Source organism: Dechloromonas sp. ARDL1, from assembly GCF_051122455.1.
In the GTDB taxonomy this organism is placed as follows: domain Bacteria; phylum Pseudomonadota; class Gammaproteobacteria; order Burkholderiales; family Rhodocyclaceae; genus Azonexus.
The window spans coordinates 964276-1020267 of record NZ_CP168939.1 but is presented as its reverse complement, the minus strand read 5'-3'; the positions used below and the strand labels follow the sequence as shown (position 1 = coordinate 1020267).

55 protein-coding genes (2 of these 55 cut by a window edge) are annotated in these 55992 nt (G+C 61.7%); 31 read left to right on the top strand and 24 right to left on the bottom strand.

Features of this window, described 5'->3' with window-relative positions:
• On the bottom strand, nt 1-32 hold the 5' portion of the coding sequence (locus AB6Q56_RS05030; RefSeq protein WP_434516028.1) for a hypothetical protein. The gene continues 163 nt to the left of window position 1, outside the view; the window shows 32 of its 195 coding nt (coding positions 1-32); its start codon is at nt 30-32; its stop codon lies beyond the left edge, outside the window.
• A gap of 240 nt (nt 33-272) precedes the next feature.
• Nucleotides 273-2234 (bottom strand): acetate--CoA ligase, encoded by a 1962-nt coding sequence (gene acs / locus AB6Q56_RS05025; protein ID WP_434516027.1) that lies wholly within the window; start codon nt 2232-2234, stop codon nt 273-275.
• Between the two features lie 259 nt (nt 2235-2493).
• Here acs and AB6Q56_RS05020 point away from each other — a divergent pair, with 259 nt between their 5' ends.
• The 3 genes from AB6Q56_RS05020 to AB6Q56_RS05010 are packed head-to-tail and all read left to right on the top strand — an operon-like array spanning nt 2494 to nt 5427.
• Complete coding sequence (locus AB6Q56_RS05020; RefSeq protein WP_434516026.1) at nt 2494-3033, top strand: TIGR00645 family protein; 540 nt, start codon at nt 2494-2496, stop codon at nt 3031-3033.
• 15 nt (nt 3034-3048) lie between these two features.
• Nucleotides 3049-4569, top strand: a complete 1521-nt coding sequence (locus AB6Q56_RS05015) for a fumarate hydratase (protein WP_434516025.1) — start codon at nt 3049-3051, stop codon at nt 4567-4569.
• 12 nt (nt 4570-4581) lie between these two features.
• Nucleotides 4582-5427, top strand: coding sequence for a hypothetical protein (locus AB6Q56_RS05010; protein WP_434516024.1), 846 nt, complete (start codon nt 4582-4584; stop codon nt 5425-5427).
• A 59-nt stretch (nt 5428-5486) separates the two neighbouring features.
• Here the strand turns inward: AB6Q56_RS05010 and AB6Q56_RS05005 are convergent, their stop codons facing one another.
• Nucleotides 5487-6803: a GGDEF domain-containing response regulator gene (locus tag AB6Q56_RS05005; RefSeq protein WP_434516023.1), complete on the bottom strand. Its 1317-nt coding sequence runs from the start codon at nt 6801-6803 to the stop codon at nt 5487-5489.
• Nucleotides 6804-7036: 233 nt separating this feature from the next.
• Here AB6Q56_RS05005 and AB6Q56_RS05000 point away from each other — a divergent pair, with 233 nt between their 5' ends.
• The 3 genes from AB6Q56_RS05000 (at nt 7037) to ilvN (ending at nt 9604) form a co-directional block, all read left to right on the top strand.
• Nucleotides 7037-7297, top strand: coding sequence for a hypothetical protein (locus AB6Q56_RS05000; protein WP_434516022.1), 261 nt, complete (start codon nt 7037-7039; stop codon nt 7295-7297).
• Between the two features lie 322 nt (nt 7298-7619).
• Nucleotides 7620-9290 carry an acetolactate synthase large subunit gene (gene ilvB / locus AB6Q56_RS04995; RefSeq protein WP_434516021.1) on the top strand — a complete coding sequence of 557 codons (1671 nt, stop codon included), beginning with the start codon at nt 7620-7622 and terminating at the stop codon, nt 9288-9290.
• A gap of 2 nt (nt 9291-9292) precedes the next feature.
• A complete protein-coding gene (gene ilvN / locus AB6Q56_RS04990; protein WP_434516020.1) occupies nt 9293-9604 on the top strand; it encodes an acetolactate synthase small subunit in 312 nt (103 codons plus the stop codon).
• A gap of 8 nt (nt 9605-9612) precedes the next feature.
• Here the strand turns inward: ilvN and AB6Q56_RS04985 are convergent, their stop codons facing one another.
• Nucleotides 9613-9960, bottom strand: coding sequence for a PilZ domain-containing protein (locus AB6Q56_RS04985; RefSeq protein ID WP_434516019.1), 348 nt, complete (start codon nt 9958-9960; stop codon nt 9613-9615).
• A 339-nt stretch (nt 9961-10299) separates the two neighbouring features.
• On the opposite strand from AB6Q56_RS04985, the gene AB6Q56_RS04980 reads away from it, so the two are divergent.
• The 3 genes from AB6Q56_RS04980 (at nt 10300) to AB6Q56_RS04970 (ending at nt 12713) form a co-directional block, all read left to right on the top strand.
• The gene (locus AB6Q56_RS04980; RefSeq protein WP_434516018.1) at nt 10300-10782 is read left to right on the top strand and encodes a bacteriohemerythrin; all 483 of its coding nucleotides are present in this window, start codon (nt 10300-10302) and stop codon (nt 10780-10782) included.
• Nucleotides 10783-10911: 129 nt separating this feature from the next.
• On the top strand, nt 10912-11736 hold the full coding sequence (menB, locus tag AB6Q56_RS04975) for a 1,4-dihydroxy-2-naphthoyl-CoA synthase (protein WP_434516017.1): 825 nt from the start codon (nt 10912-10914) through the stop codon (nt 11734-11736).
• Nucleotides 11733-12713, top strand: a complete 981-nt coding sequence (locus tag AB6Q56_RS04970; protein WP_434516016.1) for an enolase C-terminal domain-like protein — start codon at nt 11733-11735, stop codon at nt 12711-12713. Before menB ends, AB6Q56_RS04970 begins: the two co-directional genes overlap by 4 nt.
• Nucleotides 12714-12727: 14 nt before the next feature.
• Here AB6Q56_RS04970 and AB6Q56_RS04965 read toward each other — a convergent pair whose 3' ends face one another.
• Nucleotides 12728-13354 (bottom strand): TetR family transcriptional regulator, encoded by a 627-nt coding sequence (locus AB6Q56_RS04965; RefSeq protein ID WP_434516015.1) that lies wholly within the window; start codon nt 13352-13354, stop codon nt 12728-12730.
• Between the two features lie 126 nt (nt 13355-13480).
• On the opposite strand from AB6Q56_RS04965, the gene AB6Q56_RS04960 reads away from it, so the two are divergent.
• From AB6Q56_RS04960 to AB6Q56_RS04950, 3 genes are read left to right on the top strand one after another with little or no spacing between them, the layout of a single operon-like run.
• Nucleotides 13481-14623: an efflux RND transporter periplasmic adaptor subunit gene (locus AB6Q56_RS04960; RefSeq protein ID WP_434516014.1), complete on the top strand. Its 1143-nt coding sequence runs from the start codon at nt 13481-13483 to the stop codon at nt 14621-14623.
• Between the two features lie 9 nt (nt 14624-14632).
• The gene (locus tag AB6Q56_RS04955) at nt 14633-17755 is read left to right on the top strand and encodes an efflux RND transporter permease subunit (protein WP_434516013.1); all 3123 of its coding nucleotides are present in this window, start codon (nt 14633-14635) and stop codon (nt 17753-17755) included.
• A complete protein-coding gene (locus tag AB6Q56_RS04950; protein WP_434516012.1) occupies nt 17752-19179 on the top strand; it encodes an efflux transporter outer membrane subunit in 1428 nt (475 codons plus the stop codon). The genes AB6Q56_RS04955 and AB6Q56_RS04950 overlap by 4 nt, the downstream gene beginning before the upstream one ends.
• Before the next feature lie 112 nt (nt 19180-19291).
• Here the strand turns inward: AB6Q56_RS04950 and phaR are convergent, their stop codons facing one another.
• From phaR to phaC, 4 genes are all read right to left on the bottom strand, one after another.
• On the bottom strand, nt 19292-19837 hold the full coding sequence (phaR, locus tag AB6Q56_RS04945; protein WP_150430230.1) for a polyhydroxyalkanoate synthesis repressor PhaR: 546 nt from the start codon (nt 19835-19837) through the stop codon (nt 19292-19294).
• Between the two features lie 130 nt (nt 19838-19967).
• Complete coding sequence (gene phbB / locus AB6Q56_RS04940; protein ID WP_434516011.1) at nt 19968-20711, bottom strand: acetoacetyl-CoA reductase; 744 nt, start codon at nt 20709-20711, stop codon at nt 19968-19970.
• A gap of 47 nt (nt 20712-20758) precedes the next feature.
• The gene (gene phbB / locus AB6Q56_RS04935; RefSeq protein WP_434516010.1) at nt 20759-21499 is read right to left on the bottom strand and encodes an acetoacetyl-CoA reductase; all 741 of its coding nucleotides are present in this window, start codon (nt 21497-21499) and stop codon (nt 20759-20761) included.
• Between the two features lie 21 nt (nt 21500-21520).
• Nucleotides 21521-23251, bottom strand: a complete 1731-nt coding sequence (gene phaC / locus AB6Q56_RS04930; protein WP_434516009.1) for a class I poly(R)-hydroxyalkanoic acid synthase — start codon at nt 23249-23251, stop codon at nt 21521-21523.
• 177 nt (nt 23252-23428) lie between these two features.
• Between phaC and AB6Q56_RS04925 the strand changes: the two genes are divergently transcribed.
• The gene (locus AB6Q56_RS04925; RefSeq protein ID WP_434516008.1) at nt 23429-23647 is read left to right on the top strand and encodes a hypothetical protein; all 219 of its coding nucleotides are present in this window, start codon (nt 23429-23431) and stop codon (nt 23645-23647) included.
• A gap of 33 nt (nt 23648-23680) precedes the next feature.
• Here AB6Q56_RS04925 and AB6Q56_RS04920 read toward each other — a convergent pair whose 3' ends face one another.
• From AB6Q56_RS04920 to rluD, 3 genes are read right to left on the bottom strand one after another with little or no spacing between them, the layout of a single operon-like run.
• Nucleotides 23681-24448, bottom strand: a complete 768-nt coding sequence (locus AB6Q56_RS04920; protein ID WP_434516007.1) for a ZIP family metal transporter — start codon at nt 24446-24448, stop codon at nt 23681-23683.
• 28 nt (nt 24449-24476) lie between these two features.
• Nucleotides 24477-25217 (bottom strand): peptidoglycan editing factor PgeF, encoded by a 741-nt coding sequence (pgeF, locus tag AB6Q56_RS04915; RefSeq protein WP_434516006.1) that lies wholly within the window; start codon nt 25215-25217, stop codon nt 24477-24479.
• A complete protein-coding gene (gene rluD, locus AB6Q56_RS04910) occupies nt 25210-26166 on the bottom strand; it encodes a 23S rRNA pseudouridine(1911/1915/1917) synthase RluD (RefSeq protein ID WP_434516005.1) in 957 nt (318 codons plus the stop codon). Before rluD ends, pgeF begins: the two co-directional genes overlap by 8 nt.
• A gap of 65 nt (nt 26167-26231) precedes the next feature.
• On the opposite strand from rluD, the gene AB6Q56_RS04905 reads away from it, so the two are divergent.
• Nucleotides 26232-26990: an outer membrane protein assembly factor BamD gene (locus AB6Q56_RS04905; RefSeq protein ID WP_434516004.1), complete on the top strand. Its 759-nt coding sequence runs from the start codon at nt 26232-26234 to the stop codon at nt 26988-26990.
• 111 nt (nt 26991-27101) lie between these two features.
• On the opposite strand, the gene AB6Q56_RS04900 is transcribed toward AB6Q56_RS04905, so the two are convergent.
• From AB6Q56_RS04900 to AB6Q56_RS04885, 4 genes are read right to left on the bottom strand one after another with little or no spacing between them, the layout of a single operon-like run.
• Entirely contained in the window at nt 27102-29480 is a 2379-nt protein-coding gene (locus AB6Q56_RS04900) for a protein kinase domain-containing protein (protein WP_434516003.1), read from the bottom strand.
• Nucleotides 29480-29908: a DUF3293 domain-containing protein gene (locus tag AB6Q56_RS04895; protein WP_434516002.1), complete on the bottom strand. Its 429-nt coding sequence runs from the start codon at nt 29906-29908 to the stop codon at nt 29480-29482. The genes AB6Q56_RS04900 and AB6Q56_RS04895 overlap by 1 nt, the downstream gene beginning before the upstream one ends.
• On the bottom strand, nt 29892-31217 hold the full coding sequence (gene rmuC / locus AB6Q56_RS04890) for a DNA recombination protein RmuC (RefSeq protein ID WP_434516001.1): 1326 nt from the start codon (nt 31215-31217) through the stop codon (nt 29892-29894). Before rmuC ends, AB6Q56_RS04895 begins: the two co-directional genes overlap by 17 nt.
• 7 nt (nt 31218-31224) lie before the next feature.
• Nucleotides 31225-34548 carry a DUF748 domain-containing protein gene (locus AB6Q56_RS04885; protein ID WP_434516000.1) on the bottom strand — a complete coding sequence of 1108 codons (3324 nt, stop codon included), beginning with the start codon at nt 34546-34548 and terminating at the stop codon, nt 31225-31227.
• Nucleotides 34549-34655: 107 nt separating this feature from the next.
• On the opposite strand from AB6Q56_RS04885, the gene AB6Q56_RS04880 reads away from it, so the two are divergent.
• The 3 genes from AB6Q56_RS04880 to AB6Q56_RS04870 are packed head-to-tail and all read left to right on the top strand — an operon-like array spanning nt 34656 to nt 36424.
• Nucleotides 34656-35054 carry a hypothetical protein gene (locus tag AB6Q56_RS04880; RefSeq protein WP_434515999.1) on the top strand — a complete coding sequence of 133 codons (399 nt, stop codon included), beginning with the start codon at nt 34656-34658 and terminating at the stop codon, nt 35052-35054.
• Between the two features lie 30 nt (nt 35055-35084).
• Nucleotides 35085-36026, top strand: a complete 942-nt coding sequence (locus AB6Q56_RS04875; RefSeq protein ID WP_434515998.1) for a GGDEF domain-containing response regulator — start codon at nt 35085-35087, stop codon at nt 36024-36026.
• A gap of 50 nt (nt 36027-36076) precedes the next feature.
• Nucleotides 36077-36424, top strand: a complete 348-nt coding sequence (locus AB6Q56_RS04870; RefSeq protein WP_434515997.1) for a response regulator — start codon at nt 36077-36079, stop codon at nt 36422-36424.
• On the opposite strand, the gene gloB is transcribed toward AB6Q56_RS04870, so the two are convergent.
• Nucleotides 36421-37176, bottom strand: a complete 756-nt coding sequence (gene gloB, locus AB6Q56_RS04865; RefSeq protein ID WP_434515996.1) for a hydroxyacylglutathione hydrolase — start codon at nt 37174-37176, stop codon at nt 36421-36423. The two genes, AB6Q56_RS04870 and gloB, sit on opposite strands and share 4 nt — an antisense overlap.
• Between gloB and AB6Q56_RS04860 the strand changes: the two genes are divergently transcribed.
• From AB6Q56_RS04860 to dnaQ, 3 genes are read left to right on the top strand one after another with little or no spacing between them, the layout of a single operon-like run.
• Nucleotides 37157-37921, top strand: a complete 765-nt coding sequence (locus tag AB6Q56_RS04860) for a class I SAM-dependent methyltransferase (protein ID WP_434515995.1) — start codon at nt 37157-37159, stop codon at nt 37919-37921. The two genes, gloB and AB6Q56_RS04860, sit on opposite strands and share 20 nt — an antisense overlap.
• The gene (gene rnhA, locus AB6Q56_RS04855) at nt 37911-38357 is read left to right on the top strand and encodes a ribonuclease HI (RefSeq protein ID WP_434515994.1); all 447 of its coding nucleotides are present in this window, start codon (nt 37911-37913) and stop codon (nt 38355-38357) included. Before AB6Q56_RS04860 ends, rnhA begins: the two co-directional genes overlap by 11 nt.
• Before the next feature lie 9 nt (nt 38358-38366).
• Complete coding sequence (gene dnaQ / locus AB6Q56_RS04850) at nt 38367-39074, top strand: DNA polymerase III subunit epsilon (protein ID WP_434515993.1); 708 nt, start codon at nt 38367-38369, stop codon at nt 39072-39074.
• Between the two features lie 15 nt (nt 39075-39089).
• On the opposite strand, the gene AB6Q56_RS04845 is transcribed toward dnaQ, so the two are convergent.
• Complete coding sequence (locus AB6Q56_RS04845; protein ID WP_434515992.1) at nt 39090-39821, bottom strand: FFLEELY motif protein; 732 nt, start codon at nt 39819-39821, stop codon at nt 39090-39092.
• Nucleotides 39822-39958: 137 nt separating this feature from the next.
• On the opposite strand from AB6Q56_RS04845, the gene AB6Q56_RS04840 reads away from it, so the two are divergent.
• Genes AB6Q56_RS04840 through AB6Q56_RS04825 form a run of 4 tightly spaced genes read left to right on the top strand, consistent with a single transcriptional unit; the run spans nt 39959 to nt 44377 of the window.
• A complete protein-coding gene (locus AB6Q56_RS04840; RefSeq protein WP_434515991.1) occupies nt 39959-41380 on the top strand; it encodes a coniferyl aldehyde dehydrogenase in 1422 nt (473 codons plus the stop codon).
• On the top strand, nt 41377-41856 hold the full coding sequence (locus tag AB6Q56_RS04835) for a hypothetical protein (protein ID WP_434515990.1): 480 nt from the start codon (nt 41377-41379) through the stop codon (nt 41854-41856). Before AB6Q56_RS04840 ends, AB6Q56_RS04835 begins: the two co-directional genes overlap by 4 nt.
• Nucleotides 41853-43463 carry a GMC family oxidoreductase N-terminal domain-containing protein gene (locus tag AB6Q56_RS04830; RefSeq protein WP_434515989.1) on the top strand — a complete coding sequence of 537 codons (1611 nt, stop codon included), beginning with the start codon at nt 41853-41855 and terminating at the stop codon, nt 43461-43463. The genes AB6Q56_RS04835 and AB6Q56_RS04830 overlap by 4 nt, the downstream gene beginning before the upstream one ends.
• Before the next feature lie 5 nt (nt 43464-43468).
• Complete coding sequence (locus tag AB6Q56_RS04825; RefSeq protein WP_434515988.1) at nt 43469-44377, top strand: esterase/lipase family protein; 909 nt, start codon at nt 43469-43471, stop codon at nt 44375-44377.
• Between the two features lies 1 nt (nt 44378).
• Here AB6Q56_RS04825 and AB6Q56_RS04820 read toward each other — a convergent pair whose 3' ends face one another.
• On the bottom strand, nt 44379-44846 hold the full coding sequence (locus AB6Q56_RS04820) for a peroxiredoxin (protein ID WP_434515987.1): 468 nt from the start codon (nt 44844-44846) through the stop codon (nt 44379-44381).
• Entirely contained in the window at nt 44846-46837 is a 1992-nt protein-coding gene (locus tag AB6Q56_RS04815; protein WP_434515986.1) for an SDR family oxidoreductase, read from the bottom strand. The genes AB6Q56_RS04820 and AB6Q56_RS04815 overlap by 1 nt, the downstream gene beginning before the upstream one ends.
• 150 nt (nt 46838-46987) lie before the next feature.
• On the opposite strand from AB6Q56_RS04815, the gene AB6Q56_RS04810 reads away from it, so the two are divergent.
• The 4 genes from AB6Q56_RS04810 to AB6Q56_RS04795 all read left to right on the top strand — a co-directional run bounded on the left by AB6Q56_RS04810 (nt 46988) and on the right by AB6Q56_RS04795 (nt 50315).
• Nucleotides 46988-47551, top strand: coding sequence for a phasin family protein (locus AB6Q56_RS04810; protein ID WP_434515985.1), 564 nt, complete (start codon nt 46988-46990; stop codon nt 47549-47551).
• A 91-nt stretch (nt 47552-47642) separates the two neighbouring features.
• Complete coding sequence (locus tag AB6Q56_RS04805; RefSeq protein WP_434515984.1) at nt 47643-48839, top strand: patatin-like phospholipase family protein; 1197 nt, start codon at nt 47643-47645, stop codon at nt 48837-48839.
• A gap of 41 nt (nt 48840-48880) precedes the next feature.
• On the top strand, nt 48881-49522 hold the full coding sequence (locus tag AB6Q56_RS04800; RefSeq protein ID WP_434515983.1) for a TetR/AcrR family transcriptional regulator: 642 nt from the start codon (nt 48881-48883) through the stop codon (nt 49520-49522).
• Between the two features lie 13 nt (nt 49523-49535).
• Nucleotides 49536-50315 carry a hypothetical protein gene (locus AB6Q56_RS04795; RefSeq protein ID WP_434515982.1) on the top strand — a complete coding sequence of 260 codons (780 nt, stop codon included), beginning with the start codon at nt 49536-49538 and terminating at the stop codon, nt 50313-50315.
• A 10-nt stretch (nt 50316-50325) separates the two neighbouring features.
• Here AB6Q56_RS04795 and AB6Q56_RS04790 read toward each other — a convergent pair whose 3' ends face one another.
• Entirely contained in the window at nt 50326-51750 is a 1425-nt protein-coding gene (locus tag AB6Q56_RS04790) for a WS/DGAT/MGAT family O-acyltransferase (protein WP_434517131.1), read from the bottom strand.
• A 44-nt stretch (nt 51751-51794) separates the two neighbouring features.
• Nucleotides 51795-52076 (bottom strand): polyhydroxyalkanoic acid system family protein, encoded by a 282-nt coding sequence (locus tag AB6Q56_RS04785; RefSeq protein WP_434515981.1) that lies wholly within the window; start codon nt 52074-52076, stop codon nt 51795-51797.
• A gap of 163 nt (nt 52077-52239) precedes the next feature.
• Here AB6Q56_RS04785 and AB6Q56_RS04780 point away from each other — a divergent pair, with 163 nt between their 5' ends.
• Nucleotides 52240-53556 carry a M18 family aminopeptidase gene (locus AB6Q56_RS04780; RefSeq protein ID WP_434515980.1) on the top strand — a complete coding sequence of 439 codons (1317 nt, stop codon included), beginning with the start codon at nt 52240-52242 and terminating at the stop codon, nt 53554-53556.
• Between the two features lies 1 nt (nt 53557).
• Nucleotides 53558-54106, top strand: coding sequence for a methyltransferase family protein (locus AB6Q56_RS04775; protein WP_434515979.1), 549 nt, complete (start codon nt 53558-53560; stop codon nt 54104-54106).
• On the opposite strand, the gene AB6Q56_RS04770 is transcribed toward AB6Q56_RS04775, so the two are convergent.
• Nucleotides 54098-54433 carry a hypothetical protein gene (locus AB6Q56_RS04770; protein WP_434515978.1) on the bottom strand — a complete coding sequence of 112 codons (336 nt, stop codon included), beginning with the start codon at nt 54431-54433 and terminating at the stop codon, nt 54098-54100. The two genes, AB6Q56_RS04775 and AB6Q56_RS04770, sit on opposite strands and share 9 nt — an antisense overlap.
• Nucleotides 54430-55104, bottom strand: a complete 675-nt coding sequence (locus AB6Q56_RS04765) for a c-type cytochrome (RefSeq protein ID WP_434515977.1) — start codon at nt 55102-55104, stop codon at nt 54430-54432. The genes AB6Q56_RS04770 and AB6Q56_RS04765 overlap by 4 nt, the downstream gene beginning before the upstream one ends.
• A gap of 104 nt (nt 55105-55208) precedes the next feature.
• Here AB6Q56_RS04765 and AB6Q56_RS04760 point away from each other — a divergent pair, with 104 nt between their 5' ends.
• Nucleotides 55209-55992 carry the 5' portion of an ATP-binding protein gene (locus AB6Q56_RS04760; RefSeq protein ID WP_434515976.1) on the top strand. 455 nt of this gene lie beyond the right edge of the window, so the window shows 784 of its 1239 coding nt (coding positions 1-784); it begins with the start codon at nt 55209-55211; its stop codon lies off the right edge, out of view.

Here is a 55992-nt window from a genome sequence, read left to right as displayed (position 1 = left end):
AGGCGCTGGCGAGTTGGGCTTGAGCGTTTCATACGCCACCCCGCAAAAATAAAAACGGCCGGCACGCCAAGCGTGCCAGCCGTTCGGGAATGCAGTCTGATGCGACCACACGGGAAGTCACCTTATGGGCGACCATTGTCTCCTCCTTGCCCCTTGTTCTGTCAGGATGATGTGGCAAGGCCATCATCCCTGTTGATCGTATCAAGCGGGCAGCCGAAGGCTAGCCCGCAGGCCACCGGGTTTCACCATCGGCAAAACCCGGCATGCTCGCCTTAGCCCTTCAGCTGCTCCAGAATGGCCGGGTTCTCGAGAGTCGAGGTATCTTGCGTGAGTTCCTCGCCCTTGGCCAGGCCACGGAGCAGACGGCGCATGATCTTGCCGGAGCGGGTCTTCGGCAGGTTGTCACCGAAACGGATGTCCTTCGGCTTGGCGATCGGACCGATCTCCTTGCCCACCCAGTCGGAGAGTTCCTTGATGATGCGCTTGGCGTCGTCACCAGTCGGGCGCTGGCCCTTGAGCACGACGAAGGCCACAATCGCTTCACCGGTCAGGTCATCCGGACGGCCGACAACGGCAGCCTCGGCAACCAGCGGATTGGCGACCAGAGCGGATTCGATTTCCATGGTGCCCATGCGGTGACCGGAAACGTTCAGCACGTCGTCGATACGGCCGGTAATGGTGAAGTAGCCGGTATCCTTGTCACGGATCGCGCCGTCGCCGGCAAGGTAATACTTGCCCTGGAAATCGGCCGGATAGTAGGACTTCACGAAACGCTCCGGATCGCCCCAGATGGTGCGGATCATGGACGGCCACGGCTTCTTGCAGACCAGGATGCCGCCCTGGCCCCAGGGCAGATCGGCACCGGTCTCGTCGACCACGGCGAACTGGATGCCCGGGAACGGCAGGGTGCAGGAGCCAGGAACCAGCGGGGTGGCGCCCGGCAGCGGGGTGATCATGTGACCACCGGTTTCGGTTTGCCAGAAGGTATCGACGATCGGGCAGCGGCCGCCACCGACGTTGTCATAGTACCACTGCCAGGCAGCCGGATTGATCGGCTCGCCAACCGAACCGAGGATACGCAGCGACGACAGGTCGTAGCTCTTCGGATGCACGGCGGGGTTGGTGTCGGCAGCCTTGATCAGCGAGCGGATCGCGGTCGGAGCGGTGTAGAAGATGGTGGCCTTGTGATCCTGGATCATCTTCCAGAAACGGCCGGCGTCCGGGTAGGTCGGCACGCCTTCGAAGACGATTTCGGTCGCGCCGCAGGCAAGCGGGCCGTAGGTGATATAGGTGTGACCCGTCACCCAGCCGATGTCGGCCGTACACCAGAAGGTATCCGTCGGCTTGATGTCGAAGGTCCACTTCATGGTTAGGATGGCATGCAGCAGGTAGCCACCGGTGGAGTGCTGGACGCCCTTCGGCTTGCCGGTGGAACCCGAGGTGTAGAGCAGGAACAGCGGGTGTTCGGCTTCGACCCATTCCGGTTCGCAGGTTTCCGGCTGGTTGGCCAGACCGTCGTGCAGCCACTCGTCACGGCCGGCGAGCATGTTGACGTCGCCACCGGTGCGCTTGAAGACGATGACGTTCTTGACGGATTCACAGCCGCCCATGGCGAAGGCTTCGTCGGCGATCGGCTTGAGCGGGATGGCCTTGCCGCCGCGGAACTGGCCGTCGGAGGTGATCAGCATGACAGCGCCGGCATCGTTGATACGATCGCGCAGCGACTGGGCGGAGAAGCCGCCGAAAACGATGGAGTGCGGAGCGCCGATACGAGCACAGGCCTGCATGGCGACGATGCCTTCGATGGTCATCGGCAGATAGATGACGACGCGGTCGCCCTTCTTGACGCCCTTGGAACGCAGCAGGTTGGCCATCTTGCAGACCTTGGCCAGCAGTTCCTTGTAGGTTACCTTGGTGACTTCGCCGTTGTCGGCTTCGAAGATAATGGCGACCTTGTCGCCCAGACCGGCTTCGACATTGCGGTCGAGGCAGTTGTAAGAAACGTTCAGCTTGCCATCGGCAAACCACTTGAAGAACGGAGCATTGGACTCATCGAGAACCTGGGTGAATGGGGTTTTCCAGGTGATGAATTCGCGGGCACGCTTGGCCCAGAAACCTTCGTAGTCGGCTTCTGCTTCCGCGCACAGCGCCTTGTAGGCGTCCATCCCGGAAACCGCCGCATTCTTGACGATTTCGTCAGACGGATAGATAAGCTGCACGGACTCATTCGACATATTTTTCTCCTCTGCGGTACTTCGCAATTATGTTGAAACAACCGATCGGATCTCGGGCTTTCCCCCGGGACGTTTAAAGCCGCGCAAGCTGGAGAACACCTCATTCCCCTCGCCAGCGTTGAGGCGGCATTAGACCCGGATAATCTTACAAAGGACTTACGAAATCACGCTGCGGCGCAACAATTCAACAGGCTTTCATGACACCCGACGGCCCACTTCGCCCATGGTAAAATCGCCCCCCCAACCTACAGCCTTCCCGATGATGAGTTCGCCCATAAAATTCCTCGAATCGTTCATCTTTGCCAGCCGCTGGATTCAGGCCCCGCTCTACGTCGGCCTGATCGTCGCCCAAGTTGTTTACTGCTGGCTGTTCATGGTCGAGTTGAGCCATCTGGTAACCGGCGCCTTCGGACCTCACCAGATGACCGAAACCGACATCATGCTGATCGTCCTCGGCTTGATCGACGTGGTCATGATCGCCAACCTGCTGGTCATGGTCATTGTCGGCGGCTACGAAACCTTCGTCTCGCGCCTCGACCTGGATGACCACCCCGACCAGCCCGAATGGCTTTCGCACGTCAATGCCGGCGTCCTCAAGATCAAGCTGTCGACGGCCATCATCGGCATTTCGTCGATCCACCTGCTGAAGAGCTTCATCAATGCCGCTAACCTGACCGAGCACACGCTAATGTGGCAGGTCGTCATTCATGTCGTATTCCTTTTCTCCGCCCTGGCTATGGCCCTTGTCGACAAGACCATGACCCAGACCCTTGCCCTGCAACATCAAAAACACCACTAAAACCGGAGTTCTTGCATGACCGCCATTAAACAGGAAGACCTGATCCAGTCCGTCGCCGATGCCTTCCAGTACATCAGCTACTACCACCCACTGGATTACATCAAGGCCTTGGGTGAAGCCTACGAGCGCGAGGAATCTCCCGCCGCCAAGGACGCCATCGCCCAGATCCTGACCAACTCCCGCATGGCCGCCGAAGGCCATCGCCCGATCTGCCAGGACACCGGTATCGGCATGGTCTTCATCAAGGTCGGCATGCAGGTCAGCTGGCCGGATGCCACCATGAGCATCCAGGAAATGATCAACGAAGGCGTCCGTCGCGCCTACGCCAACCCGGACAACCCGCTGCGCGCCTCGGTGCTGGCCGACCCGGCGGGAACCCGCAAGAACACGAAGGACAACACCCCGGCGGTCGTGCATTTCGAAATCGTCGAAGGCCACCACGTCGAAGTCATCTGTGCGGCCAAGGGCGGCGGCTCGGAAGCCAAGTCCAAGTTCGCCATGCTCAACCCGTCCGACGACCTGGTCGACTGGGTTCTGAAGAAGATTCCGGAAATGGGCGCCGGCTGGTGTCCGCCGGGCATCATCGGCATCGGCATCGGCGGCACGCCGGAAAAGGCCATGCTGCTGGCCAAGGAATCGATCATGGCGCCTGTGGACATCCACGAACTGAAGGCCCGCGGTCCGAAGAACCGTGCCGAGGAACTGCGCCTCGAACTGTACGAGAAGGTCAATGCCCTCGGCGTCGGCGCCCAGGGCCTGGGCGGCCTGACCACCGTGCTCGACGTCAAGGTGCTCGACTACCCCTGCCACGCCGCCAACCTGCCGATCGCGTTGGTGCCGAACTGCGCCGCCACCCGCCACTGCCATTTCCATCTCGACGGCTCCGGCCCGGCCAAGATCGAGCCGCCGAAGCTGGAAGACTGGCCCGCCGTCACCTGGACGCCGGACCTCAAGTCCGCCACCCGCGTAGACCTGAACACCCTGACCAAGGAGCAAGTCGCCGCCTGGAAACCGGGCCAGAAGCTGCTCCTCAACGGCAAGATGCTGACCGGCCGCGACGCCGCCCACAAGCGCATCGCCGACATGCTGGCCAAGGGCGAAAAGCTGCCGGTGGACTTCACCAACCGCGTCATCTACTACGTCGGCCCGGTCGACCCGGTGCGTGACGAAGTCGTCGGTCCAGCCGGCCCGACCACCGCCACCCGCATGGACAAGTTCACCCGCATGATGCTGGAACAGACCGGCCTGATCTCCATGGTCGGCAAGTCCGAACGCGGACCGACCGCCATTGCGGCGATCAAGGACAACAAGTCGGCCTACCTGATGGCTGTGGGCGGTGCCGCCTACCTGGTGGCCAAAGCCATCAAGTCGGCCAAGGTGGTCGGCTTTGCCGACCTGGGCATGGAAGCCATCTACGAATTCGATGTCGAGAACATGCCGGTGACGGTGGCTGTCGATTCGTCCGGCACCAGCGTGCACGAAACCGGCCCCAAGGAATGGCAGGTCAAGATCGGGAAGATTCCGGTCAAGTCCTGATAGCTGATCCACATGGAACCCGGCTCCGGCCGGGTTTTTTACACCCCACTGCACGAACAACATCAGACTCTGCACCTCGGCATGTTCCGCAAATTCCGCATTGCCATTCTTATCTTCATACTCGCCACGGTCGGCCTCGGAGCATGGCGTGCCAACGCCCGGCTGACCACATGGGAGCATTCCGTTCACGTGGCGATCTACCCGATTGCTGCCGACGACTCACCTGCGACGCGAAGCTACCTGAACCACCTGAGCATTGATAGCTTCGAAGATATCGCGCAATGGATGCAAACCGAAAGTAATCGCCACGGACGCTCGGTTTTGCAACCCATCGTGTTGCACTTGGCATCGCCCTTGACGGATAAACCGCCGCTCGCCCCGAGCCACCCGAGCGCACAGGAGGCCATCCTGTGGAGCCTGAAACTGCGCTGGTGGGCATCACAAAACGATGCGATCGCCGGGCCCAAACCTCAGGTGCGCCTGTTCGTCCTCTTCCACGATCCGGAACTGAACAGCAGGACACCGCATTCCACCGGCCTCGCCAAGGGCCAGATCGGTTTGATCCACGCTTACGCCAACCGTCAGCAACGACGGCAGAACAACGTGGTGATTGCCCACGAACTGCTGCACACCTTTGGCGCAACCGACAAATACGACCTCGCCACGCTACAGCCCATCCACCCGCAAGGCTATGCCGAGCCGCAACGCACCCCGCGCTTGCCGCAAGCTCGCGCCGAAATCATGGGCGGGCGCACCCCCATCGATGAAGTCACATCCGAAATTCCGGCTAGCCTAACGGAAACAGTTATTGGCCAAGAGACGGCAAGAGAAATCGGCCTGTTGCGAACGGATCGCTGAAAGCCGCCTGACTTCGCGGCGCATCCCGAGCGGCCTCAAACCGTATTGGGATGCTCTGCTCAGAGCATTCGCTCAGTCCGCGCTTTATCCCACAGCCGCCGCTTCAAGTCGTCGATCGGCAAACCAAGGCGGAAGCTGCTTTCGATCTCCTTCAGCAGCGGAATCAACTGCAAACCAACCGTCCCGAGACAGGGGCGCAAGACCGCCGGATCGACCGACGCAAGCAGTTCCTTGAGCCGCGGAACAAACGCCTCGCAACTACCCTCCTCGGTCCCCTTGGCATCGGCTTTGGCGACCACCCGGTTCCCTCCGGCACGCTGCGCATCGTCGAGACGGGTATCGGCCAGATTCATCAACTCCTGCCCGGAAAGAGAAACGCCATCATCAGGAATCACGGCAACGCCGGCACTGACAGTCAGGTCGATACGCTGACCGCGAACCGCGATTTGCGCCGTCGCCATTGCCTTGCAAATGCGGTTCGCGAATCCTGAACAGATTGCACTCGTCGTCGCAGGCGCAATGATGACGATCCGTCCGCCCGGAAGCTGACTGATCACGTCTTCCGGCCTGATTTTCCTGGCAACCATGAAGGAAAATTTCTCGACCGTTCGCGCGACAAGGTCCTCGCCATGGCGGGCAATCAGGTCGTGGTAATGGTCAAGACCAAAGGCCAGAATGCCCACCCCGCGCCCTTCGAGAGCGCCGGGAAGCATTCTTGCGAATGCTGCCTCCAGGCTATCCTGCGCGCACACTGGACTGCCATGCCCAAGATGCTCCTCGACCTGCCCAGCCGAGTCCGGACCGGATGGTTCTAGTCCCGCCATGCCCCCCAACGTTCCGAGAACATCGCTGACACCGACATCGGTGCGCATCGCCAAATCTTCCGGATGCGTTTCGGCCGACACGGCAACAGCGGGAAACGCTTCAAGACCCGCAGCATCAGATTCCTCGCGGACATCGTGCGAAAGCCCCAGGAGCATGGATGCCACACTCTCCAACGAGGTATGGCTGGAATCCTTGGCAACAAAATCGGTTACACCGCGTGCCCGAGCGTGCATCCGCTCCGATTCGCCAAAGGAATTTGAAACAACGAGAAAGAAAGGAAGCGATTTGAGGCGTGACAATTTGCTTTCGCGAATACGCTCCAACAAATCCAGACCATCAAGCTTCGTCAGGCTAACGCCAGAGACAACACCGACAATAGCGCTATCGAGAACCAGCGTCTGCCAGGCAGACTCACCGCTAGCCTCCTCACGAACATCGAAATGCTCAGCCAGCTGTTTGGACAACGATGCGCGAACCACTTTCGAGGCATCAGCAACCAGAACTTTTCGCTTCAATGTCATCTCTTTGTCAGCATCCCAGATGCGTTTCAAACGCCTGGATCATTTACTTCCCAAAGATGAGAGTGTAAGCGAGGTACGGTAGCAGCCGTCAAGAATCGAAGACGAAAATCCTTGTTCCCTATAAATACAAGCACTTGATCGAACGACACTCCGCCGATTTCCCCCCGCCCGAGCGACATCCAGGGTATTTCCTGGAAAGTGTGGAATACGCCACACACTACGCACCCAGCATCGCGCTACCTTAGCCTCAGGAGGAAAACGACATGACAACAACCGCCAGCATTATCCTGTTCAAGAATGAATTCGTAGCCACATTGAGCGATGGTTGCCGTATCCAAAAATCTGAACTGCGCGAATTGGCCGATGCGCTGATTCACGCTGGCGTTCATATCAACGGCGTGCAATTTGAGTGGAACGGCAGCTCGGGGCAACGGATGATCACCGCCGGACAACAGGTTGCATTCCGCGCCGAGATGCGGCGCCTGGAACGCCGCCAGGTCAAGGGACTCGCCGTCGCGGCTTGAGCGACAAACGATAGACGACCGTGCCTCCATACCCCTACTGACAGAACGCTTGATTTTCCCGAATGACTCAGCGATAGTTCGTAACCATCACGATTTTATCTGAACCGACTTCCGATGAACGCTACCCGTACACTCCGCCCCGCCACTGCCTGCGCAGTGCCGCCGGTCGTCGTATGCGTAGTTAAGGTAGGCGTCGTAACGCACGCGCCGTCGCGGGTCAGGTAAACAAAACACCAGGAATTCACCAACCCCCGCCGGCCAAAACCGGCGGGGGTTTTGTTTTGGAGCCCGCCGGTTGAGCCAACAACCCAAAGGAATCTCCATGACAGAAACACTGAACGGCGCCCAAATCACCGTGCGACTGCTTGAACGCCAGGGTGTCCGCACCGTCGCCGGCATCCCCGGCGGTGCCATCCTGCCGATCTACGATGCACTCGGGCAGTCGCCCATCATCCATCACGTGCTGGCCCGGCATGAGCAGGGGGCTGGTTTCATGGCCCAGGGCATGGCCCGCGCCACCGGTCAGACCGCAGTCTGTCTAGCCTCTTCAGGCCCAGGTGCAACCAACCTGCTGACAGCGATCGCCGATGCCAAGCTTGATTCGATTCCACTAGTCGCCATCACCGGCCAGGTTCCCAAGGCCATGATCGGCACCGACGCATTCCAGGAAGTCGACACCTACGGTCTGTCGATCCCGATCACCAAGCACAACTTCCTGGTCTCCTCGGCCGAGGAACTCCTGGATGTCATCCCACGCGCCTTCGAACTCGCTGCCTCAGGCCGCCCCGGCCCGGTGCTGGTCGACATTCCCAAGGACGTGCAGTTGCAAGCAATTGAGATTGATGAGTGGCCGGTACCCGGTCAGCGCCAAGCGCCGCTGCAGGCCGACGGTTGGGCGTTATCCGAAGCGGCAGCGATGATCAACGCCGCCAAGCGCCCGATCCTTTACCTAGGCGGGGGCGTCGTTCATTCAGCTGCCTCGGGGCTGGCCGTTCAACTTGCCGAAAAGGCCGGCTTGCCGACCGTGATGACCTTGATGGGGCTGGGCGCCATGCCGGTCGACCATGCATTGTCCCTGGGCATGCTCGGCATGCACGCCGCCCGCTACACGAACCTTGCGCTGGACGAATGCGATCTTCTGGTTGCCGTCGGCGCCCGCTTCGACGACCGTGCAACCGGCAAGGTCGCCGCCTTCTGCTCGCAGGCGAAAATCATTCACATCGATATCGACCCGGCCGAACTGGACAAGATCAAGAGTGCCCACATCGGCATCACGGCCGATGTTGCGGAGGCGCTAACCCGGCTGATACCGGCGGTTGCAGAGAACCGGCGAACCCAATGGCTGCAGCGTGTCGCAGATCTCAAGTCCGAAAATCCCCTGGCGATGCCCGACATGGATAATCCGCTGTCGCATTTCGGCTTGATCCGCACCGTCGCTGCCTGCCTCGACAATGAGGCCACCATCACCACCGACGTCGGCCAGCACCAGATGTGGGTTGCCCAGGCCTACCCCCTGCGTCGCCCCAGGCAATGGCTCACCTCAGGCGGACTGGGCACCATGGGCTTCGGCGTCCCTGCCGCCATCGGTGCTGCACTAGCCGAACCGGAGCGGACGGTGGTGTGCTTTACCGGCGACGGCTCGATCCTGATGAACATCCAGGAACTGGTCACCGCGGCTGAAGAAGGCGCGAACGTCAAGATCGTGCTGATGAACAATGCGACCCTTGGCCTGGTGCATCAGCAGCAGACGCTGTTCTATGGCGAGCGCCTATTCGCCTCGCAATTCAAGAGCACCCCCGATTTCGTCAAGGTAGCTCAGGGTTTCGGCATTGCGGCCATCGATCTCGCTCAGGTCGCCAACCCTTGCGCAGCGCTGATGGAAGCCATCAACCGGCCCGGCCCGTGTCTGATCCATGCTCGCATCGATGCCGAGCAAAAAGTCTACCCCATGGTGCCGCCGGGTGCTGCCAACCGCGACATGATCGGAGCCTGAACATGAATGCCATTAACCGCCACGAACAAAACGCGCTGTCCCGCGCCGTACTGGAAATTGACGTCAACAACCACGCTGGCGTCATGTCGCACGTCGTCGGCTTGTTCTCACGCCGCGCCTACAACGTGGAAGGCATCCTCTGCCTGCCGCTGGGCGACGGCAGCCGTAGCCGGATCTGGCTGCTGGTCAACGAAGACCAGCGCTTGCCGCAAATGATGAAGCAGGTTGACAAACTCGAAGACGTTATCGGCATTCGACGCCACAATGCCGACCATGCAGTCTTCCAGAATCTGGAGAATTTTTTCCGGGCTTGAGGAAGTAATCAGGAAGTTGCCGGTGCAAGCCGGCACTTCCGCTTGTATTCATGGATCAGCTCAAGCTCCTCGTCACTGATTGACTCAAAACGCAAGCCAACCAGTCGCAGGTTGCCGACACGACGTATCCGCATCACGCTGACATACGCCTCGATGGCGCCGCCCAAATCCGGCGATTCAATACGGCATATACCCACCTCGCCGCTCGGTTTGGCCCCCAGAACGCGCTCCTCGATCAGCACCCCGACACCGGATACCGAAATATCGGAAGCCGGCAGCCGCAGGTTTTTTCCTCCCAGGCTGAGGTGAATCTCTCCCAGCAGGCGAACACGAGGCGAACGGCGACGTTCTTTCACAGTGGCATTCCAATCGAACTAGCGAAGCTGCATTTTCACACGAGCAATGCCAAAGCGTATAGCCGCGCCGTACCCGGTAAACAAGAGCCCTCGCCAAAACAGTCAATTTCCCAAATATTTCAAAGGCATAACCACACCTTTCGGGGTCGTGGCGAACTCACCAAAAATTGACCCACATCAATATTGCCCCTTCGGAAATAGCGGAAAGTGTTGCCACAATTTTGCCAACATCGTTTCAGAGCACCACGCACTTGGCCTCCGCGTCACTGTTGGCTCACCTCATAACAGCCCTTCTCAAGCACCAGGGGCACCAAAAGTTGTGACTACGGGAGAATGGACATGCCTATCATTTGGGAAAGCAAGCTGGACACCGGAATCGACGTCATCGACTCCCAGCACCGCCGCATCGTCGATTACATCAATGATCTGGAAATTGCCAAGACCAAGGGTGACAAGGCGATGGTTACCGATGTCATCGAGCAGTTGATCGACTACACGCAATCCCACTTCGGTTTCGAAGAATCGATGATGGAAGAAGCCGGCTACAAATTCATCAAGCCGCACAAGAAAGTCCACGAACTCTTCATCAAGCGGGTCACCGAATTCACAATGCGCGCCGCCAAGGGCGAGGATATCGCTGACGAACTGCACTCCATGTTGGCCAAGTGGCTGCTGAACCACATTGCCAACGAAGACCGCGACTACGCCGACTCGGTGAAGCAAATGGTCGGCCCCGAAGCGGCGCACCACGAAGTTGCACACCCAAAGGCGGAAGCTCGTGCCGGTTTCATTTCTGGTTTGCTCGGCCGTTTTTTCCGCTAAACGAAGCCGTCGGCAAAGCGCGCCAGGTCGTCGACCGGCGTGCTTCCGCACATAACGCCACGCGCCGCATCAAATCGGCAACCGCTTGCCGACGCTATACTTCGGCTCATTGCAACCCACCGCCGAATCATGACGACAAGCATCCGCTGGCAAAGCGCCCACACCTACTCCGACATTCTTTACGAAACCGCCGAGGGCATCGCTAAGATATCCATCAACCGGCCCGAGCGGCGCAATGCCTTTCGCCCGGAAACCGTCGAACAGTTGATCGACGCCTTTCATCGCGCCCACCACGACAACACCATCGGCACCATCATCCTGACCGGCGCGGGTAGTGAAGCCTTCTGCTCCGGCGGCGACCAGAAGGTGCGCGGAGAGGAAGGCTACATCGACGAAGGCGGTACCCCACACCTCAACGTGCTCGACCTGCAAATGCAGATTCGCCGCCTGCCCAAACCGGTGGTGGCCATGGTTGCCGGCTTTGCCATCGGCGGTGGTCATGTCTTGCATCTGGTCTGTGACCTCTCCATTGCAGCCGACAATGCCCGCTTCGGGCAAACCGGACCGCGCGTCGGCAGCTTCGATGCCGGCTTGGGCGCCGGACTCATGGCACGCACCATCGGCATGAAACGCGCCAAGGAAATCTGGCTGCTCTGCCGTCAGTACGATGCCGCCACGGCACTCGACTGGGGGTTGGTGAATGCGGTCGTACCGGTCGACAAGCTGGAAGAAGAAACGGTGAACTGGTGTCGCGACATGCTCAAGCTGTCGCCGATGGCACTGCGCATGATCAAAGCCGGCTTCAATGCCGACACCGACGGCCTGGCCGGCATCCAGGAACTGGCGGGCAACGCCACCGGACTCTTCTACATGACCAACGAAGGCCAGGAGGGTCGCAACGCCTGGCTCGAACGTCGCCCACCCGACTTCGGCAAGTATCGCAAACGTCCGTGAAGATCGTCGTCGCCGACTGGCTGCCTTACGCGCTGCCCCTGAAACGCTCGTGGCGCACCAGCAAGGGCGAAATCGTCCAGCGCAGAGGCCGCCTGCTGCGCCTGCGCTCCGGCGACGGCCGATATGGCTGGGGTGACTCGGCCCCGCTGCCCGAATTCGGCATTGTCGACGCAGCAGCCGACGCCTTCGCCGAAGAAAGCGCCCACCTCGATCTCGTCGCCAAACGCGCCGGCCGGCCCCTACATCAATGGCTGAGCGGCGATACGCCGGTTACCGAGCTGGCAGTCAACAGTAATCTCGGTTGTTTGTCGGACGACACCCCTTCCTTGCTGGAAAGGGCTGCGGTACAAGGCTTTTCGGTGGTCAAACTGAAGGTTGGCGTCAGTCCGGTCGCCGAGGAAATCGCCCGGTTACGCCAACTCGCCTCATCCTCAGCGCAACAAATTTCATGGCGACTCGACGCCAACGGCGCATGGAGCCTGGCCGAGGCAAAGGCTTTCGTATCAGGCTGCATCAACCTTCCCATCGAAGGGCTCGAGGAGCCACTGGCCACCCCCGATCGCCCTGCACTGGGGAGTCTGCAATCGATGGCGCCCTGGCCTATCGCCCTCGACGAATCGATACAACTGATCGACGACGGTTTCTTTCGCCACCCATTCGTCCGGCGCCTGGTCATCAAACCCGCTCGGCACGGCGGGTTGCTATCCAGCATCGAACTGGCGCTACGCGCCCGTTCTGCCGGCATCGAAACAACCGTCACATCCGGTCTGGAAAGTGCCTGCGGCCTTGCGGCCTGCGCCCAATTGGCAGCCGCCGTCGCCCCGGAAAGCGTACATGGGCTGACGACTGCCGACTGGTTTGCCTCGGACACCGGGACACCGTACCCCGTTATCACCGGCCGGATGCAATTACCAACCGTTGCCGGCCTCGGGTTCACACCACACGACAGCTTCGCTTGCGCATCCCCCAGCAAGTAGGACCGAACCGATGGTCAGGCGGGCGTGATTCGTCGCATCGCCATATGAACGCGGATCATGGCCGACACTTGTTGGAAAAGATCTGAACCGCGCTGGCAACTGAGCAACAAATGCAGCAAACCGCTGGTGAAAGCCCACGTATCGCGTGCCGCATCCAGCGGATCGATCCCTGGACGCAGCATCCCCCTCTCTGCCGCCTGCCGGTAAACCCGTTCGATCTTGGCGAGAAAATTCTGCGCCGGGCGACCGACTTCCTCCTCCACCGAGCTGAATTCACCAACATATTCGCAGCGCGAAATCATGATCTCGAAGACCTCGCGCACCACCGCACTATCCTCCAACACGCGGAAAAACTCGGTTATCGATGCTTCGATGGCATCCAACGGATTGTCGAAGCGCTCCGACAGTAAATAGGCATCTGTACGCTCGACCAGCGGAGCAAAGACATCCTCGCGCATGGCGAAGAACAACTCCGCCTTATCCTGAAAATGCCAATACACCGCGCCACGCGTCACCCCTGCCGCCTTGGCTATCTTTTCCAGCGTCGAACGACTGACGCCGTATTCATGGAATACCCGGCGCGCGGCATGGATGATCTCCTTGCGCGTCTGCTCCGCTTCTTCTTTTGTTTTTCTGACCACGATCTTTCTCCGCCGAACCTTTTACTATCCGTTACATCTGACAGTGCGATTCTACACACAAATTTATTTACATACATTCATGAATGTTTATAATCATCGCAGCAAAAATAATCAAGGAGAATCCGCGTGAACCCGACGGCCATTTTTCAGCGCAAATCGCTGCCTTTCATTATCTCGGCGTTGATTGGCGCCCTTGGCGCAGCAGGATGTTCCGGTGACAAGCAGGCGGGCGGACCGCCGAAACAGGGGCCGATGCCGGTCACCGTCATCGAGATGCAACCGCAGAAAGTGCCGACCAGCATCGAAATCATGGCGCAGACCGAAGGCGCCCGCGAAACCGAGGTGCGCGCCCGGGTCGGCGGCATCCTGCTCAAGCGCCTGTATCAGGAAGGCGATGCCGTGAAAGCTGGCCAGCCGCTGTTCCAGATCGACCGAGCTCCCTATGAAATCGCCCTGACCGAAGCCAAGGCCAAGGCCGAGCAGACAGCACGCGAAGCCAGCCGCCTGAAAGGCCTGGCCGAAGCCAAGGCCATCGCCCAGAAGGACTATGACGACGCCGTCTCGGCCAATGCCATGGCCCAGGCCGCGCTGCGGCAGGCCGAATTGAACCTGTCGTGGACCACCGTTACCGCCCCGGTTGCCGGCACGACCGGCCGCGCCATCAAGTCGGACGGCAACCTGATTTCGACCGCCGACAGCCTGCTCACCTCGATCTACCAGACCAATCCGATCTGGGTGCGCTTCAGCCTGGGCGAAAGCGACCTCGCCAAGTTCCCTAACGGGCGCATGACGCAAAAGGACATCAAGGGCGTCGAACTGGTCATGTCGAACGGACAGGTCTACGAAAAGCGCGGCAAGCTCAACTTCCTCGCTACCAACATCGATACCACGCTGGGCACGCAGCAATTGCGCGCCGAATTCGACAATGCCAGTGGCCAGTTGTTGCCCGGCCAGTTTGTCCGCGTCCGCATTCTGACCGGCGAGCGCGACGGTGTCTTCCTGGTGCCTCAGTCGGCGGTGCTGCAAACCGAGCAGGGCACGCTGGTCATGACCGCCGGCCCGGAGGACAAGGTCGCCCCGCGCCCGGTAAAGGCCGGCGAATGGTACGGCAAGGATTGGGTCATTCTCGGCGGCCTGAATGCCGGCGACAAGGTGATCGTGGACAACCTGATCAAGCTGCGTCCCGGTGCGCCGATCGCGCCCAAGGGCCCGAATGATGCACCGGCAGGAATGGCCGGCATGGCGGCTGGCGGCCCGGCCAAGCAGTAAGGAGTCGCCATGGCAAAATTCTTCATCAACCGGCCCATCTTCGCGTCGGTCATCTCGATCATCATCGTCATTGCCGGACTGGTCGCCTCGCGCGTATTGCCCATCGCGCAATATCCGCAGATCGCTCCGCCCACCGTGCTGATTACCGCCACCTACCCGGGTGCTTCCGCTGAAACGCTGGCCAAGACCGTCGCCGCGCCGATCGAGGAGCAGCTCAACGGCGTCGAGAACATGGTGTACTTCACCTCGTCGGCCAGCGCCAACGGCGCGGTAACCATTACCGCCACCTTCGAGGTCGGCACCAACGTCGACATGGCTGCGGTGAACGTCAACAACCGCGTCAAGGCCGCGGAGCCGCGCCTGCCTGAAGCCGTACGGCGCAACGGCGTGATCGTCCAGAAGCGCTCCAACGACATCCTGCAGGTCGTCGCGCTGAAGTCAGAGGGCGGCAAGTACAGCACGCTCTATTTATCCAACTACGCCAGCCTGAACATCGTCGATGAATTGAAGCGCGTGAAAGGCGTTGGCGACGTGACCATTTTCGGCGCGCAGGATTACTCGATGCGTGTCTGGCTGAAGCCGGATCGCATGGCACAGCTAGGACTGACCTCCAGCGAGGTTGCCGCCGCCATCACCGCCCAAAACGCCCAGAATGCGGCGGGCAAGATCGGCCAGGAGCCGGCACCGAACGACCAGCAACTGGTTTACACCGTCACGGCCAAGGGCCGCCTGTTGAGCGAGGAGGAGTTCGGCAATATCGTCATCCGTGCCAGCGGCCCGGGCGGCCTGCTACGCCTCAAGGACATCGCCCGCATCGAACTCGGCGCCTACAGCTACGACCAGCGCGTGACGCTGGATGGCCAGCCGACCATTGCCATGGGTGTTTTCCTGCAAACCGGCGCCAATGCGCTGGAGGTCGCCGACTCGGTAAAGGCCAAGATGGCCGAGTTGAAGGGCAAGTTCCCGGAAGCGATGGACTACGTCATCCCCTTTGACACCACGCGCTTCGTGTCGGCATCAATCAACGAAGTGGTGAAAACCTTGATCGAGGCCATGGTGCTGGTACTGGCCGTCGTCTTCATTTTCCTGCAAAGCTGGCGCGCCACGCTGATCCCGATGGTCGCCGTGCCGATCTCGCTGATCGGCACCTTCGCCGGCCTGTGGTTGTTCGGTTTTTCGATCAATACACTGACCCTGTTCGCCATGGTGCTAGCCATCGGTATCGTGGTGGACGACGCCATCGTCGTGCTCGAGAACGTCGAGCGCCTGATGGCCGAAGAGAAGCTGCCGCCCAAGCAGGCAGCCATCAAGGCCATGCATCAGGTGACCGGTGCGCTGATCGCCATCGTGCTGGTGCTGTGTGCGGTGTTCGTGCCGGTTGCCTTCCTCGGCGGCATCGCCGGCCAGTTGTACAAGCAGTTCGCCGTCACCGTGGCGGTGGCCGTGGTGCTCTCCGGCGTCGTCGCGCTGACGCTGACGCCCGCCCTGTGCGCGCTGCTGCTCAAGGCCCAGCATACCGAGAACAAGCTGTTTGCGCCGTTCAACCGCGCCTTCGAGCGATTGACCGACAACTACACCAAGGCCGTCGGCTTCACGCTCAAGCACGGCATCGTCGGCGCGCTGGTGTTCGCGCTGATCATCGGCGGCACAGCCCTCTTCTTCCGCGTCATCCCGGGCAGCTTCGTACCGTCCGAGGACCAGGGCTACCTGATCTCGGCACTGATGCTGCCGGACGGCGCGACGCTGAAGCGTACCGAAAAGACCGGTGAAGGCATGCGCCAGATGATCGCCAAGGACGAAGCGGTGAAGCACACCTTCATCGTCTCCGGCTTCGACCTGATCGGCGGCGGCAACAAGCCTAACGCTGGCACCATGTTCATCCCTCTCAAAGACTGGTCTGAACGGCAAGGCAAGGCACAAGACCTCGCCGGCAAGTTCATGGGCTTCGGCATGATGCAGCCGGACGGCATGGGCCTGGTCTTCAACCCGCCACCGATCATGGGCCTGGGTACTGCCGGCGGCTTCGAAGTCTACGTGCAAAACCGCGTCGATGGCGATGCGCGCAAGCTCAACGAAGTCACGCAAGCCTTCATGGCCGAGTTGCAGAAGCATCCGGAATTCACCCGCATCTCGACTTTCTTCCGCCCGACCGTACCGCAGCTGTATGTCGAGGTCGACGAGCAGAAGGCGCTGGCCCTGGGCATTCCCGTCGCCGATATTTACTCGACGCTGCAAAGCACGATGGGCGCCTTGTACGTCAACGACTTCAACAAGGCCGGCCGCGTCTATCGCGTGCAGCTGCAGGCCGTGGCCAACTACCGCATGAAGGCTGACGACATCGGCAAGGTCTATGTGCGCAGTGCGACCACCAACGCCATGATCCCGCTGTCGGCGGTGAGCAAGGTGAAGAATGTCGTCGGCCCGGAGCAGGTCGAGCGCTTCAACGGCTTCATCGCGGCCAAGGTGATGGGCGACTCGAAGCCGGGCATCAGCTCCGGCGACGCGATCAGGATCGTCGAGGAAGTGGCCAATGCCACCCTGCCCGACGGCTACAGCATCGCGTGGACCGGCCAGGCCTTCCAGGAAAAGCGCACGTCCGGCTCGTCGCTGCAGGCCTTCGGCTTCGCCATCATCATGGTCTTCCTGATTCTGGCAGCCCAGTACGAAAAGTGGTCGCTGCCCATCGCCGTCGTGATGGCCGTGCCCTTCGCCCTGATGGGGGCACTGACCGCCATCTGGCTGCGCGGCATGCCGAACGACATCTACTTCCAGATCGGCCTCGTCGTGCTCATCGGACTGGCGTCGAAAAACGCCATCCTGATCGTCGAGTTCGCTGCCCAGAAGTACGCCGAGGGCATGAGTGCGGCCCAGGCCGCCGTCGAAGCGGCCCGCCTGCGCCTGCGGCCGATCATCATGACCTCGCTCGCCTTTGTGCTCGGCGTCTTCCCGCTGGTCAAGGCGACCGGTGCCGGTGCTTCCGCCCGCCAGTCGATGGGAACCGGCGTCTTCGGCGGCATGCTCGCCGCAACATTCATCGCCACGCTATTCATACCGCTTTTCTTCAAATGGCTGGAGCGCGGCAAGCAAATCGACCCTTCGCACCTCGACAACAACGAGGAGGAAAAGGCATGAATTCCCAAATCCTCATCCGTCTCACCCCGCTTGCCCTGGCGTTTGCCCTGAGCGGCTGCGCCGTTGGCCCGGACTACCTGCGCCCGGCCTCCCTGCTGCCGGCTGTCTTCAGCGAAGCCAAGCCTGCCGAAAATGTCGCCGTCGCCAGCAACCCGGCGATCAACCCAAGCTGGTGGACGCTATTCAACGACCCCACCTTGAACGACCTGGTGGATCAAGCACTCACCGGCAATGCCAGCCTGCGCCAAGCCATCGCCCGAGTTGAACAGGCCGACGCCGTCGCCCGCGAGGCCGGTGCCTCCTTCTTCCCGCAGATCGATGGTTCGGCCGGTCTCAGCAGCTCCAAGGCCAGCACCAAGACGGCCACCTATTTCGCCACCCTGCCCCAGATACGCCACGCGCGCAGCGCGGGGTTGAGCACATCCTTCGAACTCGATGTGTGGGGCCGCATCCGACGTACCAACGAGGCGGCACAGGCCAGCATACTGGCCACCCAGTACTCCCGTGATTCGATTCGCCTGAGCGTTGCTGGCCTGGTTACCGATACCTACCTGGCCCTCCGCGCCTACGATGCCCAACTCGCCGTAACGGCCGAAACCGTCAAGACGCGCGAGGAAAGCCTCAGTCTGGTCAAGACGCGTGTCGACGCCGGCCTGGCCTCTCCGCTCGACGGCTATCAGGCGGAAGGCGCGCTGGCGACCGTCCAGGCGCAACTGGCCGAGCAACGTCGTCAGCGCACGCTGGCCGAACATCAGTTGGCTCTGCTCACGGGTAATCCAGAACTGAAAATCGCCGCCGGTAACCTGAAACAATTGCCCTTGCTACCCGAACCGCCGGCCGGCTTGCCATCGGATCTCATCGAAGGTCGCCCCGACGTGCGCCAGGCCGAACAGGAGCTGATCGCTGCCAACGCCGGCATCGGCATCGCGAAGGCAGGCTACTTCCCGAAATTCACCCTCACCGGCAGCCTGGGCAGCGAAAGCAAGGCGCTCTCCGACCTGTTCAGTGCCGGATCCAGCGCCTGGTCGCTCGGCCTGTCGGCACTGATGCCCATTCTCGACTTCGGCCGCACCTCGGCCCGGGTCGACCAGGCCAAGGCACTCAACCAGCAATCGCTGGTTGCCTGGCAAAACAGCCTGCAGACCGCCTACAAGGAAGTTCGCGATGCACTGGTCAGCCTGCGCGAATACGGCGATGAGGAGAAGGCGCAAGGCATCCGCGTCGACCGCGCCGAAAAGGCAATGGCGCTCTCCCGCCTGCGCTACGAAGCGGGCCATGCCGGCTATCTGGAAGTGCTTGATGCCCAACGCACCCTGAACGAGGCGCAGTTGTCAGCAATCAGCGTTCGACAGGCCCGCCTGAGTACCTCGGTCGATTTGTTCAAGGCATTGGGCGGCGGCTGGAAAACCGACAGCCAGAGCTGATCCCATATCGGGCAATACGGGCTGCGAGTTGCGCAGCCTGTCCATGAAAAATGGCCGTTTCGACGGCCATTTTTCATTGCTTTATCGGCGACCGACGAGCCGGTGAGAAGTCCTACTTTTCAGGCTTGTCCGCCTGAAAACCGGTGAACATGTTACGCGTCTGGCTCTGCAGTTGATCCTGCATCGACTGGAACATTTTCTTGGACTGGTCCATGTAGGCCGTCATCATGCTTTGCATGGCCGGCTGCTGGAAATTCAGGAACTGGTTCCAGAAATCGGTCTGCAGATGAGTGCTGTCGCCCGCCCCATAAATGGTGCGCGACTGATCCTGTAGCTTCTGCTGAAAATCAACGAAAGTCTTCATGTTGTTCTCCAGATACTTGCCCAACATGCCCTGCATGGTGCTGCCGTAGAAGCGGATAAAACCGGAAAGCAGTTCGCTGGAGAACATCGGCACGCCGCCCGTTTCCTCTTCGAGAATGATCTGGAGCAGGATGCTGCGCGTCAGGTCATCGCCGGTTTTGGCATCGACCACCTTGAAAACCTCGAACTTGAGGACCAGGTCCTTGACGTCGCCCAGCGTGATGTACGCACTCGTCTTGGTATCGTAAAGACGACGGTTGGGGTATTTCTTGATCAGGCGTACCGGTTCCGACATGCTGCGATCCTCAAAACGATTGTTTGTGTGCAGCGCAACATTATAGTGCAAAAAATAGGCGCCCGGAGGCGCCTATTGACTGTTGCGATGCAAAATTTCAGCAAGATTTCATGCCGAAATAGACATCGAATTACTGGTAATACAGGCCGCCGTTGATGTTGATGGTGGCGCCGGTGGTGAAGCCGGACAGGTCGTTCGACAGGTAGGCACAGGCATAGCCGATTTCTTCCGGCTTGGCCAGGCGCTTCATCGGGACGGAGTCGACGATGGTCTGCAGAACTTCCGGCTTGATCGCCATGACCATCTTGGTAGCCACGTAGCCCGGGGCGATGGCGTTGACGGTCACACCCTTGGCGGCCAGTTCGGCGGCCAGTGCCTTGGTGAAACCGATCACGCCAGCCTTGGCGGCAGAGTAGTTGGTCTGGCCAGCCTGACCCTTGACACCGTTGACGGAAGAGATGTTAACGATGCGGCCCCAGCCACGCTCGGCCATCTTGGCGGAGACTTGCTTGGTCATGTTGAACAGCGAGGTCAGGTTGGTGGCGATAACGGCATCCCAGCCATCCTTTTCCATCTTGGCGAACATGCGGTCGCGGGTGATGCCGGCGTTGTTGATCAGGATATCGACCTGACCACAGGCGGCTTCAGCCTCGGCAACCATGCGCTGGCAATCTTCCAGCACGGAGACATCACCGGCGACACAGACGAAATCCTTGAAGCCGGCAGCAGCCATATCGGCCAGCCATGCATCCTTGTTGTCGAACTGCGGATGATAGGAGGCGACAACCTTGTGGCCGGCCTTGGCCAGTTCTTGACAGATAGCGGTTCCGAGACCACCCATGGCACCGGTAACGAGAGCAACGCGTTGCGTCATATTTCTTCCTTCCTTATTTAGATAGAGCGGGGTAAAAATTACGCCGGTCAGAACATGTGCTGACCACCGTTGATGGAAATGTTGGCACCAGTCACGAACGCCGCTTCGTCCGAAGCGAGATAAGCCACCAGGCCGGCGATTTCTTCCGGTTTGCCCAGGCGATTGACCGGGATCTGCGGCAGAATTTTGGAATCGAGGATTTCCTGCGGAATGGCGGTGACCATCTTGGTACCGATATAACCCGGGGAAATGGTATTGACGGTCACACCTTGCTTGGCGACCTCCAGGGCCAGCGCCTTGGTGAAGCCATGCATGCCGGCCTTGGCTGCAGAATAGTTGGTCTGGCCGAAAGCGCCCTTCTGGCCATTAACCGAGGAGACGTTGACCACCCGCCCCCACTTGCGCTCGACCATGCCGTCCATGACCTGCTTGGTCATGTTGAAGACGGAATCGAGGTTAGTGCTCATGACTGCGTCCCAGTCAGCCTTGGTCATTTTCTTGAAGGTCATGTCGCGGGTGATGCCGGCGTTGTTGACCAGAACGTCAACCGGACCGACCTCCCGGGTCACCGTATCGACACAGGCCTTGGCCGATTCGAAATCAGTCACATCACATGGATAGGCCTTGAAGCCGTAACCCATGTTGTTCATACCCTTGAGCCAACCATCCACCTTGGCATTGCCCGGCGAATACGTCGTCACAACCTTGTAGCCCAGCGCCGCCATCTTGATGCAGATGGCCTCGCCCAGTCCGCCCATACCGCCAGTAATCAGTGCAACTCGGGACATTTTCATCTCCTCAGGAAGTTCTTATACCGCGCGTTCCTTGACATAACGTCCGGGTGCCGGCTCGATGGCCTTGTACTTGGTATTCCCCGGTTTGCGCGGTGCCCGCTGTTCTCCCGACAACGGCTTCAGCCAGCCAGCCCAGTCGGCCCACCAGCTTCCCTTCTTCTCCTCCGACGCCGCCAGCCAGCCATCGGCCTCGACGGTCAGATCGTCGTTAACCCAATAGCTGCGCTTGTTCTTGCTGACCGGATTGATCACTCCAGCAATATGGCCGGAGGCGCCCAGCACGAAACGAATCTTGCCGCTCAGCAGGCGCGTGCTCTGGTAGGCCGATTGCCAAGGCACGATATGGTCCTCGCGGGTAGCCAGCAGGTAGACCGGCATGTCAAGCTTGCCCAAATCGACCCGCTCGCCGCACATGGTCAGCTTGCCCGGCACGCGCAGGTTGTTTTCGAGATACATGTTGCGCATGTACCAGGCAGCAAACGGCCCCGGCAGGTTGGTCGAATCGGAATTCCAGTAAAGCAGGTCAAAAGCTTGCGGCTTCTGCCCTTTCAGGTAATTGCCCGTGACGTAATTCCAGACCAGGTCGTTGGCGCGCAGGAAGGAGAAGGTATTCTGCAGGTCACGCGCTGGCAACAACCCACCCTTGCCGATTGTCGATTCGCGCGCCGTTACGCCCTGTTCATCGATGAACAGGCCGATTTCGCCGGTATCGGAGAAATCGAGCAGCGTGGTCAGCAAGGTCAGCGAAGCGACCGGACTCTCGCCACGTGCCTTGAGCACGGCCAGCGCCGAGGTCAGGATGGTACCGCCGACGCAGAAACCGAGGGCGTTGACCTGCTTGACCTTGGTGATTTCCTGCGCCACGCGCAATGCCGTGATCGGGCCGTGTTCGAGATAATCGTCCCAGCCGAGATGCCCTAGTTCCTCCTGCGGATTGCGCCAGGAAACGAGGAATACCGTGTTGCCCTGCTCGACCGCATAGCGGATCAGCGAATTGTCCGGCTGCAGGTCCATGATGTAGAACTTGTTGATGCACGGCGGCACCATGACCAGCGGCCGGGTTCCAACCTTGGGCGTCAGGGGCGCGTACTGGATCAGTTGCATGAGATCGTTTTCGAAAACGACCGCACCTTCCGTCGTCGCAATGTTTCGACCGACCTCGAACATCGATTCGTCGGTCATCGAGATACGGCCCTTCTCGAAATCCTTGATCAGATTATTAATGCCGTCGGTGATGCTCTGCCCCTGGGTCTCAACCGCCAACTTGATGAACTCGGGATTGGTCGCAGCGAAGTTCGATGGTGCCATGGCATCGGCCATCTGGCGCGCGAGGAAGCGCATGCGCTCCTTGGCCTTCTCGTCCTGAGCCGGAATCACCTCGACCATCTGTTTCAGGTATTGGGTATTGAGCAGATAAGCCTGATGCAGGTAATCGTAGATCGGGCTTTCCTTCCACTCCGGCGCTGAAAACCGCCGATCGCCCGGCTCCGGAGCCACCTTGAAGGCAGGCTCCTGGCCCTGTTGCTTGGCGAGTACGGATTGCCACAACGACATCTGCTGATCCATGAACTGCTTCTGCAGCGCGGTCAGCGCCTGCGGGTCGGCGACCGGCGGTGGCATGGCTGCTGACTGGCCGCCCGACTTGCCAAGATAATCCATGAACTGCTGCATCATGTTCTGGCCTGCCTGCATGAACTGCGCGGCAGAACCCATGAAAGCGTCGTTGTTGTTCGATCCCTGCGCCATGGGAAATCTCGTATCTGTAGTTTCGGGGCTGGAGCCTTTGGATTCTCCATACCCGCTTCCGCGCTGTCAATGCATTTGGATGCATAATTCTGGCGTCGTGGACACCCCCGCGCCGTACATTGTTGCAACCAGCCGGACTCTTGAAATGTTTTACTCGCCTAGCCGCGACACCATGCCATGTCGCTCGTACTGATCATCGTCATCGGGTGGCTTTACGTCACCGTTCTGGTTGCCGCCAACGAGCCAACCATCATTTCCGGAATCATCTCGTTCCTGTTTTATGGTGCCCTGCCCTGCGGCCTCCTGCTCTACTTTGCCGGGTCGCGGGTGCGCCGTGAACGCCAGCGCTTCAAGGAGATGATGGCGGAAAAGAACCGCCGCGATACGGGTGCTTAGGGCGATCCGGTTGCCTGCAGTGCCTGGTGGCGACTATTCGCCGACCAGAGCCCTGACCAGCGCGATGGAGGCGATGCCCGAGCCGATCAGCAGCACCTGCTGCAGGGTGGCCTTCAATTCCGTGCGTTTGTGCAGCCCCGGTATCAGGTCGGCGACCGCGACATAAATCATGCTGGCTGCAGCCAGGCCGAGCAGGGTCGGAATCCATTCAGTCAGTTCAGAAAGGGCGAAATAGGCCAGCATCGCCCCGACCAGTGTCGCCAGACTTGACAACAGGTTGAAGGCTAGCGCTTTGAGCCTGCTGTAGCCGGAATGCAGCAAAATCAGGTAATCGCCAACCTCCTGTGGAATCTCGTGGGCGATGATGGCAAGCGCGGTGACAATCCCGAGTTCGGTGTTTTCCAGGAAAGCCGCAGCGATGAGGATGCCGTCCACGAAATTGTGGAAAGTGTCGCCGACGAGGATCAGCAGCCCGGAACGCCCGTGGTCGTGCGCCGGGGCGTGGGCTTCATGGGCCTCGCAGTGGTCGTGGTGGCAATGCCGCCAGAGCACCAGTTTTTCAAGGACGAAAAACACCATGATACCGAACAGGACGGTGGCCGCCATCTTGTGCGGGTCGCCGTGCTCCAGCGCATGCGGCAGGATTTCCAGGAATGCCGCGCCCAGCAGGGCGCCGATGGCGTACGAGATCAGGATATTGACCCGATGAGCCCCAACCGAGAGGCTCAGTGCCGCTGCGGCAGCAACGCTCAAGGCACCGCCGGCCAGCGATACGGCAATGATCCAGGATAATGTGCTCACAAATGTCGGCCTGATGGAAAGCGGCGGATTATACGCCGTCGGCAGCCAGCCAGATCAGCGTCGCCATGCGACCAGTCACCCCTTCGCGACGGAAGGAGAAATAGTGCTCGCGGTCGCTGACCGTACACAACCCGCCACCGTGAATCGACGTCAGGCCGACTGCACGCAGTCGACGCCTTGCCAACAAATAGATGTCGGCCAGCCACTTGCCCGGTGACACTGACGCAAACGCCTCCACCGCCTCGGGGTCGCTGGCGACGAACGCCGCCCGCACCTCTTCGCCAACCTCGAAACGGGAAGGTCCGATCGCCGGGCCCAACCAGGCCATCAACTCGCCCGACGCTTCGGCCATGGCGGCAACGGTCGCCTCGAGCACGCCGGCCTGAAGACCGCGCCAGCCGGCATGCGCTGCCGCCACGACCGTCCCGGCTCGGTTGCAGAACAGCACGGGCAGACAATCGGCGGTCATGACGACGCAGACGGCCCCGGGCTGCCGGGTATACGCCGCATCCGCCTCGACGGCATCGGAACCGCGCTGGGCGGCATCGACCACCCGCGTGCCATGTACCTGCTTTAGCCAGGTCGGCTCGTTCGGCAAGCTGCTACGCAGGCGCGCACGGTTTGCCCGCACGCAGGCCGTGTCGTCGCCGACGTGATCGCCAAGATTCAGGCTATCCCACGGCACCGCGCTGCATCCGCCAAGCCGTGTCGTCTGCAGGGCGCGCACCGTGGCCGGGGCCGGCCAGTCAGGAACCAGCAACTCACCCATAACGCAGGGTATCGAGCAGGTTGCGCATGTCCTCGGGCATCGGCACCTCCCATTGCATCTTGAGACCGGTCAACGGATGGACGAGACCGAGCCGCGTGGCGTGCAACGCCTGGCGCGGAAATTCGGGTAGTTTGGGATTGTTCTTGCCATAAACCGGATCGCCGACCAAGGGATGGTTGATTGACGCGAGGTGGACGCGAATCTGGTGAGTCCGGCCGGTTTCCAGCGAACACTCGACGAAAGTGCAATAGGGGAAGGAATCGAGCACGCGATACCAGGTCAAGGCCGGCTTGCCGCCCCGGTTCTCGGGCACCACCGCCATCTTGATGCGCTGCGTGGGATGCCGCCCGATGGGCGAATCGACGCCCCCGTCCTTCTTGATCACACCGGCCGCGAAAGCCAGGTAGATCCGTTTCACCGTCCTTGCCTGCAACTGACGCACCAGGTCGGTCTGTGCCTCCAGTGTCTTGGCGACCACCATCAGGCCACTGGTATCCTTATCCAGCCGGTGGACGATACCGGCACGGGGAATCTGGTCGATGCCCGGCACATGGTGCAGCAAGGCGTTCATCAGCGTTCCACTCCAGTTGCCGCTGCCGGGATGGACGACCAGGCCGGCCGGCTTGTTGATCACCAGCAGCGTCTCATCCTCGAAAACGATGTCGAGCGGTATATCTTCGGGCTGATCGATCTGGTTGCGCGCCTCCTCCGGTTCTTCAACAAGCAGCACCTGGCCGCCCAGCAGTTTCCGCTTGGGTTCGGTTTCCAGTTTTCCATCGACCGACACGCAACCATCCTTGACCCAGCCCTGCAGACGATTGCGTGAGTGCTGGGGCAGCAGGTCGGCCAGCACCTGATCGAGGCGACGGCCGGTGGATGCTTCGGGAACGGTCAGGCGGAGCGGTTCAGTTCGGCTATAATCGCCGGAATCTTCAATAGGATCATTCATAGATGCGAAGTTTACCCGCATTCACGTCTTTCCCCGCCCTCATCCGCACATTGCTGGCACTATTTGTGGCAGCCCTTGTTGCGGCTTGCGGCACCTCGGAAAAATACGACGAGACCAGCGGCTGGTCTGCCGGCAAGCTCTACTCCGAGGCAAAAGATGCTCAAGGCGAAGGCGCCTGGGACAAATCGGCCAAGTATCTTGAAAAGCTGGAAGCCCGTTTTCCGTACGGCCGCTACGCCCAGCAGGCCCAGCTTGAACTCGGCTACGTGTACTGGAAGGCGAGCGAACCCGGTTCTGCCCTTGCCGCCTGCGACCGCTTCATCAAACTACACCCCAGCCACCCGGCCGTCGACTACGTCTATTACCTGAAGGGCTTGATCAACTTCAACGAAGACCTCGGCCTGACTGCCTACGTCAGTTCGCAGGATCCAACCGAGCGCGACCCGAAAGCCGCCCGCCAATCCTTCGAAGCATTCAAGGAACTGGTTACCCGCTTCCCGAACAGCAAATACACGCCAGATGCGACCTTGCGCATGAACTACCTGGTCAACGCCATGGCGTCGCTGGAAGTCCACGTGGCGCGCTATTACGTCAAGCGAGGTGCCTACATCGCCGCAGCCAATCGCGCCCAGTACGCCATCAAGACCTATCCGCAGGCCCCGGCAATCGAGGAAGCGATGTTCATCATGGTTACCGCCTATGACAAGATGGGCATGACGGATTTGCGCGACGACGCGGATCGCGTAATGAAAAAGAACTTCCCGAACAGCCGTTTCTACAAGGATGGGCTGGAACGCAAGACCGCCTGGTGGAAGCTCTGGTAAGTCTTTGGATCTGATTCACGTAAAAATGCCCGCACGACGCGGGCATTTTTACGCTCTCGACATGACGCTACAGCCCCCAGCCTTTCGGCAAAGGGACATCGTCACCCACGGCTAGCTGCCCTGCTTGATCGCCAGGATCGCCTGATTGCGCAAGGTACGCAGCAATTGCAGTTCCTTTTCCGGAATCGCGATACCGCCCGGCTCATCACGATCGGCATAGATCAACGCCACCGGGTTATTCTTGATGTTCAGCGGGAACAACACGAAGGAATGGGCAGGCACCGCCTTGCGATACCAGTCGGGAATCCGGTTGGCGATCTTCGGATCGTCGATGTCGCTGATCAGGATATCAACGCCCTTCGATGTCGCAGCGTGAAAGATGTCCGGGGTGAAGCTCAGCGTAAAACGGAAAGCGCGAGCCACCTCGTTGGCATCAGGGCCAAAACCGAAACGTCCCTGCATGACGCCGGCCTTGGCGTCGCGAATACACAGTACGACACGCCGAAAGCCCATCGCCCGGTACATCGTCTCGAGAATGATGCGCAGGATATCGTTGAGCTGGAAACCGTCGATCAGGGTGTTGCTGATATCCTGGATTCCCGCCGTCAGGACGGCCTGGGCATCAACCTGCGCCCCACCCTTGCCACCCTCGCCAGCGGCCAGAGGATCGGGCTCCAGCAGTACGGTACTCCCCGCGTAGTCCGTATCGCTTCCGACATTCACCGCACGCGAGTCGGCCGCCGCCCCCTTGGCAAAAAGACGCATCTGCTTGCCGAATGTCGTTTGCTGCAGGTTGAGTTGCACGACACGGGCAAAATCAGCCACCTCCTCGACGGCGCGCTGAACCGTGCGCAGTATTTCCGTCTGATCCAGGGCGACGGCCTCGGCAAAGCGCGACAGGGTTCGCTTCAACTCCCGGTCGCGTGCCTCGGGTGTCGTCTGGGCAATGACATCGCACAATTCGTTGGCGAATCCGGAGAGGACGCGCAATCGATCTTCCTGCTGCGTCGAATTGCGGACCGGACCGGCCGGCAAGCGACGCATGGTACTGACGATCAGCGGGGGGAACCCCCACTGCCGCGCGATGGCGACACCCAGTTCCTCGAACGAAATACCGAGCACCTGACGGGCTGCAGCCTCTTCTGCACAGGTCTTTTGCGCGATAACCCGACGAATTTCGTCGGATTCCTCAGGAAAATAGTATTGCGACAGCAAGCGACCCAAACTGTGGAAAAGCGAGCAGATGAACGACTGCTCGAGATCGCGCATCTGCGCTGCGGCACCGATGTCCTTGGCCAGCACGCCGGCCAGGTTGGCACGCAGGAAGTCCTCTTTCAACTGGTTGGCATTACCCTTGTTCTGGAGGTGTTCGAACAGCAGTACGGTGATCGCGATATTGCGGACGGCCTCGAAGCCGAGCACCACCACCGCCCGCGATACGGTACTGATGCTCCCGCCCCCGGCCGGCCTGAAGTAGGCCGAATTCACCAGGCGCAGCAGCTTGTTGGTCAGTGCAAAATCCTTGAGGATGGTATTCGACAGCTTGTCGATGCTCTCGGTTTCGCTGTTGGCGATCCGGTTGATGGCGCTGACCGACTCGGAGAGCGCAGGGAAGTCGCTCTTGTGGCGCATCCGGCGCAGCAGGAAATCGATGGTCGATTGCCGGCTGCCCGTGGCCGGCTGCTCGTCTTCCGGATCGAGATAGTCATCGAGCGCCTTGGCAAACTGGGCGGCGGTCTGGAAGCGCAGCGCCGGGTCGCGCGCCACCGCCTTCAACAAGATGGGACGCAAGCGGTCATCAACGCCCGTTCCCTCCGGCAGCGTCAGATCGACGCCCGTAATCTGCTTCAGCACCGCCTGCAGGCTGTCGCCGGCGAAGGCACGCCGGCCGACCAGCATCTCGAACAGAATCGCACCCGCCGAAAAAACGTCGGAACGCGCGCTGATCTCGCGATTCAGGATGTACTCGGGGGCCATGTACGCGGGTGTCCCGATAATCTGCCCATCCGCCTCGTCCGCCGCATCGATGCGTGCGGCGATACCGAAATCCATGACCCGGGGTGTCCCGTCGTCGTCGAGCAGGATGTTCGACGGTTTCAGGTCGCGGTGGATGATCCCCTGCGCATGGGCGTGGGACACCGCATCCAAGATAGGGCGCAGGATGCTGACCGCCTTGACCGGCGGCAAGGCCCCGCTCTGCCCCAGGAACTCCGCGAGGTTCTTGCCCGGCACGTATTCGAATACGAGATAGAGATCGCCCCCCTCCTCGCCCGCCTCGAAAATCGGCACGATGCCGGGGTGGCGCATGCGTCCAACGGCACGCGCCTCGGCAAGCAGGGTCTGATTGTGAACCGGATCGGGCCGAGCGAAATGCAGGGTCTTGATGGCTATTTCGCGTTGCAACTGGGGGTCGAATCCCAGATAGACGACGCTCTGCGCACCGCGCCCCAATTCGCCCCTGACTTCAAAACGCCCGATCTTTCGACTCATTATTCGATTTCTTCAATCCAGATCAGATGCGGCACGCCGTCGAGCCCCCCGCCGATGACTGCATTCTGCCCGTAATCTCCTGCCAATGCACAAGCATCTTCCACGCTCAGGTCAGGCACGAAGCAACTCTCCTCCTGTGGCGCATCGGGAACATCCGGCAGATTCTGCGCGGCATAAGGCTCATAGTTCCCCTCCAGCAAATCACACTCGAGCGCAGCCTGGCGCTCGGCGTTGATCGCCTCGTCGGTGGTCACGGAACCCGGGTTGTAGGCGGATATCACCGCAAATTGCTTACAACCAGCGGTCTCGAGCCAGCAACGCAACGCCTCGCAGGCCTCGCCGACCCGCAGGTCGCAAATTCCGCCGGGCAGAAACACCCGGTAGGTCGTTGCCTTGTAGGCCGCTTCAAGCTCACTCGTCTTCGCCATCGAAATCCGCCACCCCGATCAGTTGTTCTGTATCCGCCACCGGCAGCGCCTCGACTTCCTTCAGCTTGCGCGACAGTTGCCGCGTTCGCGTTTCCGCCTTGGCGATACTGTTGCTGGCTTCGTCCAATTTCTTCTTGGTATGTGCCAGCGCCTCGCCGAACTTGCCGAACTCGGTCTTGACCGCCCCCAGTACGGCCCAGACCTCGGCCGACCGCTGCTCGATAGCCAGCGTCCGGAAGCCCATCTGCAGACTGTTCAACATCGCCGCCAGCGTGGTCGGACCGGCCAGGCTGACGCGCTGGTCGCGCTGCAGCGCCTCGGCCAGCCCGGGACGCCGCAGCGCCTCGGCGTAGAGACCTTCGATAGGCAAGTAAAGAATGGCGAAATCGGTGGTGTGCGGCGGCGACACGTATTTTTCGCGAATGCTTTTAGCCTCGTTGCGCAGGCGCACCTCGATAGCCTTCGAGGCCTCCTCGATGGCCGCCGGATCCTGGGCGTCGACCAGGCGCTGGTAATCCTCGATCGGGAACTTGGCATCGATCGGCAGCCAGACGACCGCACCGTCATCCTTGCCGGGAAGGCGAATCGCGAAATCGACGCGCTCGCCGCTGCCCGGCCGGGTCGCCACATTGGCGGCAAACTGCTCGCCGGTCAGCAACTGCTCGAGCAGGGCCGACAACTGCACTTCGCCCCACATGCCGCGCGTCTTGACGTTGGTCAGCACCCGCTTGAGATCGCCGACGCCGGCTGCCAGCGTTTGCATTTCACCCAGGCCGCGATGCACCTGCTCGAGCCGGTCGCTGACCAGCTTGAACGATTCGCCAAGGCGCTGCTCCAGCGTGGCGTGCAACTTTTCATCCACGGTCCGGCGCATTTCTTCCAGTTTATTGGCATTGTCCGCCTGCATCGCCGTCAGGCGGCCTTCGACCGTCAGCTTCAGGCGCTCGAAACGCTCGTCGAGCCCCAGCGAGAAACGATTCAACTCACGCGCAAAGGCTTCCAGGCGTTCCGCCTGCATGGCACCAAACTGCCCAACCTGCGTTGTCACGGACTGGCTAAGCAGGTTCGAGGACTGGGCGCGCTCCTCGCGGTCGCGAAAAGCCTCCTCGGCATCCTCCCGTCGGCCGCGTGCCAATTCCTCGCGCAGCTCCCGCTCCAGGCGCGCCAGCCCTTTTTCCTGTGCCTCCAGTTGGGCGCGAAAACGCGCCTCGTCCTCCTGCCGGCGATCACCGCGCAGCCACGCGGCGACCTGCAGCAGGATGATCACCACCACGCCAGCCAGTACGGCCAGCCCCATCGCTTCACTCATCAACAACTCACCTCAAGGAAAAATCGGCACGGCCACCCTTGCCCTTGTCGTCATGCTCGACTTTGGGCGGCAGAAGGAAGACCCGCTCGGGTGGCACCTTGCCGCGCTCAACCAGCCAGGACTGCACGGCTTCAGCACGGCGGCCGGCCAGGGTCTTGATATCGTCATCGGTCGCTGGCAGGTTGGTGAGCATCAGCTTCTCCATTTCCTCGACCGGAAGATCCTTCTGCAAACCGACGACGTTACGCGGTTTCGGGAACTTGGCTTCCTTGTAGGCGCGTGTCAGGAAGGTTTTGTATTCCTCGGGGGGTATCTCGATTTCCTCGATTGATTTCCCTTCGCCGGCCTTTTTTAGGTCCTTCAGTTTCTCGGCCTTCATGGCGCGCTCGATGGCAACCCGCTTGACGCCTTCCTTGTCGGTTTCCGGGTCAGCGCGGCCGGTGATCTCCAGTTTCAGCGAATTACGCTCGACCAGCGCCTTGGCCAGGCTTTCCAGCTTTTTCGTCGCGGCGGCATCGAAGCCCGCCCGCCCGGCGGCGAATTCGACATTGGACAACTCTTCGCCGCCGCCGAACATCGAACCGAGCAACGCGAACGGCGATGTCACCGCCTTGACAAACAGATTGACGATGACCTTGACGACCAGACCGCCAATGGAGAATTGTGGGTCGTCGAGCGAACCCGAGATGGGCAGGTTCAGATCGATTTCGCCACGATTGTTCTTGAGCAGGGAGATGGCCAGATTGACCGGCAGCTTGGTCGCATCCGGGCTTTCCACCTTGTCGCCAAAGGTAAACTGATCAATGAACAGGCGGTTCTCGGCGGCCAACTGGTTGTTTTCCAGCTTGTAGGCAACATTGAGCGACAACTTTCCCTTCTCGATGGCGTAGCCGGCATACTTGCCCGAATAGGGAGAAAAGCCGGTCAGATCGACTCCGGTGATATCGGCTTTCAGGTCGAGATAGGTTTTGGCTGCCAGCGGATTCAGCTTGGCCAGGATCTGGACCGGTGCCGAATTGGCGTACCTGCCGCGCACCTCCATGTCGGCAACCGTATCGGCTGCCGATGACAGGCCGGTGATCCGCCCGCCCAGCTTGGCGAGGTTCACCGTGTAGTTCGGTTTGACGAAGAAATCCGAGAAATTGACCGTGCCGTTCTGCAAGGTGATCTTGGCGATCTTGATCGGAACCACCGGCTTGGCCGGTGCGGCGGCTGCCTTCGCCTCACCCTTGCCTGCGGCAGGCTGCTCGGTCGGCTTGGCGACAGCTTCGGCGCCTTCCGGCTTCCTGACGATGTCGGCGAGATTCAGCTTGCCCTCCTGATTGAGGATCAAGCGGGAGTAGAAATCGCTCAGCGCGATTTCGCCGATATTGACTGCCATCGGGTCGAGCCTGAAATCGATACCGCCGAAATAGAGCGATTTCCACTTCAGGAAATCGGCGCTGTTCGCCTTGTCCACCGCCACAAAGTCGCCCAGCGTGAAATTGCCCTTGTAGCCGGCTTTCAGTCCGACATTATCGAGCTTGGCCGTGGCCTCGCCCTTGTTCGAAATCTGCCCGCGATTGACCGAAACATTGAGGAACTGGCTGAAGTAGGGTTCGAGCGGGCCCAGCGGAATCGCCAGGGTCTCGACCTTGACCGCCACATCCAGCGGGAAGACCTGCAGACTGCCATCGACATTCAGGCTGCCCTTCTTGTTGACCTTGGTCTTCAACGCAATCCGTCCCTTCTGGTTGGGCTCGTTGGTCAAACCTTCGCCTGTGAGGCTGAAGCCGTCGATTTCCTGCACGGCATTCGGTTGGGTCGTCTGGTCCTCGAAACGGAAGCCGAGATCCTCTACAGCCAGTTTGCCCACCTTGCCGATCCAGGGTTTCTCATCGCCGGCCTTGGTATCCGTCGCGCGAATCGTTTTCAGGATCGGCGAGCTGACCCACTCGATCCTGCCTGCCTTGTTGCGCACCATGCGCGCCCGTGCACCCGCATTGAGCACCTCGGCGATATCGATACGATGCCCGGGCAAATCAATCTTGATACCCTTCACCGACATTTTCTCGACGCGGAAACGTTCGCCGAGATCGACCTGATAGCCGACCTCGGCAATTTCTATCGGATCGACCAGCTTGCTATCCACCTTGCCGACCGTAGCGTGAATATTCCGTACCTCGCCGACCACAGGCACCGCATTGGACTCGTCCTGCCAGCGCAGCAAGCCCTTGGTCAGCGCGAACTCACCCAACGTCCAGGCGAAGGGCTTGGCCGGCGCAGCCTGTGGCTCAGGCTTTTCCGGTACCTTGGCGGCCATTTTTTCCAATACCCGGAAAACATTGAACTCGCCCTGCTTGGTCACCGCCAGGCTGAACACCGGACCATCAAGCCCGACGCGTTTGATTGCCGCCAGGCGATTGATCGGATCGATATTGTCGAGCTCTATATCGAGCCGTTTCCAGGCGACAAGCGGAGCCGCATTGGTCTCGGTCAGATCCAGGCCCGAGACATGCGCCGCCCCAACGATCGAAACGGAATAAACCTGGTCTGAAGTCTCCTTGAACATGGCCTTCATTTCCGTATCGAGCGTTCCGGCTGCCAGTCTGAACGGCAGCGACTCGGGAAGATAAGGCTGCAGAACGGCCAGATCGAAACGGTCCAGATCGAGATTCAAGTGGCTTTCATGCGTCGTCGAAAACGGCTTGCTCTCCCCGCTGAGCGCCAGCGGGGCGCCGTTGATACTGGCCGAGAACGACGGATTGACCAACACTTCGGCCTGATACGGCAGGCTGGACACGAAGGGCAGCGCCAGATTGATGTCGCTGATCGTATGCACCTTGCCTTTCGGCTGATCGTCGAACACGATCTTGCCGTCGATCAGCTGGATGTTGTTCAGTGAGAAACGCGGCGTGCCGGTATCCGGCTCGTCCTTGGGCTTCATCCACTCGTCGAGCAGGTCCGAAATGTCGTAACGACCGTCGGCCACGCGCGCTATCGCGACGCGCAAACCCTGGAGACGAATCTCGTCGACGACGGCAGCCAGCTTGAACAGCGACGCCGACGACAGATTGACGAAAAGCTCGTCGAAACCCGCCACTTCCTTGCCTCCCTCGGTCTTGATCGACAAGCCGCTGACCCGGGCGGACAGCGCATAGGGGTTGATGGCAATCTGTTCGATGCTGACTTCGCGGTGCAGCTGCTGCGAGAGCTGCTTGAGCAAAATGCTCTTTACGAGCGGTGGCGCGGCAAAATACCCGAAAGCACCGAAAACAAGCAGAAATATCAGCAGCCACTTCCCGATATTCTGGCTACGCCGGGATTTGAGCGCATCAGAAAAGCGTGACATTGTCACTGAATGATTCGCCCCCTGCTCCACCATGATATTCTGCCTCTATTGCTCTGGATTCCAGTATCTAGCATACCAGTAACACATCTCCGTATAAGCACAAACGTATGAAGTGGTTGATTGACGAAATAGACGCCCTACTAAACCAACTCAAGCGCTGGCAAACCTGGCTGGGCATCGGATTGATTGGCACCTTTGCCAGTCTTGCCTATCTGGTGGCGACCTTTGCCTTTAAAACCGATGCCATTCTTGTCTTCATGCGCCGTACGGGTGCTTCCTGCCGGGAAATGACCAACGGCACCATCATCGCCATGTTCTTTGGCATGATCTTTTTTGCCTTTTCAACCATACTGACTCTTGGCGAAGTGCAGCGCTATCTGCAATACAAGCAACGTGCCGCCCATCATCAAACCCGGCAATCCCTGGTATGGGGAGTCGTCTGGGGCATGATTGCGGTGAGCATTGCGATGGGCGCACTGGTTTTCTTCAGTCAGTATTGCCGTTAGACTGAGACGAATAGCGTTCGCGGCCTCTCCATGAAAATACTCATTGTCGAAGACAGCCGATCCACCCATTCGCTGCTCAAGCAGTACGTCGAACGCTGCGGGGCGCTCGCCATCGATGCCCAAAACAGCGAAGTCGCGCTCGAGCTTTTCGCCAGCGAAGCTCCCGACCTCATCCTCCTCGACATTACCTCACCCCACATCGAAGGCCTGGCGCTCACACGCCGGATAAGGGCCACGGAAAAACCGGGCGAATGGACACCGATCATCTTCCTGTCGACAAACGGGCAAGACGATGACATTGAGAAAGGCATCGCCGCCGGCGGTGATGACTACCTGCTGAGTCCGATCAGCGAAATCGCCCTGGGTGCCAAGATTCGCGCCATGCAGCGCCTCGTCCTGATGCGCACATCGCTCCTTTCGCTGACGCGCAAGCTCGATGCCGCCAATCAGGAACTGACCCGCATCTCGTCCAGCGATAGCCTGACCGGGATCGCCAATCGGCGCTACTTCGAGGAAGCCCTGTCGGTTGAATGGCGGCGTGCCCGTCGCCACTCCAACCCAGTTGCCTTGCTGATGTGCGATGTCGATTATCTGAAGCTGTACAACGACACCTATGGTCGAACCGCCGGTGACGCTTGCTTGCGCAAGCTTGCCGCCATCATCAGCCGACACTCGGAACGCCCCTCGGACACTGTCGCCCGCTACGGGGGAGAAGAGTTTGCAGTCATCCTGGCAGAAACGAGTATCGGCGGCGCGTTGATGGTTGCCGAGAAAATCCGCAGCGGCGTTCTGGAATTGAACATTCCCCATCCGGCGTCGCCATTCGGCCAGGTTACCCTGAGTATTGGCATCGCCTCCGCCGCACCGGGTTTCGACAACCCGCCGGACGACCTGATTCAAGCAGCCAACAAGGCCCTTTACCGCGCGAAGCAGGAAGGTCGAGACCGTATCTGCCGTGCGGATGCCGCTTGACCGGTATGGCAAAACGCAGAATATCCATCCTCATTGCCGACGATAACGACATGATGCGAAGCGTCTTGCGGGGGATGCTACGCCATGAGGAATACGATGTAGTCGGCGAGGCGCGCAACGGGCTGGCCGCCGTCGACATGGTCGGTCGCCTCAAGCCGGACATCGTTTGCATGGACGTCCTGATGCCGGAGAAGAACGGCATCGAAGCGCTTGCCGAGATCAAGGCAGCACAGCCGAACGTCGAGGTCATCATGGTGACCGGCAGCTCCGATCCGGAAACTGTGCAGGAGTCGATACAAAACGGTGCCAGCGGCTTCATCATCAAGCCATTCAACGCGGCCCGGGTGCTCGATACGCTGGCCAAGGCCAGCAGCCGCATCCTGCAGAAGAAACCCTAAAACCCGTTTCTCCAAGCGCGTATTGCCGTAAACACCGAAGTCCGGTCGCGAGCGGCTGCACCATGCTGCAACGCTGCCTCGATCATTGCCGGTTCGCTGCAGCGCAGGAAGGGATTGGTCTCCTTTTCCTCGCCCAAGGTCGACGGAACGCTGGGCAGGCAGGCGCCACGCAGCGAAGCCACCCGCTCCGCCCGAGCCTGCAAGGCGGCGTTGTCCGGCTCGACGGCCAGCGCAAAACGCAGATTCATCTCGGTGTATTCGTGGGCGCAGTAAATCCGCGTCGCGTCCGGCAAGGCGGCAATACGCTCGAGCGAGCCCGACATCTGTTCGGGCGTTCCTTCGAACAGGCGCCCGCAACCGGCGCCGAACAGGGTATCGCCGCAAAACAGGCACCCTTCTGTAAGGTAGGCCAGATGCCCGAGCGTATGTCCGGGGACGGCCATCACCGAGACCGGAGAACCGAGAATCTCGATGGTTTCACCCCCGTATAAGGGGTGCGTGCAGCCTGTGATAGACTCGTTGCCCGGTGCATGGACCCTGACCGGACCGCGTGCGACCAACTCGGCGACACCTCCCTGATGATCGGCATGATGATGCGTGATCAGGATGCCTTCGAGACTCAGCCCGTCGGCCTCCAGCCTGGCGAGCACGGGAGCCGCGTCGCCAGGGTCGACGACGACAGCGCGCTTGCCCCGGGTCAGCAGCCAGATGTAATTGTCCTTGAATGCGGGAATGAACGACACGTCAAACATGCCGGAACTATCGAGCGACTCGCCCCGGATGTCAATTCCCGGTCTCGATCGCTGGCTCGCATCGGCCGCCGGCCGCTCCGTGCTCGACTGGGAACTGGGGCAGGTCGACCGCATGCTCACGGATATCTTCGGCTACCACGCACTGCAGATCGGCTTGCAGCAAGTCGACTATCTGCGTGCCAATCGCATTCCACTGCGCCAGAAAGGCGGCGATACGGTCGGTAGCGATTTCCTGTGCGATTTCAACGCCCTGCCGATCGCCTCGAACAGCACCGATCTGCTCGTCCTGCCGCACGTTCTGGAGTTCAGTGACGAGCCGCATCAGATTCTGCGCGAGGTCGAACGCATCCTGATTCCGGAAGGCCAGGTCGTCATCGTCGGATTCAATCCCCTGTCGCTGTGGGGGTTGAAGCGCCGTTTCGACCGGAGTGGCGAATACCCCTGGAATGGTAGCTACCTGTCGATGAACCGTCTCAAGGACTGGCTGAAACTGCTGGGATTCGAGATTGCCCAAGGCAGTCAGGGTTGCTGCATTCCGCCGCTGGAGCGGCTGCATTGGCTCCGGCAATGGCAGACCCTCGACCAGCCCGGCGATCGATGGTGGAACATATCGGGCGGCGTCTACGTGCTGCACGCCATCAAGCGCATGCACGGCATGCGTCTGATCACCCCGAACTGGAAGAAAAAACCGGTGCGCGCCAAGGCGCTGCGCCCCATTACGCAAAAAGAAACACATGGCCACTGAAGACATCATAGAAATTTTTACCGACGGCGCCTGCAAGGGCAATCCCGGCCCCGGCGGCTGGGGCGCCATCCTGCGCTCCGGACCGCATGAAAAGGAGTTGTGGGGCGGCGAGAAGGAAACCACCAACAACCGCATGGAACTCACCGCCGCGATTCGCGGACTGGAAGCGCTGAAACGCCCGGTCGTCGGCAAGGTCTATACCGACTCGCAATACGTGCTGAAAGGCATCAGCGAGTGGATTCACGGCTGGAAGCGCAACGGCTGGAAGACTTCGGACAAGAAGCCGGTCAAGAATGCCGACCTGTGGCAAACCCTTGATGCCTTGGTTCGCCAGCACAAGCTGGAATGGATCTGGGTCAAGGGCCATGCCGGCCACCCGGAAAACGAACGCGCCGATGCCCTGGCCAATCGCGGCATCGACGACCTGAAGAAATAAGGAAAGACCATGCGCCAGATCGTCCTCGACACCGAAACCACCGGCCTTGACCCGCGCTCGGGTCACCGCATCATCGAAGTCGCCTGTATCGAGATGGAAAACCGACGCCTGACCGGCCGCCATCTGCACAAATACGTCAACCCGGAACGCGAGATCGATGCCGGCGCCCAGGCCGTGCACGGCATTACGCTGGAATTCCTGGCCGACAAGCCGAAGTTCGCCGACATCGTCGACGAGTTCCTGGAGTTCATCAGCGGCGCCGAACTGGTCATCCACAACGCGCCTTTCGACATCGGCTTCCTCAATGCCGAACTGCGCCGCCTCGACCGCGTGCCAGTCGAAACCATCTGCGATGGCGTGACCGATACGCTGAAGATGGCCAAGGAACTGCACCCGGGCAAGCGCAACAGCCTGGATGCCTTGTGCGAACGCTACGAGATCGACAACTCGACGCGTACCCTGCACGGCGCCTTGCTCGACACGGAACTGCTGGCCGATGTCTTCCTGGCCATGACCCGGGGTCAGAACACCCTGATGATCGAGCCCGATACCGCACCACGCCCGAACATCGGCGCCGATGGCCAGGTTCGCGAGCGCAAGCCGCTGCTTGTGCGCCGCGCCACCGAGGATGAGTTGGCCGAGCATGAGCGCACCCTTGCCGCCATCGACAAGGAATCGAAAGGCGCCTGCCTCTGGCTGCCCAAGGCCGAAGCCTGAACCGACAGGCGCCGTTCAGCCGGTAGTCAGCGTTTCGGCGCCGTCGAACAAGGCCAGCGCCAGTGCTCCTTCGCGGTTGACAACCGCTTCGACAAAAGCCTCGGCATCGCACAGGCTGCGAAACGCCTCGAAACCGCGGAAGAGAAAGGCGTGTAGTTCGCCGAGCCCGGCCATTTGCGCCGGACTATGCATCATCTTCAACAAGCCGCGCAGGAGCGGCTTCCTGGCCAAGGCATCCAGCGCGAATCCGGTTTCTCCGATCAGGCGAATCTGCGCCAGGCGGGCCGGGCGCTCGCCGACCTTGCGATACCCCGCCGCGTAGCTGGCCTCGTCCAGCTCGCCATCAAGCTTGCGCCCCAGAGCGCGAACCATGGCCGCATCGAGACGCTCGGACAGCGCATCGACCTCGACGGCCAACAACAGCGTTCGCAACCCCGACAGCGGCAGCATCGACGTCATCAGCGGCAGGATGCGCTCGACCTCGGCATCGCGCTCGCTGAGATCCTTGGGGCCGTACAGATCGCTGAGGAAAAAAGCAGCAGCCTGTCGCGAATCGGCATCGGCGAGCAGGTCGGCGTGGGTGCGCGCCAAGCGCACCGACTGGAAGGCGCGCAGACGATCCCGGCGCGCGGCGACGACCGGATCGGCGGCTGCGGCACGCCGCAAGCTGCGGGCTTCGTTAAGGAACCGCGCCAATTCGGCGGCACAGGCCGCCCGATCGGCTGCGTCATGATCGTGATGGCTCATGCCATCATTATCGGCCTTCAGTTCGCCCGGGTTTAGAAGCAATTACCTAACCGTGACTGCCCCGGCCGACTAAACTGAACACGGCAGCAGCCTTGCCCGTTGCATTCGCCACGACTTTTTCCAGCAGGTGAAATCCGATGTCCGATTCCCCCAGCCTGATCGTCACGCAGGAAGGCCTGCAAGCCGCATTCGACCGTGCGCATACAGCAAGCCGGCAGGACATGATGCCCGCTGCGGCCGAGCGCCGATGCCGCCTCGATGCGCTGGAGGCGCTGCTGCAGGATCATCGCGACCGTCTCGCCGATGCCGTAGCCGCCGATTTCGGCCATCGCTCGCGGCATGAGACCCAGCTGCTGGAGTTCTTCCCGACGCTTGAGGGGATTCGCCATGCCCGCAGGCACCTGCAACGCTGGATGGCGCCACGCCGCCGCCCGGTGTCGCTGTGGTTCCAGCCCGGGCGGGCCGAGTTGCGGCCGCAGCCGCTCGGCTGCGTCGGCATCGTTACCCCGTGGAACTATCCGATCTATCTGGCAACCGGGCCGCTGACCGCCGCCTTCGCTGCCGGCAACCGTGCCCTGCTCAAGATGTCCGAATTCACGCCGGCGACCGCTGCCGCCTTGGCCGATCTGGCAAGCCGCTATTTCAGCCGTGACGAACTTGCCGTGGTTGGCGGCGATCAGTCGTTGGCGACTGCGTTTACTGCCCTGCCTTTCGACCATCTGCTCTTCACCGGATCGACGGCGGTCGGCCGCCAGGTGATGCGGGCGGCAGCCGCCAACCTGACACCAGTCACGCTGGAACTCGGCGGCAAGTCGCCGGCGCTGATCGCGCCAGGCTACCCGAGCGCCGCCGCAGCCGCCCGCATCCTCGCCGGCAAGTGCCTGAACGCCGGCCAGACCTGCATAGCACCAGATTACGTGCTGCTGCCCGCCGATACATTGCCGGCCTTCGTCCAGGCCGCCCGCCAGTTGGTCACCACCCGTTACCCGGACCTGGCGAGCAATCCCGACTACTCGGCCATCATCAACGACCGCCATTGGCAACGACTGGACAGCCTGCTCGCCGATGCCCGCAGCCGGGGCGCCGAGATCGTCCCGCTCTGCGAAAGCAGCGATGTGTCAAGGCGCCGCCTGCCGCCGACGCTGATCCTCAATCCGAGCGACGACATGCGGGTGATGCAGGAAGAGATTTTCGGCCCCTTGCTGCCGGTGCTCACCTACCGCACGCTCGACGAGGCCCTCGCTTACATCAACGCCCACGACCGTCCCCTGGCGCTCTATCTCTTCGACCGCGAGCCCGCCCGCATCCGGCGCGTGCTCGACGGCACCATCGCCGGCGGCGTCACGGTCAACGACACCATCCTCCACATCGCCCAGGACGAACTGCCCTTCGGCGGCATCGGACCGAGCGGCATGGGCCACTATCACGGCCAGGCCGGGTTCGACACCTTCTCGAAGCTGAAACCGGTATTTCATCAATCGCGCCTCAACGCGATGCGCCTGTTCGACCCGCCTTACGGCGCACTGTTCGAGCGCATGCTGAAAGTCCTGCTGCGATGACCACGCGCCGCCAGTTTCTGCAGACCGGCCTGGCCGGCGGACTCCTGCTCAATATCGCCGGCTGCACGCGGCCATCGGCCAACGGTCGGCGCGGCACGGTGATTGCCGCCATCGCTCCGGTCATGCTTGCCGGCGCCCTCGGCCAGGAAGAGAGGGAAGCCGCCATCGCCCGCACCGTTGCTGGCGTCGAAACGGCGATTGCCGGACTCGCCCTCCCCGTGCAAGAGGAGATCGGCGAATTGTTCGATCTGCTCGCCTTCACCCCCACCCGTGCGCTCGCCGCCGGGCTGTGGACGGACTGGGCGCAAGCCACGCCCGGCGAGATCCGTGCCTTCCTCGAAAACTGGCGGCATAGTCGCTTCGACCTGCTCAAGTCGGGCTACGCCGCGCTTCATGACCTGATTTTCGGCGCCTGGTACGCCATCCCTGAAAACTGGCCGGGCATCGGCTACCCCGGCCCGCCCGAGGTGAAATGATGAACGATCCCTTCCGCGAAGGCCTTGCTGCCGGCTGGCGCCATATCGATGCCTCGACCTTGGACGGGCCGCTCGACGTCGAGGCCGATGTCGTCATCGTCGGCAGCGGCGCCGGCGGCGGCGTAACGGCAGAAATCCTGACCAATACGGGCTTGAAGGTGATCATCGTCGAAGAAGGCCCACTGCGCACCAGCAGCGATTTCCACATGCGCGAAAGCGATGCCTACCCGGCGCTCTACCAGGAATCGGCGGCACGCAAAACCGCCGACAAGGCGATCAACATCCTGCAGGGCCGCTGTGTCGGCGGTTCGACCACGGTCAACTGGACCAGCAGCTTCCGCACGCCGCCCGCCACGCTGCACTGGTGGCAGACCGCCCACGGCCTGCGCAGCCTGACGGTCGAAGCCCTGGCCCCGTGGTTTTACGCCATGGAAATGCGCCTGCATATCGGCACCTGGCCGGTGGCGCCCAATGCCAACAACAGCCTGCTGGCAGCCGGCGCGGCCAAGCTGGGCATCCCGACCCACCCGATGCGGCGCAACGTCAAGCGCTGCTGGGATCTCGGCTACTGCGGCATGGGCTGCCCGACCAACGCCAAACAATCGATGCTGCTGACCACGCTACCGGTCGCCCTGAGCAAGGGCGCGACGCTTTACTCGCGGTTGCGCGCCGAACGCTTGGTCTTCGCCGGCCGGCGCGTCGACTACCTTGAGGCGCAAGCGCTCGCCGCCGACGGCCTGCACCCCGGGGCGGCCCGCATCAAGCTGCGCGCCCGTCATGTCGTTCTCGCCGGCGGGGCCATCAACTCACCGGCCCTGCTCCTGCGCAGCAAGGCCCCCGACCCGGCCGGACTGACCGGAACGCGCACCTTCCTGCATCCGACGGTGATCTCCTCGGCCCTTTTCGACGCTCCGGTACGCGCCCACGCCGGGGCACCGCAATCGGTCTACTCGGATCACTTCCTGGACGACCTGCCCATCGATGGGCCGCTCGGCTACAAGCTGGAGGTGCCGCCATTGCACCCGGTTCTCTTCGCGACCACCCTGCAAGGCTGGGGAGAAAGCCATCGCCGGCTGATGGAACAGTTCGACCGCTGCCAGACCGTCCTTGCCCTGCTGCGCGACGGTTTTCATCCGGACAGCCGCGGCGGCCGGGTTCGCCTGCGCGACGACGGCTCGCCGCTGCTCGATTACCCGCTCAACGATCCGATCTGGGACGGCGTCCGCCGCGCCCTGATAACGATGGCGGAAATCCAGTTCGCCGCCGGCGCCCGCTGGGTGACGCCGGTGCATGAAACAGCACCGGGCTGGAGCAACTGGCGCGACGCCAAGGCCGGCCTCGCCGCGCTGCCGCTGGCGCCGCTCGTCTGCCGCATGGTCAGCGCCCATGTCATGGGCGGCTGCGCCATGGCCGACAGCCCGGAACGCGGGCTGACCGACGACAGCGGCCGCCACTTCCACGTCGACAACCTCTCGATCCACGACGGTTCCGTATTCCCGACCAGCATTGGTGCCAATCCGCAACTTTCCATCTACGGACTGGTCGCCCGCAATGCCTCGCTACTCGCCGCCAGCTTGACGGGAAGGCCGAAACCCGCGATTCTCTGACGGCTATGGTTCCTCTCGCCCTGTTGTTCTGGCTGGTGGTCGAATTCGCCACCTACGTCAATCTCGCCCGCTACTTCTTTGCCCTGCCGCTTGCCGAGGCCCTGCTCCCCGCCACGGGAGCGTTGCTCGGCCTGCGCCTCGGCATTGTCGCCATCACCTGGGCCTTCGCCTGGGCCTATCCGTCGCCGGCGCCGAAGCTGCCCCCGGTGCGTTACGCCGGCATGCTGCTCGGCGAATACCTCGCCTTCATCGCCCATTTCATCCTCGTCCTGCCCTTCGAGCGCCTATGGATGCCGGCCGACAGACTGCTCCCCGGACGCCCGACCCTGCTCCTGGTCCACGGCTATGGCTGCAGCCGCGGCGTCTGGTGGTTCATTCGCCGCCGCCTCGAAGCGGCCGGCTACAACGTCGCCAGCGTCAGCCTCGTGCCGCCCTACACCAGCGTCGGCAAGCTGGTACCGCAACTGCATGCACGCATCGAGGCTGTCGTCGCTGCCGCCGGCGTGCAACAGGTGACCTTGATCGCGCACAGCATGGGCGGCCTGGTTGCACGCTCCTACCTGGCACGCCACGGCATAGCCCGCGTGAACCGCTTGATCACGCTGGCCTCGCCACACCAAGGCAGCGAACTGGCGCGCATCGGCATAGGTCAGAATGCGCGGGAAATGGAACCGGGCTCACATTGGCTGCACGATCTTGGAGCAGAGCCGGTCAAGATTCCTTTCGTTTCAGTCCGCACGCCGCACGACAACTATGTCATGCCGCAGGACAACCAGCGCCTGCCGGAGGCCCGCGATGTCGAGCTGCCAGGCATCGGCCATCTGGCCTTGCTGCTTTCCGGGCGCACGGCCGATCTATTGATCCAGCTGTGCGGCGAACCCCTGCCGCGCCCGCCCGTACCGATCCGATACTGAGTCAGAGCAGCGCCAACACTTCCGCGCCGTGATCCGAACAGTCCGGATCGCGGATGATGGCAGCGATTTTTCCAGCCTCGTCGATCAGGAAAGTCACCCGTTCGGCGACACCCGCCGCCTGCCGCAGCAAACCGCCGATCCCGCTGCCGGCAACGCCATAGGCCTTGGCCACCGCCAGGCCGCCATCCGCCAGCAAGGGAAAATCGAGCCTGTATTTATCGCTGAAAAGCCGGTGTGAATCGGCATCCTGCGCCGAAACACCGAGAATCTCAGCCCCCCGGGCCCGGATCGCCGCATGTGTGTCGCGCAGGCTGCAGGCTTGGCGGGTACAGCCGGGCGTGTCATCCATCGGGTAAAAATACAACACCAGCTTGCGCCCGCGATAGGCGGCCAGCGACACAGTAGCGCCATCGGTGACGGTACCGGTGAAGTCGGGAGCCGCATCGCCAAGCTGCAGTTGCGTCGCCATCAGAAATAAATACCGCGCATGAACTGCTGGAAGGCGATCTGATCGGCCGATGGTATCGACGGAAGCAGTCCGGCCTCCTTGTGTTGCGCAGCACCGGAATCGGGGAACATGCGGAAGGTGGTGTTCATGATGATCTGCGCGACGCGCGGCACGAGCGCATGCAGCACCTGGCCGGTAATCCCCAGGCGGGTCGCGACGCGCACCGGCTTGTGCACGATGGCATCGCAGATCAGGTCGGCCGCCTCTTCCGGCGTCAGCGTCGGAACGTGCTCATAGAGCTTGGTCGGCGCGATCATCGGCGTCTTGACCAAGGGCATGTTGATGGTCGTGAAAGTGATGCCACGATCGGCAAATTCCGAGGCGGCACAACGTGTCCAGGCGTCGAGCGCCGATTTAGAGGCGACGTAGGCCGAAAAACGCGGCGCATTGGTCAGCACCCCGATCGACGAAATATTGATGATGTGGCCCCGCTTCTGCACCGACATCCGGGGCAGCACGCTCATGCTGACGCGCAGCGCGCCGAAGTAATTGATCTGCATGGTGCGCTCGAAATCGTGAAAGCGGTCGTAGGAATTCTCGATCGCCCGTCGAATCGAGCGGCCGGCGTTGTTGACCAGCACCTCGACGGAGCCGTGAATTTCCAGCACTTTGGCCGTTGCCGCTTCCGCCTCGGCCATGTCGGACAGATCGGCAACATAAGCATGCAGGGTCAAGCCATCTGCGGCGAACTCGGCGACAACCTCGTCGAGCTGCGCCTTGTCGTTGGCAATCGTGACAACCACGGCGCCCGCTTCCGCCAATTTGCGCGCCAGCGCCTTGCCGATACCCGACGATGCGCCCGTGACCAGGACTACCTTGCCGCCGACCTGCCCGCGCAGGCTGCGGTCGATGAACAGATCGGGATCAAGATGGCGCTCCCAGTAATCCCACAGCCGCCAGGCGTAGCTGTCGAGCGTCGGCACCGTAATCCCCGTTCCCTTGAGAACGCGCGTCGTTTCCCGGCAATCGAAACGGGTCGGGTAATTGACGAACTGGAACATGTCGTCGGGCAGGCCGAGATCCTTCATCACCGCGTGGCGGATGCGGCGTACCGGCGTCAGCGCCAGCAACGCCTTGCGCATGTGGCGCGGAATGAAGCCAAACAGCGCGGCATTGATACGCATGGTCATTTCCGGCGCATGCGCGGCGCGGGCGAAGGTATTGAGCAGGTCGCCGACGCGCATCGGCTGCGGATCGACGAGATGGAAGCATTTGCCGTCCTCGCCCCTCAGGTGGGCGATGTGATCGACCGCCGCGACGACGAAATCCACCGGCACGACGTTGATGCGCCCCCCCTCGATGCCGATGGTCGGCATCCACGACGGCAGCATCTTGCGCATTTTCTGGATCAGCTTGAAGAAGTAATAGGGGCCGTCGATCTTGTCCATCTCGCCGGTGCGCGAATCGCCGACGACGATGGCCGGCCGGTAGATGCGCCACGGAATGCCACACTCACGGCGGACAATACCCTCCGAATCGTGCTTGGTTCGGAAATACGGATGCTCCAGCCCTTCGGCCTCTTCGAACATGTCCTCGCGGAACAAGCCTTCGAACAGGCCGGCCGAAGCGATCGAGCTGAACAGGTGAAAATGCCTGGCGCCGATGGCTTCGGCAAAGCGAACGGTATTGCGCGTGCCATCGACATTGACGCGCAACTGGCTCTCGGCGTCGGCCGACAGATCGTAGATCGCGGCCAGATGGAAAAAATGCGTCGTCTTTTTGCCCAACTTCTTTCGGTCGGCCGCCGACACGCCGAGCAGGTCTTCGGTCAGATCGCCGACTACCGGCCTCACCCGGGCATGGTCGCAACCCCAGAAAGCATACAGTTCATCCAGACGCTCCCGCTCGCTGTCGCGGACCAGGATAAAGATCGTGCTGCCTTCGCGTTCAAGCAATTTGGCAACCAGACGCCGGCCGATGAAACCGGTTGCACCCGTCATGAAATACTGCATCTCTTGTCTCCTGTTTTTTATCTGCTCATCATCTCATTCTAGAGGACATCCACTAGAAAATTAGTGTGCCTCCTCTAGTCACCTGGCCTAAACTGAGCACATGAACGAAGCTTGCTTCGTTGCCGGAAACCACCACGCGAGGAGTAGATCATGGTCAAGAAATTCAAAGCCTTATCTGAAAATCAACTGGCCCAGACCGTCAAGGATTCCGCCCAGCAAATCTGGCTGGCTGGCCTGGGAGCCTTTGCCAAGGCCCAGGAAGAAGGCAACAAGGTCTTCGATGCCCTGGTCAAGGAAGGCGAGACCATCCAGCAGAAAACCCGCAAGGCGGCTGACGAAAAAATTGCTGTCGTCGCCGGCAAGGCAGCCGGCACCTGGGACCGTCTGGAACAGGTGTTCGAGGACCGCGTCGCCAAGGCGCTGGGTGGTTTGGGCGTGCCTACCAAGAAGGACATCGACAAGCTGTCCAAGCGCGTTGCCGAGTTGACCACCGTTGTCCAGAAACTGACCGAGGCGCAGGAAGCTGCCGAAAAGGCCGCCGCCAAGCCGGCAGCGAAGTCGGCGCCCCGGGCAGCTGCCAAACCGGCTGCCAAGCCTGTCGCCGCCAAAGCAGCCGCCCCGAAAGCGACGCCGGCCAAAAAGCCGGCCAAGTCCAAAAGTGCAGCCCCGGCCACCACTGCTGATGCCACTACTGGTCCGGCAACTGCTTCCTGAGTAGGCCACACGCCGCTGGCTTGCCGGTGGCGTGCCTGAATAACCGAGATGCCCGGCCACGACCGGGCGTCCGTCACCCGGAGGAAGACGATTGTCGCGCATAGGCATCGCCCTGGCCGGCGGAGGTCCGCTTGGCGGCATCTATGAAGTCGGCGCCTGTACCGCGCTGGAAGAGGCCATAGACGGCCTGACCATGACGCAGGCCGATTGTTTTGTCGGCGTCAGCTCCGGCAGTTTCATCGCCGCCGCGCTCGCCAACGGTTTTTCCCCCGAGAAGCTTGCCCATATCCTGCTCGACGACGCGGCCACGGTGTTCGACCCGCGGCTACTGCTGCGCCCCGCTTTCCGCGAGTATTTCAATCGCCTGCTCAGTGTGCCGCAGCTGGCTGGCGATTCCCTGTTGAGCTGGCTGCGCGACCCGCTGCATCACGGGCTGTTCGAGTCCTTCCAGCAACTCTCGCACGCCATTCCCACCGGGATTTTCGATAATCACGGCATCGACCTGATGCTGCGCCGGCTGCTTACCGCACGCGGCCGCACCAACGATTTCCGCGCGCTGCGCCACCGGCTGTTCCTCGTCGCCACCGAACTCGACTCCGGCGAATCCGTCGCCTTTGGCAGCGCCGGACACGACGACATCCCGATTTCCACCGCCGTGCAGGCCAGCGCCGCCTTGCCCGGGTTGTTCCCGCCCGTCGAGATAAACGGCCGCCACTACGTCGATGGTGCCCTGATCAAGACCCTGCACGCCTCGGTCGCACTGCGTGCCGGAACCGAACTGCTTTTCTGCATCAACCCACTCGTCCCCTTCGATGCCGAATTGGCCGCTCGCCGCAATGCGCCGCACCCGCGCCACCTCAACGATGGCGGCTTGCCGGTCGTCCTCTCCCAGACCTTCCGCGCCATCATCCATTCGCGCATGCGCGTCGGCATGGATCGCTACCGCCACCAGTTCCCCGATGCTGACGTGCTGCTTTTCGAGCCCACCCAGGACGATGGCGAGATGTTCTTCACCAATGTCTTCAGCTATCGCGACCGGCGCCGCCTGTGCGAACACGCCTACCAGCGCACCCGCCAGGATCTGTACCGGCGCCGCCACGAGCTGATGCCGGTATTGCACCGGCACGGGCTGAGCCTCGACATCGCCGCGCTCAAGGATCACCGGCGCAGCCTGCTGCGGCGCCCCCGCCACAAATCCCGGGTCGCCATCGCGCAGACCACCCGGGCGCTCGACCACACGCTCGACGAACTGCAATCCTGGCTGGCACGGCGCGGAGCTGCCGGTTGATGTATCCTGAACGAATATCAACTCCGGCCGGGAGGGCGCGCATGAACGGAAAACCGCGCCGACGCACACGCGAGCGGATTGTCGAAACCGCCTTGCGCCTGTTCAACGACTTTGGCGAACCGAACGTCACGACGACAGTCATTGCCGACGAAATGGACATCAGCCCCGGCAATCTCTATTACCATTTCCACAACAAGGACGAGATCGTCAACGCGCTGTTCGGTGACTACGAGCGTGAGATCGGCGCCCTGCTCGGCGCCCCCGACCACCGTCCGCACGGGGTGGAGGACATCTGGCTCTTTCTGCACCTGCTGTTCGAAACAATCTGGAAATACCGCTTCCTCTACCGCGACATCAACGACCTGCTGACCCGCAACCGCCTGGTCGAAACGCACTTTCAGCGCATATTGGCGCAGAAGCAGGAAACGGGAATCACCATCTGTCGCGGCCTCGCCGCCTCCGGCCTGCTCGCCGCCACGCCAGCCCAGATTCCGGCCCTGGCCACCAACATGACGGTGGTGGCGACCTTCTGGCTATCTTACGAACATGCCCGCAATCCGCGCTGCGAACCGGACATCGGTCGCGGCATCTACCAGGTCATGTCGCTGGCCGCGCCTTACCTGCTGGGCGAAGCCCGCCACCTGCTGGAACAACTGTCGACCGCCTATCTCGATGCGCCGTGAACGAGGAAATCGCATGAGTGCCCCTTGGTCCCCCTTCCCCCACGATGCAGCTGCTTTCCGCTATGCCGGCACGGCCCTCAAGAAAACCTGGCCGCGCCTGCACCGCGGCGACTGCGAACCCTGGCCCACCGACGGCAAAGTCCAGGACGCCTGGCGTGCCTATCACGCCGGCGACTTCGAACGAGCCGTCAGCCTCGGCCTGCAAGCCGGCGGCGCCGGGCTCGCCGCAGCCGACAAGGCGGCCATGATCCACGCCAATTATCTCGAACCGGATGTCGCCCGCAAACTGGCTCGGCTGCAGGAAGTCGCCGCCCGCTGCGAACAGCGTCAGCGCACGCAGCCCGGCGATCCCAACGCCTGGTATTTTCACGCCTACGCGCTGGGCCGTTACAGCCAGGGTATCTCGGTCGCCACGGCGCTGGCCGAAGGCCTGGGCGGCAAGATCAAGGCCAGCCTGGACAAGGCGCTGGCACTGCAGCCCGCGCATGCCGATGCCCATATCGCCCTCGGCACCTGGCACGCCGAGATCATCGACAAGGTAGGCAGTCTGGTCGGCGGACTGACCTATGGCGCGAAGAAAGAAGCCGGTGAAAAACACTTCCGCCGTGCGCTCGAACTGAATCCGGAATCCGCCATCGCCCGCACCGAATGCGCTAACGGGCTGGTGATGATGTTCGGCAAGTCGCGCCTTCGGGAAGCAGAAAAACTCTATGCCGAAGCCGTCGCCTGCACACCTGCCGACGCCATGGAATGCCTGGATATCGCGGCGGCCAAGGCGGAAATGGACGACTAGCGGCCAGCCGTCACGCCAGCAGCTCCGCCTCGACGGCCTGCGGGTCGGCGAGGCGCGCCCAGGGCTCCATCAATACCAGCATCAGCAACTTTTCGAATTCGCCGGCAAAGCGGGCCACGATGCTTTCCGGATCGGGGACCAATCCCTTGTCGGTCACCAGGCCGAACTGCACCCGGTTGTCGTAGGAAAGAATCGACAGGCCCATGCCGATATCGCCGGACTGCGGCACCCAGAACAGCGGCTGGTTCAGACGCGCCCCGGCCACGTACACCGGCTGCTGCGGCCCGGGGACATTGGTCATGACCGCCGTTGCCTTGCTCGCCAACATGTCGAGAATCTTCGACTGGGCGAACTTCGGCGCCATGCCGACGGCGCCGAGTATGGACAGGGTCAACGGCGCCTGCAGCGAATCCTTCAGCGCCAGCATCCGGTCACGCGTCGCATAGAGCCGGGCGAGCGGATTCTCGACGCCGACAGGCAGTTCGAGCGCAACCAGGCCGAAGCGGTTGCCGAGCAGCCCCTCGTCTTCCGGCTGACGCAGATTGACCGGGACCATGGCACGAATCTCGACGTCCGCCACCGGATCGCCCTTGTCGGCCAGGTAAGCACGCAAGGCACCGGCGGCTGACGACAGCAGCATGTCGTTGACCGAACAGCCCAGCACCCGCCCGACCGCCTTGACCTCGGGCAGCGAAATCGGGGCCGACCAGGCGACCCGCTTGCTGGTGCCGGGCTTGCCCTTGAAACGGGTCCGCGTATCGTCGGACATCAGTAGCAGCTTGCCGATCTCGCCGGCCATGGCGCTGCCCAGCCGCGTGTATTCCAGCGCCTTCAACGGATCGGTAGCGAGGCCGACGTACTTGGCCCAGAGATTGGTCGACAGCCGGATGGCATTGAGCATGGCATCGGTCGCGGGCCGCCACAGTGCCAGCCAAAACGGATCGTGCTCGTCCTCGCCGCGGACTGCTTTCCCGCCGGGCCGCAGTCGCGGCACCGGGGCATCGTCGGCCATCGAGAGCAGGACGCCGACCAGCGCGATGCCGTCGGCGATGCTGTGATGGATGCGGATGACCAATGCCTGCCCACCCATCGACGTATCGACCAGGTGCATTTCCCACAAAGGGCGCGACGGATTCAGCGGGGTGCTGGCGAGATCGGCGACAAAAGCCTCCAGCTCGGCCTTGCCGGCGGCACCGGGCAGTATGGCCCGACGCAGGTGATGATCGAGACGGAAGTCCGGATCCTCGCTCCAAACATAGGAGCCCCCTTGCTGGCGGATAATCTGCCGGAAGCGCTCGAAGCGGAGCAGGCGCTGCTCGATGGCCGTGCGCAGGCGGATTTCGTCGAGTACGCCATCGAAGATCATCACGCCGACGATCTGCATGAGATTGGACGGCCGGTCCATCCGCAACCAGGCGGTATCGACCGCCGACATCTTTTCCACAGACATCCCTCCCCGTCCAGCACCGGCCCACTGCGTCAGGCAGCGAACTCCCGGTCGAAATATGCATGAATCTCGCGCTCGAGCACCCCGCGGAAGGGCAGGTAGAACAAGCCCAGGCGCACCGACAAGGCCACCTCATGGCGCGCCAGCCGCAATTCGCCGTTCACTCCCGGCCGCTCGAAAGTCAGGACATTGGCTTCCCGCCATGCACAGTCGAGTGCGAACTCTGCCTGTAGGTCGGCGGCAACGCGCTCGGCGGCGATCCTGGCCTTGCGAACGCCGAGACTGTGCTTGCGGGTAATGACAATGTCGCTCATGGACGCAGTGTAGCCCCCGTAGACCGAATGCGAAATGCCTCGCCCGCCCCGAGCCATCCGCTGGCCGGCCCGGGCGCTGCCATTGCCCGCCTGCCTTCTGCCCGGCCGGCATCTGCGGTAGCATTCCGGGCCGATACCCGATACACGCTGGATACCCGCCGCCATGCCCCACGCCGATTCTCACGCAGACGCTCACGCCAACCTGACCGCCCGTGATCTGCTCGATTTCATCGATGCCAGTCCCAGCCCCTGGCATGCCGTCGCCACCTGCGAATCCCGGCTGCGCGCCGCCGGCTACCAGGCTCTCGACGAAAGCGCCCGCTGGTCGTTGCAGGCTGGCGGCCGCTATTTCGTCACCCGTGGCGCATCGTCGATCATCGCCTTCGTTGTCGGTAGCGCGCCACTGGCCGAACGCGGCCTGACGCTGATCGGCGCCCACACCGATTCGCCCGGCCTGCGTCTCAAACCAAAACCTGCCGAAAAAATCGGCGGCATGATCCGCCTTGGTGTCGAGGTTTATGGCGGCCCCATCCTGGCCACCTTCGCCGACCGCGACCTGTCGCTGGCCGGCCGCGTCAATGTCCGCACCGCTGGGGGCAGCGAGAGCCGCCTGCTGCGCTTCGACGCCCCCCTGCTGCGCCTGCCCAATCTCGCCATCCACATGAACCGCGAGGTCAACGAAGCCGGCCTCAAGTTCAACAAGCAGACCGAACTGCCGCTGCTTCTGGGCATCGCCGGCGACGACGGCGCCGAACAGCGCTTTCGCGCTCCGATCGCCGCGGCGCTCGATGTCGCACCGGACGACCTGCTGACCTGGGAGTTGGCGGCCTACGACACGCAGAAAGGCGCTCTCTGGGGGGCCAACAACGAGTTCGTCGCCGACAGCCAGCTCGATAACCTGGCTTCCTGCCATGCCGCGCTGTCGGCGCTGCTGGCCACCCGCGAACCGGAGCAGACCTGCCTCGTCGCCTTCTTCGACCACGAGGAAGTCGGCAGCGAAAGCGCGGCGGGTGCCGGCGGCAGCTTTCTTGGCGATGTGGTCGCCCGCCTCGCCGGCGCTTTCGGCCTCGATGACGAGGACCGGCGGCGGATGCTGGCTGGCAGCTTTTTTATCAGCGCCGACATGGCACATGGCTGGCACCCGAATTTCCCGGCAGCCTACGAACCTTGCCACCATGCGCTGGTCAACGCCGGCCCGGTGATCAAGAGCAACGCCAACCAGCACTACAGCACGACCGCCGAGACCGCCGCCCGCTTCATGACCCTCTGCGAACGCGCCGGCGTACCCTGCCAGCAATACGCGCACCGCACCGACCTCGGCTGCGGCAGCACCATCGGTCCCATCGTCGCCGCCCAGCTGGGCATCCCCAGCGTCGATGTCGGCTCGCCGATGTGGGCCATGCACAGCATCCGTGAAAGTGCAGGCGTTCTCGATCACGGCTACATGATTGCCGCGATGACCCAAGCCTTCGCGAGCTGACATGAGCGACGCCATCCTCTTTTTTGCCGGCTCGGCCATCATCGTCTGGTGGTCGCGCAAGCCCTTGAGCAAGCCTGGCAGCCATGACTTCTACCGTTTCTTCGCCTGGGAAGCCATTCTCGGCCTGATCGTCCTCAACCGTCCGGTCTGGGGCGACGATCCCTATTCGCCCCACCAGTTCGCGTCCTGGCTGTTGATGCTGACCAGCATTGCGCTGGTCGTCCTCGGCGTGGCGACACTGAAACGCGACGGCGCCCCCGGGGCCCAACGCGACGATGGCTCATTCTACGAATTCGAGAAGACGACCCAACTCGTCTCCCACGGCATCTTTGCCTATATTCGCCACCCGATGTACGCATCCCTGCTGGCGCTGGCCTGGGGCGCCTATTTTCAGGACCCAAGCCTGATCGGCACCCCCATCCTCCTGGTTGCCAGCATCGCGCTGTGGCTGACCGCCACCACCGACGAAAAGGAATGCCTGACCTACTTCGGCCAGGAGTACGCCGACTACATGCGGCGCACGAAACGCTTCATTCCCTTCCTATTCTGAAACGCCCTTCGTCCCCATCATCTCGTTGCAGGTCGCCCGCCCAAAGGCTTCGGCCTTCTTCGGGCTGGAAATCTGGGGTTCTTCGTAGATGCGCTTGATGATCACGTTGGTGATGCGCGGGCCATCGCTGCCATCCTCGTCGAAAAGTTTCATCGGACGGCCGCGGTCGCGGTTGTAGAACGCCTGCAGGGCATGGTCGCGAACCCGCTCGCAGAAACGCATTTTCTGGGCATCGGGCATGCTGTCGTCAATCGGCGCCGGATGCCCGTGCGCCACGGCACCGCCCGAAAACAGCAGCCCCAGAAGAATCAATGGAAGATGTTTCATTTTCCGGCATCCTGAATCGAGGTGAGATAGGCCAGGATATCCTGGATATCCTGCGCCTTGAGGCCATTGAGCACGCCGACGGTTCCCTCCTCGTCATGCGGCCGGTCGCCCTTCAGGTACAGGTCGACCTGGCGTTGCAGGTAGTTGGTGTATTGCCCGACGAGCATCGGGAACATGCCGCGCCCCTTGCCGGTTTTTCCGTGGCAGGAGGCACACTGCTTCTGGTAGATTTTTTCGCCATTGGCCAGATCGCCCTCGGCGCGCGGGATAATCATCACCTTGTCCGCCATCAGCAATTTGGTCAGTGCGTCCTCGTTGCCGGTATAGGTCGGCATCTTGGTATCCAGTTCGATGCTGCTCAGGTAGGCCGAAACTTCCTTGATGTCCTCATCCGAGAGCTCGCGTTCCTGGGTGTAGGGGAACATCGGGATATTGACCCGTGTCCTCGCCCGGAAACTTCTGAGTTGGCTCTCGAGGTACTTGACCTGCTGCCCCGCGATCCGTGGGTATTCACCCTTTTTCCCGCCTTGCCCGTTGTCGCTGTGGCAGGCAGCACACGTGCCATTGATTTCCTTGCCTTTGTCGCCGCCTTTTTCGAGTTCGACGGCAAAGCTTCCGCCGCTGCAGACCAGGACAACGGCCAGTGCGGCAAGACGCAGGTTTTTCTTCATGTGGGCACTCCAGAGTTCGCTGCGGCGAATTGTCGCATCAAGTCGTCATCCGTAAATTGACACAAATCACGCATAATTCGCCCATGGCAATCAGCGCATGTTCAATGGAAAGCACCGACCATCTGGCGAATCTCCGCCGCCTGGTGCTGGGGCGCTGGGTCGTCCTGGCCATCCTGATCCAGCTCGCCCTGATGGCCCCCGGCCTGCTCGACATTCCACTTCCGCAAGTACCGCTCCTGGGCATCCTCGCCTTGATCGGCGCCTTCAACGCACTCGCCCAATGGCGCGTGGCGCGCAGCGAACAGGCCAGCGCGGGCGAGTTGTTCAGCCAGCTGCTGTTCGATATCGGCGCTCTTTCCGCCATCGTCTTCTTCAGTGGCGGCGCCGCCAACCCCCTGGTTTCCCTGTTGCTGCCGCCCGTCGCCATCGCCGCCCTGACCCTGCCCGCGCGCTGCGTGCTCGTCGTCAGCGCCACGGCCATCGTCGCCTATTCACTGCTGATGGTGTTCTTCATTCCCCTACCGATGACCGATGCGACGCGCGCGACGCGCCTGCACCTGATCGGCATGTGGCTGATTTTCGTTATTTCGGCGGCCATGATCGCCTGGATCATCGTCCGCATGACCCGGCTGATCCGTGAACGCGATGCCGAACTGGCGGCAAGGCGCGAACAGGCGTTGCGCGACGAACGGGTGATGGCGATGGGCACCCTCGCTGCCGGCGCCGCACATGAACTGGGCACACCACTGGGCACCATGTCCCTGCTGGCCGGGGAACTGGCCAACGACCCGAGCCTGCCGCCCGCCATCCATGACGATATCGCCCTGCTTCGCCAACAGATCGGCGTCTGCAAACAGATCATCACCGGCCTGTCGCGACGCGCCGGCG

Coding starts and splice junctions, on each gene's coding strand:
- phbB (WP_434516010.1), bottom strand. CDS start 21,499: ATGTCCCGAGTTGCACTGATTACTGGCGGTATGGGCGGACTGGGCGAG.
- AB6Q56_RS04950 (WP_434516012.1), top strand. CDS start 17,752: ATGAATTCCCAAATCCTCATCCGTCTCACCCCGCTTGCCCTGGCGTTT.
- AB6Q56_RS04955 (WP_434516013.1), top strand. CDS start 14,633: ATGGCAAAATTCTTCATCAACCGGCCCATCTTCGCGTCGGTCATCTCG.
- AB6Q56_RS05000 (WP_434516022.1), top strand. CDS start 7,037: ATGACAACAACCGCCAGCATTATCCTGTTCAAGAATGAATTCGTAGCC.
- AB6Q56_RS04780 (WP_434515980.1), top strand. CDS start 52,240: ATGCCCCACGCCGATTCTCACGCAGACGCTCACGCCAACCTGACCGCC.
- AB6Q56_RS04810 (WP_434515985.1), top strand. CDS start 46,988: ATGGTCAAGAAATTCAAAGCCTTATCTGAAAATCAACTGGCCCAGACC.
- AB6Q56_RS04860 (WP_434515995.1), top strand. CDS start 37,157: ATGAACGACACGTCAAACATGCCGGAACTATCGAGCGACTCGCCCCGG.
- rnhA (WP_434515994.1), top strand. CDS start 37,911: ATGGCCACTGAAGACATCATAGAAATTTTTACCGACGGCGCCTGCAAG.
- AB6Q56_RS04790 (WP_434517131.1), bottom strand. CDS start 51,750: ATGTCGGCGGTCGATACCGCCTGGTTGCGGATGGACCGGCCGTCCAAT.
- ilvB (WP_434516021.1), top strand. CDS start 7,620: ATGACAGAAACACTGAACGGCGCCCAAATCACCGTGCGACTGCTTGAA.
- AB6Q56_RS04980 (WP_434516018.1), top strand. CDS start 10,300: ATGCCTATCATTTGGGAAAGCAAGCTGGACACCGGAATCGACGTCATC.
- phbB (WP_434516011.1), bottom strand. CDS start 20,711: ATGACGCAACGCGTTGCTCTCGTTACCGGTGCCATGGGTGGTCTCGGA.
- dnaQ (WP_434515993.1), top strand. CDS start 38,367: ATGCGCCAGATCGTCCTCGACACCGAAACCACCGGCCTTGACCCGCGC.
- ilvN (WP_434516020.1), top strand. CDS start 9,293: ATGAATGCCATTAACCGCCACGAACAAAACGCGCTGTCCCGCGCCGTA.
- AB6Q56_RS04885 (WP_434516000.1), bottom strand. CDS start 34,548: ATGTCACGCTTTTCTGATGCGCTCAAATCCCGGCGTAGCCAGAATATC.
- pgeF (WP_434516006.1), bottom strand. CDS start 25,217: ATGGGTGAGTTGCTGGTTCCTGACTGGCCGGCCCCGGCCACGGTGCGC.
- AB6Q56_RS04925 (WP_434516008.1), top strand. CDS start 23,429: ATGTCGCTCGTACTGATCATCGTCATCGGGTGGCTTTACGTCACCGTT.
- AB6Q56_RS04800 (WP_434515983.1), top strand. CDS start 48,881: ATGAACGGAAAACCGCGCCGACGCACACGCGAGCGGATTGTCGAAACC.
- AB6Q56_RS05010 (WP_434516024.1), top strand. CDS start 4,582: ATGGAACCCGGCTCCGGCCGGGTTTTTTACACCCCACTGCACGAACAA.
- AB6Q56_RS04775 (WP_434515979.1), top strand. CDS start 53,558: ATGAGCGACGCCATCCTCTTTTTTGCCGGCTCGGCCATCATCGTCTGG.
- AB6Q56_RS04785 (WP_434515981.1), bottom strand. CDS start 52,076: ATGAGCGACATTGTCATTACCCGCAAGCACAGTCTCGGCGTTCGCAAG.
- AB6Q56_RS05015 (WP_434516025.1), top strand. CDS start 3,049: ATGACCGCCATTAAACAGGAAGACCTGATCCAGTCCGTCGCCGATGCC.
- AB6Q56_RS04870 (WP_434515997.1), top strand. CDS start 36,077: ATGATGCGAAGCGTCTTGCGGGGGATGCTACGCCATGAGGAATACGAT.
- gloB (WP_434515996.1), bottom strand. CDS start 37,176: ATGTTTGACGTGTCGTTCATTCCCGCATTCAAGGACAATTACATCTGG.
- phaR (WP_150430230.1), bottom strand. CDS start 19,837: ATGTCGGAACCGGTACGCCTGATCAAGAAATACCCCAACCGTCGTCTT.
- rluD (WP_434516005.1), bottom strand. CDS start 26,166: ATGAATGATCCTATTGAAGATTCCGGCGATTATAGCCGAACTGAACCG.
- AB6Q56_RS04880 (WP_434515999.1), top strand. CDS start 34,656: ATGAAGTGGTTGATTGACGAAATAGACGCCCTACTAAACCAACTCAAG.
- AB6Q56_RS04825 (WP_434515988.1), top strand. CDS start 43,469: ATGGTTCCTCTCGCCCTGTTGTTCTGGCTGGTGGTCGAATTCGCCACC.
- AB6Q56_RS04770 (WP_434515978.1), bottom strand. CDS start 54,433: ATGAAACATCTTCCATTGATTCTTCTGGGGCTGCTGTTTTCGGGCGGT.
- AB6Q56_RS04765 (WP_434515977.1), bottom strand. CDS start 55,104: ATGAAGAAAAACCTGCGTCTTGCCGCACTGGCCGTTGTCCTGGTCTGC.
- acs (WP_434516027.1), bottom strand. CDS start 2,234: ATGTCGAATGAGTCCGTGCAGCTTATCTATCCGTCTGACGAAATCGTC.
- AB6Q56_RS04835 (WP_434515990.1), top strand. CDS start 41,377: ATGACCACGCGCCGCCAGTTTCTGCAGACCGGCCTGGCCGGCGGACTC.
- AB6Q56_RS05020 (WP_434516026.1), top strand. CDS start 2,494: ATGATGAGTTCGCCCATAAAATTCCTCGAATCGTTCATCTTTGCCAGC.
- AB6Q56_RS04840 (WP_434515991.1), top strand. CDS start 39,959: ATGTCCGATTCCCCCAGCCTGATCGTCACGCAGGAAGGCCTGCAAGCC.
- AB6Q56_RS04815 (WP_434515986.1), bottom strand. CDS start 46,837: ATGCAGTATTTCATGACGGGTGCAACCGGTTTCATCGGCCGGCGTCTG.
- AB6Q56_RS04820 (WP_434515987.1), bottom strand. CDS start 44,846: ATGGCGACGCAACTGCAGCTTGGCGATGCGGCTCCCGACTTCACCGGT.
- phaC (WP_434516009.1), bottom strand. CDS start 23,251: ATGGCGCAGGGATCGAACAACAACGACGCTTTCATGGGTTCTGCCGCG.
- AB6Q56_RS04845 (WP_434515992.1), bottom strand. CDS start 39,821: ATGAGCCATCACGATCATGACGCAGCCGATCGGGCGGCCTGTGCCGCC.
- AB6Q56_RS04900 (WP_434516003.1), bottom strand. CDS start 29,480: ATGAGTCGAAAGATCGGGCGTTTTGAAGTCAGGGGCGAATTGGGGCGC.
- rmuC (WP_434516001.1), bottom strand. CDS start 31,217: ATGAGTGAAGCGATGGGGCTGGCCGTACTGGCTGGCGTGGTGGTGATC.
- AB6Q56_RS04795 (WP_434515982.1), top strand. CDS start 49,536: ATGAGTGCCCCTTGGTCCCCCTTCCCCCACGATGCAGCTGCTTTCCGC.
- menB (WP_434516017.1), top strand. CDS start 10,912: ATGACGACAAGCATCCGCTGGCAAAGCGCCCACACCTACTCCGACATT.
- AB6Q56_RS04895 (WP_434516002.1), bottom strand. CDS start 29,908: ATGGCGAAGACGAGTGAGCTTGAAGCGGCCTACAAGGCAACGACCTAC.
- AB6Q56_RS04830 (WP_434515989.1), top strand. CDS start 41,853: ATGATGAACGATCCCTTCCGCGAAGGCCTTGCTGCCGGCTGGCGCCAT.
- AB6Q56_RS04875 (WP_434515998.1), top strand. CDS start 35,085: ATGAAAATACTCATTGTCGAAGACAGCCGATCCACCCATTCGCTGCTC.